Genomic DNA, 57,671 nt, shown 5'->3' on the forward strand with positions numbered 1-57,671 from the left:
CGTCAGCAAGGAGATCAGCAACCAGGCAGTATGCTTGGCCGTTTTGCGCCAGAGCTTGTCAAAACTCCAGGGCATCTGATCCAACTTCATCCTTTTGTTGCGTGCCCCTTCGAGCTTTTCTTCAAACCAGATAAAAATGAAGGTCCACACCGTCTGCGGGCAGGTGTAGCCGCACCAGACCCTTCCCAGGTAGGTAGTGACAAAAAACAGTGCAAAGGCGGCAATCATAAACAAGGCCGCCAGCAACGTCAGATCCTGAGGCCAGATAGTCAAGCCGAATACATGAAACTTCTGCTCCGCCAGGTTAAACCAGACTGCCTGCCTATCCCCCCAGGGAAGCCAGGGCAAGATGAGGAAAAACAGCATAGCTATCCATCCCATCCGCCGCCTTAACGTACTCCAGAGACCATCAACCGCACGAACGTAAATTCGGTTGCGAGGATTAAAGCGGTCTGCTTTACTCGCATCAGGCTGGTGAATCTTGATTCGATTGGCTTTCGAATAATCCTTATTGCTCGACTCTTCACTCATCTTTACAGCCTTTTACTGCTTATTGTATAAAAACTGGCGTATTATACCTTGTAACACAAGGGTTATTAACCTTAGTTGGACTAAATGATGAAAGGCTGGATTATTTTGGCAATATTGGCCGGAGTGCTTTATTACCTGGTCACTCAGACGGATAAGCTCGATGAGCCCATTGCCCAAACCGAAGCATTAGTAAAGAAAATTGAACGCAAGCTGGATGCCATGACGGGCACGCAGATCATTCGTCTCGATCAGAGAAAGGCCCGCCTCAAGGCAGATATTGCCGAGCGCTTGTCGGCTTATGAGCTACAGGAGCTGGACGGCATACTGACCACGCCAGATACCCTGATGGACTTCAAAGACGAGTATTGTCGCGGCAATGTCATATCTCATCCGGTTTTCAGCAAAGATAATCTGTTATTCATCTGCGATAACCTCTGAATAAAGCCGCGGGTTTTGTCGACAGTCGCAAAACCCGCACCTGAAATCATTGACCTCCCATGCCAATCCACCTAGCCTTTGAGCCATTATCAATATAGGGGCTGTTTGTTATGACATCTTTTGTTTCCGATACTTTTGAACCTGAATTGTGGGAAGAGGTTGCTGGGTTCACTTTTGAAGACATCACTTACCACAGAGCCAAATCTCAAGGTACGGTGCGAATTGCCATTAACCGTCCCGACTGCCTGAACGCTTTTCGTCCCAAAACGGTTGATGAACTTTACATAGCCCTGGATCACGCCCGGCAATGGTCTGATGTAGGTTGTGTGCTGTTAACGGGTAATGGTCCATCGGCCAAGGGGCAATATTCCTTCTCCTCCGGTGGCGATCAGCGTATTCGCGGCAAGGACGGCTACAAATATGAAGGTGAGGAAGCCGGTAAGGCCGATTTGGCTCGCATGGGCCGCCTGCATATTCTCGAAGTGCAGCGCTTGATCCGCTTTATGCCCAAGGTCGTCATAGCCGTTGTTCCCGGTTGGGCGGTCGGTGGCGGTCACAGCTTGCATGTGGTGTGCGATCTGACACTGGCATCGAAAGAACATGCCGTTTTCAAACAGACAGACCCGGATGTAGCCAGCTTTGATTCCGGCTATGGCAGTGCTTATCTGGCGAAGATGATAGGCCAGAAGCGGGCAAGAGAAATATTTTTCTGTGGCTTTAACTACAGTGCCGATGAAGCTTTTGCCATGGGCATGGTTAACCGTTCGGTTCCTCATGCAGAACTTGAAACCGAAGCTCTGCGCTGGGCCAAGGAGATCAACTCCAAGTCCCCAACCGCAATGCGCATGCTCAAATATGGCTTTAACCTGCCTGATGATGGTTTGGTTGGCCAGCAACTATTTGCCGGTGAAGCGACCCGTTTGGCCTATGGCACAGCCGAGGCCCAGGAAGGCCGAGACGCGTTTCTTGAAAAACGCGATCAGGACTTTTCCAGCTTCCCTTGGCACTACTGATAGTCTTAGACGACTAAAGGCCGCATAAGCGGCCTTTTTAATAGATAAAAACGGTCAAATTAATCTGTTAAACTCTCTTTCAATTATTAATGAGAATTATTATCATTAAATTATCAAGAGAGGAGAACCGCCATGATTAAGACAATGACCTTTGCCATACTGCACTTCAGCGTAGCCTTTACCATCACTTATCTGCTTACCGGAAGTGCGCTTATAGGTGGTGCCGTGGCCCTGATAGAACCCAGTATCAACACAGTTGTTTTCTACTTCCACGAAAAGGTCTGGAAGAGGTACGAAGCAAAAAAGCAGCAGCGGCTGACACAATTAACCGCCTGAGCATACACTCAGGCGATTAGTGGCAACACTTTCAGGCTTGAGCCCAATTACTCAACAGTAACCGACTTGGCCAAGTTTCTTGGCTGATCCACATCAGTCCCTTTGATCAGGGCAACATGGTATGACAGCAACTGCAGCGGAATGGTGTAAATAAGCGGTGCCATAAACTCATCACAATGTGGCACAGGAATTACCTTCATGGTGTCATCGGATGCAAATTCAGCATCAACATCGGCAAACACATACATCAAGCCACCACGGGCACGCACTTCTTCCACATTGGACTTAAGCTTTTCAAGCAGTTCATTATTAGGTGCCACCACTATCACAGGCATGTCGGCATCGATCAGCGCCAATGGTCCATGTTTCAGCTCTCCGGATGCATAAGCTTCGGCATGAATATAGGAAATCTCCTTCAGCTTCAGCGCACCTTCCATCGCTATGGGGTACTGATCGCCACGTCCCAGGAACAGGGCATGACTCTTATCGGCAAAGTCTTCTGCCAGCTCGGCAATGGCATCATCCAACCCCAGAGCCTGCTCCACTTTAGCCGGCATAGACTGCAGACTCTGGGCGATTGCCGCCTGCATTTCCACACTCATGCTGTTATAACGTCCCAGTGCCGCCGTCAGCATCAACAAACCGGCCAACTGTACGGTAAAGGCCTTGGTGGAAGCCACACCTATCTCGGCACCGGCTTTCATCATATATGCCATGTCGGACTCGCGAACCAGCGAGGATCCGGGGGCGTTACATATGGTCAGGGTTGCCTTGTACCCCATCTCTTTGGCCAAACGCATAGCCGCCAGGGTATCGGCCGTTTCACCGGATTGAGAAATAGTGACCAACAGGCTGTTGGGGAACAGATGCGACTTGCGGTAGCGGAATTCAGAGGCGATTTCCACATTACAGGAAACGCCGGCCCAATCTTCCAGCCAATAACGTGCTGCCATACCGGCATGGTAACTGGTACCACAGGCAATGATCTGTACGTGTTTGATATCTTTGAGAAGCTCGGCTGCATTATCACCAAAGGCACTATCCAGCACCTGCTGCTGGGCAATTCGGCCTTCGAGAGTACGGGCCAGCGCCATTGGCTGCTCATAGATCTCTTTAAGCATATAGTGACGATACTCGCCCTTGTCACCGGCATCATGGGTGATTTCAGACTCTTTCTTTTCACGTACAACCGGGTTACCGTCCAGATCATAGATATGGACCTCACGGCGAGTCACTTCGGCAACATCACCCTCTTCCAGGAAGGCAAAAGTACGGGTCACCGGCAGCAGTGCCAGTTGATCCGAAGCAACGAAGTTTTCTCCCAGGCCAAAGCCTATTACCAATGGGCTGCCACTGCGGGCGACCACCAGCCGCTCAGGGTCACGGCGGTCGATGACCACAGTGCCATAGGCACCTTCCAGTTGTTTGACTGTGGCTTGTACCGCCGCCAGCAAGCCGGGGGCAGACTTGAGCTCATGGTCAACCAGATGACAAATGACTTCTGTATCTGTATCTGAGTTGAACTGATAACCCAAGCCCTTGAGCATCTCCCGCAATTTAGCGTGATTTTCAATAATCCCGTTGTGCACCACGGCTATGTCACTGCCGGATTGATGTGGATGCGCGTTGCGCTCACTGGGCTCACCATGGGTCGCCCAGCGGGTATGGGCTATGCCGGTACCACCGGCCAAAGGAGCAGTTTGCAAAGCATCGGCCAACTCCTGCACCTTGCCAACTCTGCGGGTACGGGTCAGTTCACCTTGGTGAATGACAGCCACACCGGCCGAATCATAGCCACGATATTCCAGGCGTTTCAGTCCCTCGATCAAGATTTCAGCAACATCCCTTTGCGCTACTGCGCCAACAATTCCACACATATCAATATCCGCTTAATTTAAAGTTTACGCTGTAAAAGGGGCCAAAATCAGCTTTACCCCTTGATTTGAAATACTTTCAGCGGCTGCATCTGGCAGCCTATTATCTGTCACCAGGGTAGTGACTAACTCCCAGGGCAACTCAAGATTAGGAATTCTGCGACCCACCTTTTCCGATTCGAGCAACACCACTACATCCCGAGAAACATCCGCCATCACCCGGCTGAGTCCAATCAATTCATTGAAAGTGGTGGTGCCTCGCTGCAAGTCAATGCCATCGGCGCCGATAAAAAGCTGGTCAAAGTTGTAGGATCGCAATACTTGCTCAGCCACCTGTCCTTGAAAAGATTCGGAGTGGGGGTCCCAGGTGCCCCCCGTCATCAAGAGTGTGGGCTCGTTTTCCAATTCATGTATCGCATTGGCCAACTGCAGGGAATTGGTCATGACCACCAGCCCGCGCTTATCATTGAGCTCAGGAATAAGCCCCAAAGTGGTGCTGCCACAATCTATGATGATGCGGTTATGATCTTTGATAAGTCCGGCAGCGGCCTGAGCTATGGCCAACTTGTTGCGGGAAGGTGGTTCAGACAAGGTCTGGGTTATCTCTTGAGGAACGACGACGGCGCCACCATAACGACGCAGCAGCAAACCGGTTTTCTCCAGGGCTGCCAAGTCTTTACGTATGGTCACTTCCGAAGTTTCAAACTTCAGCGCCAAGGCATCGACACTGACTTCACCCTGCTGCTGCAGCAGGGTAACTATGGCGTGACGCCTTTGTTGAGTGTTGCGTTTGGTCATTCCAGACTGAATAAGTTTCGATTCGAAAGGCGAATTATATAACTTCGAAACCTAAACGCAATTACTGAGTGAAAAAAGCCGTTAGTAATTCAGCCGATATACAGGCATGCCTTAAAGCCAGCCCGAGCCTGGGCGCATCGCAAGAAGCATTAGATTTCATCCATAAAAAAATGCCGGTCACGGAGTGGCCGGCATTGCTGTTAGCATGACATCTATTGGCGATTAAAACTTGGCTTCCAGCGCCAGGCTCACATGACGACCTTCACCCACAGTCACGTCAGTATTGGAACCGCCGGCAAGATATTCTTTATCAAACAGATTCTTCATGTTAACCCTTACGCTGACATCTGTTCCCATCACATCCATGGTATAGGCGGCGCCCAGGTCAAAACGTACATAACCATCTTTGGTGATCATATTCTCTTTATCAGCAAATCGTTCACCGACATAGACGGCACCAAAATTCAGAGCCAATGCTTCTGTCATCTCATAACGGGTCCAAATATTGGCCGACCATTCAGGCGCATCTATCGGCGTTTTACCATTGAGGCTATCTTCTGCAGGGCGATCATACTCTGCATCCAGGTACATCATGGAACCTGTCATAAACCACTTATCACTGAGTCGTCCCTGAGCACCCATCTCAAACCCTTTATGATGCTGTTCACCACTCTGAGTGGTTATTGACTCACCAGCTCCCAAGTCTTGAGTCACGGTAACATTGGATACGGTTATATCAAACACGGCACCTGTCAGTAATAATCCACCATCGAACAGTTCCCACTTGGTGCCAATTTCGTACTGTTCCCCATATTCAGGATCCAGATTCATCTTGTCATTGACATCATTAGGATCATTAACGCTCCCTTGGGGACTGAAGCTCTTTGAGTAATTCACATAGATACTGCCGTTATCCATAGGCGAATAGATCACCCCAAATTTAGGTGAAACGGCATAGCTGTTGTTCCCGGCACCATCCTTCTTTTGTTCGTCATAACGAACACCGGCCAACAGTTTCCACTGTTCATTGATAGTAACCAGGTCCTGAATATAAAAACCATAATGCTTATAGTCGCTTTCACTGAGTGAAGTATCGTTATGATAGTCCAAGCCTGGATTTGCGATGGGCTGGCCAGGCATGACAGAAACACTCGTGCCTTTTTCGCGCAACTGTCCATAGTAATAGTCCAACATATTGGCACCGATCAGGAACTGATGTTCCAGAAAGCCGGTACTGAAGTTACCGGTAATATCAATGAACCCTGTTTTATGTTGCCAATCATCATAACGATCGAATGGACTCACAGTGTAGCCATCTGTAAACGGGTCCTCAGAACCTTTGATCAAGCTTGGAAGAGAGTCCAACCGTTGGCGGTTGAACTGCTGATCATTGTAGCCAGCCTTCACTTTCCAGTTATCGCTGATAAAGTAAGTGAGTTCGGCCCCTAAATTTTCGATGGTATTGTCAGTAAACGCCCATGGCATATCCCAGATAATATCCCGGCCACCAATGAGCTCTCCCTTGCTGTTCAACCAACCACCACGATCTATTCCGGTTTTATCTTGGGTGCGGTCATATTTCAGTGACAGCAAAAGATCATCGGTAATATCAAACTCCAGATTCAGGTAGCCCAGCCAACGATCTCTTTCCTGATTTTCACCATTCTGATATTCGCGCCAATACTGGGTATCCTGCTTAACCAACACAGTGCGATAACGGATAGTTTGGGCTTCATTGAGACTACCACCGGCGTCCAGCTGAAAACGGGTAGAGCCGTTGTCATCGGTATCAAACCCCAGGTTAAACAGTGTGTCGTAGGTCGGCTTCTTGGTTACCATATTGATCAAGCCTCCAGGGCCTGACTGGCCGTAGAGCATACTGGAGGGGCCCTTAAGCACTTCTACCTGCTGCAGGGTTTCAATAGGTTGCACATAGTGCGACCACTGCTGCTGACCATTGATCAGGTACCCAGAACCTGAGTCCAACTCAAAACCACGAATATTAAATACCTGGCGATTCCATTTTTCACTGCCACTGGTCACGCTTGAGTCATTCACCAATACTTCAGCCAGGTTGGTTGCCAGCTGTTCATCGGTAACAAAGTCGGGGATAACGGTAACGGATTGAGGTGTATCCATCAGATTGATATCACCACGCATCGCGCCTGAGGCGACGCCGGTCTTATAATCATTGAAGCTACGGCCGGTAACACTGATACGTTCAATATCTTCTGGTACTTGCTCTGCCGCCAGTGGCATTGAAGAGATAGCAGCCACCACAGCCATACCTACACAGGAAAACTTAAACCTCATAATCACCTCATTCTCTATGCCGGACCGGCAATCAGTTTTATTTTGCCAGCAAATATAAATGAGAAGGATTAGTATTTAAGTTTCTTTACAGATATTTACAATTAAATATGATTGACTTCAAACCCTTAAACGGGTTTGTGAGATAGAAAGCACCCGAGTGGGTGCTTTCATTTAGAGGAATTATTTCTTGTGCTTTTGTGGACGCTTCCAGCCCTTGATATGTTTCTGCTTGACCCTGGTGATAACCAGTTCATCGACGCCGACATCACGGGTTACAGTGGAACCAGCTCCCAGAGTGGCTCCCTTACCTATGGTGACAGGAGCAACCAACTGGGTGTCACTACCGACAAACACCTCATCTTCAATAACGGTCAGATGTTTGTTGGCGCCATCATAGTTACAGGTAATGGTACCGGCACCTATGTTTACCCCTTGACCAATTTGTGCATCCCCGAGGTAAGCCAGGTGTCCGGCCTTGGAGCCAACGCCAAGTACGGCTTTCTTCATCTCAACAAAATTGCCTATGTGGGCATCCTGCTTAAGTTCAGCACCCGGACGTAGACGAGCAAACGGGCCGGCACTGGCGCCATCACCCAACTTGGCGCCCTCGACTATGCTGTAAGGCTTAATCTCGGCGTTGTCGGCAATCTCACAATCGATAAGGATAGCCCCGGCGCCTACAGTCACGTTATTACCCAGCACCACTTTACCTTCGAAGATCACATTGATATCGATCATCACATCCATGCCGACAGTCACTTCACCGCGAACATCGATACGTGCCGGATCTCTGAGATTGGCACCATCCAACATCAAGGCTTCAGCACAGCGTTGCTGATAAGCACGTTCCAACGCCGCTAGCTGCACCCTGTTGTTGGCGCCTTCGGTCTCTATGGAATTAACTGGATGAGCCGTATCTATGGCCACCCCATCGGTATGAGCCATGGCGATCACATCGGTAAGATAGTACTCGCCCTGAGCATTATTGTTTTCCAAGCGCCCGAGCCAGTTTTTCAATTGTTTGCCCGGCAATGCCATGATGCCGCTGTTGATCTCATTAATCTTGAGTTGCTCGGGAGTAGCATCTTTCTGCTCGACTATGCCAACCACCTTGCCATGCTCGCGCACCATACGGCCATAGCCACTTGGATCATCCAGATGTACCGTCAGTACGGCTACGCCATCGTTTTGCCTGGCAGCAAGCAGGGCTTCCAGTGTTTCCTTACGGGTGAGGGGAACGTCGCCATAGAGCACCAATACAGTGTCATTGTCATCTATATGGGGAATCGCCTGGGCTACCGCGTGGCCTGTGCCCAGTTGTTCAGCCTGCAGTACAAAGTTAAGCGGTTGCTCGCCCAGCTCCGTCATCAGCTTGTCGCCGCCATAACCGTAAACCAGATTGATCTTGTCGGCATTAAGTGAATGAGCCGTATCAATCACATGCTGCACCATGGGCTTGTGGGCAACCTTATGCAGAACTTTAGGCAGATCTGAACGCATCCGGGTCCCTTTCCCGGCAGCGAGAATTACAACATTCAATGACATGAGAGATTCCTTTTCTTTGGGCTGGCGCAAGTGTACCGGAATCACGGTAAAAATGCAGCGCTCACGCAGCTTGGAAGCTTGCAAATCTGCTTGGGCAATAGGAATAACAGACACAAAAAAGGCGCCCTGAGGCGCCTTTTTTCAGCAGTGCTGTTATCTGGCAATGTTCTTCTTGATGGTCTCAACGACCCGCAACTGAGCCACGGCCTTAGCCAGTTCAATTGCTGCCGCAGCATAATCGAAGTCAGCACCGGCATCGGCCATATGGGCTTCTGCACGACGCTTGGCTTCTACTGCGGCCTGCTCGTCAATCTCATCGGCACGCATTACAACATCAGCCAATACGGACACGGAGTTGGGTTGAACTTCCAGTAAACCACCTGAAAGGTAAAACACCTCTTCCTGACCATTTTGTTTGACGATGCGCGCCATGCCAGGTTTGATATTGGTCAGCAGCGGAGTGTGGCCGGGCATAATACCCAGTTCACCCTCAGAACCTGTTACCTGTAAATGGGCAACAAGGCCTGAAAAGATTTTGCTCTCTGCACTGACGATATCAAGCTGTACTGTCATGGCTGCCATCCCGTTCTCCTTACCAAACTATGCAATATTGCCTAGTTATTTCTTGTTGGCTTTCTCAACGGCTTCGTCGATAGAACCAACCATGTAGAACGCTTGCTCTGGCAGGTGATCGAACTCACCGTCCAGAATTCCCTTGAAGCCACGGATGGTGTCTTTCAGGGGCACGTACTTACCTGGAGAACCGGTAAAGACTTCAGCTACGTGGAATGGCTGAGACAGGAAACGCTCGATCTTACGGGCGCGAGATACTGTCATCTTGTCGTCATCTGACAACTCGTCCATACCCAGAATAGCGATGATGTCTTTCAGCTCTTTGTAACGCTGCAGAACTGTCTGTACACCGTTTGCCACGTCATAGTGCTCTTGGCCAACAACCTGTGGATCCAGCTGACGAGAGGTGGAATCCAGTGGGTCAACCGCTGGGTAGATACCCAGAGAAGCGATTTGACGAGACAGTACCACAGTCGCATCCAAGTGGGCGAAGGTGGTTGCCGGGCTTGGGTCAGTCAAGTCATCCGCAGGTACGTATACCGCTTGTACCGAAGTGATAGAACCCACTTTGGTAGAAGTAATACGTTCTTGCAGAACACCCATCTCTTCAGCCAGTGTTGGCTGATAACCCACAGCAGAAGGCATACGACCCAGCAGTGCCGATACTTCGGTACCAGCCAGGGTGTAACGGTAGATGTTGTCAACGAACAACAGTACGTCACGACCTTCGTCACGGAACTTCTCGGCCATAGTCAGACCGGTCAGAGCAACACGCAGACGGTTACCTGGTGGCTCGTTCATCTGACCGTACACCATGGCTACCTTGTCCAGTACGCCTGAGTCTTTCATCTCGTAGTAGAAGTCGTTACCTTCACGGGTACGCTCACCTACACCGGCGAATACGGACAGACCTGAGTGGGCTTTAGCGATGTTGTTGATCAGTTCCATCATGTTAACTGTCTTACCAACACCCGCACCACCGAACAGACCTACTTTACCACCCTTGGCGAACGGACATACCAGGTCAATAACCTTGATGCCGGTCTCCAGCAATTCAGTGGTGTTAGATTGCTCTTCATAAGAAGGAGCATCACGGTGGATGATATAACGCTCATCTTCACCGATAGCGCCCGCTTCATCCACAGGCTCACCCAGAACGTTCATGATACGGCCAAGGGTCGCAGCCCCAACCGGAACGGAAATTGGTGAACCAGAGTTTTCTACCTCGATACCACGACGCAGACCATCGGAAGAACCCATGGCGATGGTACGAACTACACCACCACCCAGCTGTTGCTGAACTTCCAGCACCAAGCCTTTACAGGCGCCTTCGCCTGTGATCTTCAGAGCGTCATATACCTGAGGTACGGTATCTTGTGGAAACTCAACGTCCACAACCGCGCCAATCACTTGGACAACAGTACCTGTGCTCATGATTAATCCTCTAAAACTTGTATTCGTTACCCAGCCTAAACCGCGGCTGCACCTGACACAATTTCCGACAGTTCTTGCGTAATCGCCGCCTGACGGGCCTTGTTGTATACCAGTTGCAGATCATCGATCAGCGTGCCGGCGTTGTCTGTTGCTGCCTTCATAGCCACCATACGGGCAGCCTGCTCGGAAGCAATGTTTTCAACAACACCCTGATACACCTGAGACTCCACATAACGAACCAAAAGCTTGTCCAACAAGACCTTTGGATCTGGCTCATAGATGTAGTCCCAGCGATGCGCTACGTCATCTTCGTCTGATTTAGGCAAAGGTAGCAGCTGCTCGATCACAGGAGTCTGCGTCATGGTATTAACAAACTTGTTGAATACCACATACAGACGATCCAGCTTGCCTTCGTTGTAAGCCTGGAGCATTACTCGCACAGTACCAATCAGGTCAGCGAGCTTGGGAGCATCACCTAAACCTGAAGCATGGGCCTGCACCTTGCCACCAAAGCTTTTGAAAAACTGAACACTGCGAGCACCGATAGGGCAGAATTCAACTTCCGCACCTTGCTCTTTCCAGCTTTTCACGTCTGCGACAACCTTCTTGAACAGGTTGACGTTCAGACCACCACAAAGGCCACGGTCGGTTGCCACTACTATGTAACCAACCCGCTTGGGTTCTCTCACCTCCAGGTAGGGGTGTTTGTACTCCAGAGAACCCTGAGCGACGTGACCGATCACCTTACGCATGCTCTCCGCATATGGACGGCTTGCAGCCATGCGGTCCTGCGCCTTGCGCATTTTGCTGGCTGCCACCATTTCCATGGCGGACGTGATCTTCTGAGTGTTTTTCACACTCGCGATCTTGGTTTTAATCTCTTTAGCGCCGGCCATCTCTACTCTCCAATCTGGACCTGAGGTGCCTTATGACACCTCGCATGTATTTACCAGGTTTGGGTTGCCACGAACTTGTCGAGACCAGCCTTCAGCTCAGCTTCGATTTCGGCATTGTAATCACCGCTATCGTTGATCAGCTTCATCAGCTCAGCATGCTCGCCGTTCATGAAAGAGAGCAGAGCGGCTTCGAAGTCACCGATCTTCTTCAGCTCAATACCTTTCAGGTAGCCTTTTTCAGCTGCAAAAATAGATACAGCTTGGTCAGCTACGCTCATAGGAGCGTATTGCTTTTGCTTCATCAGTTCGGTTACACGCTCACCGTGCTCCAGCTGGGCACGAGTTGCATCGTCAAGGTCAGACGCAAACTGTGAGAACGCAGCAAGCTCTCGATACTGTGCCAGAGCAGTACGGATACCGCCGGACAGTTTCTTGATGATCTTGGTCTGAGCCGCACCACCTACACGAGAAACAGAGATACCTGGGTTAACCGCTGGACGCAGGCCAGAGTTGAACAGGTCAGTTTCAAGGAAGATCTGACCATCGGTAATAGAAATTACGTTGGTCGGTACGAACGCAGATACGTCACCTGCCTGGGTTTCAATAATTGGCAGAGCGGTCAAAGAACCGGTCTTGCCTTTTACTTCGCCATTGGTGAACTTCTCAACGTACTCTTCGTTCACGCGGGAAGCACGTTCCAGCAGACGAGAGTGTAGATAGAATACGTCACCTGGGTAAGCTTCACGGCCTGGTGGACGCTTCAGCAGCAGTGAGATCTGACGGTAAGCAACGGCCTGCTTGGACAGGTCATCATAAACTATCAGTGCATCTTCACCGCGGTCACGGAAATATTCACCCATGGTACAACCAGAGTATGGTGCCAGGTATTGCAGGGCAGCCGCTTCAGAAGCAGTAGCAACCACAACAATAGTGTTGGCCAGAGCACCGTGCTCTTCCAGCTTGCGTACTACGTTGGCAATAGTAGAAGCCTTCTGGCCTACTGCAACGTACACACACTTGATGCCGGAATCTTTCTGGTTGATGATGGCGTCGATAGCCATCGCAGTTTTACCAGTTTGACGGTCACCGATGATCAGCTCACGCTGACCGCGACCGATAGGGATCATGGCATCAACCGCCTTATAACCGGTTTGTACCGGTTGAGATACGGATTGACGCTCAATAACACCAGGAGCAATCATTTCAACAGGCGCAAAACCATCGTTGTCGATTGGTCCTTTACCGTCGATTGGCTCACCCAGAGTGTTAACAACACGTCCCAGCAGACCACGACCCACTGGAACTTCCAGAATACGGCCAGTGGTTTTAACTTTTACGCCCTCAGCCAAACCGGCATAAGGACCCATAACTACGGCACCTACAGAATCACGTTCAAGGTTCAACGCGATTGCATAACGGTTGCCAGGCAGTTCGATCATCTCACCCTGCATTACATCGGCCAGGCCGTGAATGCGGATGATGCCGTCACTGACCGAAACGATAGTACCTTCGTTGCGGGCTTCACTGACGACTTCGAACTGCTCGATCCGCTGCTTAATCAGATCGCTGATTTCAGTGGAATTCAGTTGCATGCTCAAACTCCCAATTACGACTGCAGCTTATCAGACAGGCGGTTTAATTTACCGCGGACGGATCCATCTATCACCAGATCCCCTGCCTTGATAATAATACCGGCGATAAGCTCGGCATCGACGCTGCAATTCAGCTTAACTTTGCGTGCGAGACGTTTCTCTAAAGAAACACTGATCTGCTGTTGCTGCTCAGAGCTAAGCTCAGTAGCAGAGACCACGTTGGCTTCGATTTCCTTAGCCCATTCGTGGCGAAACTCAGCATAGAGCTGAGATACAGCAGACAGTACCTCCAAGCGACCGTTTTCAGCCATTACCTTGATCAGATTTTGACCGTGCTCATCAATTTGCTCGCCACAGATATTGATAAAGAGTGCAGCTAGCTTATTGCTGGACATAGATCCAGCCAGCAGTGGCTTCATGGATTCGTTTTCACTCACCATTGCCGCGAAATCGAGCATTTCTGCCCAGTTTTCTACTGCTTGATGTTCAACAGCAAAGTCAAAAGCTGCCTTAGCGTAAGGGCGAGCAATGGTGGTTAACTCAGCCATAACTCAACTCCCTTATCAAATTTCAGCAACTAGTTTATTAACTATGTCGCTTTGGGCGGCTTCATCAATCGAACGCTCGAGGATCTTCTCTGCACCAGTGATGGCAAGAGTCGCAACCTGCTTACGCAGTTCCTCTTTCACGCGATTACGTTCAGCTTCAATTTCTGCTTTACCCTGAGCAATGATTTTCGCACGCTCAGCGTCTGCTTCAGCTTTGGCTTCATCAATAATCTGAGCCTTGCGCTTGTTGGCAGACTCAATGATTTCGTTGGCTGTAGCCTTGGCGTCTTTCAGTTGGTCAGTCGCTTTCGCTTGAGCCAACTCCAGGTCTTTTGCTGCACGGTCAGCGTCAGCAAGACCATCAGCAATCCTTTTCTGGCGCGCTTCGATGGCATTCATCAAAGGGGGCCATACAAACTTCATGCAGAACCACACGAAGATAATAAAGGCGACCGTCTGACCGATTAGGGTAGCGTTGATATTCACAACAGCCTCCTATTTAGAGTTAAGACAGAAGCGTTTATTACAGCATTGCACCCAGTGGGTTAGTAAACAGCATGTAAAGTGCAATACCTACACCGATCATGGTCACGGCATCGAGCAGACCCGCTACAATGAACATCTTAACTTGCAGCATAGGGGCCATTTCTGGCTGACGCGCAGCGCCTTCCAGGAACTTACCACCCAAAAGGCCGAAACCGATAGCGGTACCCAGTGCACCCAAACCAATGAGCAGAGCAACAGCAATTGCAGTAAAGCCCAGAATCGTTTCCATCTGTATCTCCAGTATCTAAATCTGTGTTGGTTGATGATTTAGTTTAAAAAATTTCTTCAGCAGTCCTTAATGATCTTCATGAGCCATGCTTAGGTAAACGATAGTCAGCATCATGAAAATAAACGCTTGCAGCGTGATAACCAGAATATGGAAGATCAGCCAGCCCAGTTGCAGAGTCACACCCAGAGCAGCAATCGCCAAGTTGGTACCATACATCAGCGCAATAAGGATGAAGATCAACTCACCTGCATACAAGTTACCAAAAAGACGTAGCCCCAATGAAATAGGTTTAGCTATCAAGGTAACAGTTTCGAGCAGGAAGTTGACGGGTATCATTGCCCAATGGTTGAAGGGCTGTAGCGTCAGTTCTTTCGCAAATCCTGACACACCTTTGACCTTGATGCTGTAGTAAATAATCAGCACAAACACGCCCAACGCGAGGCTGAAAGTGATGTTAAGGTCAGTAGTCGGTACTATCTTCAGATAAGGCACACCAGCCAAAGCGGCAGTATGTGGTATCCAGTCAACTGGCACCATATCCATGAGGTTCATCATGAATACCCACATAAAAATAGTCAGAGCAAGAGGTGCAATCAAAGCATTGCGACCGTGGAATGTATCTTTAACGCTGTTGTCGACAAACTCGACGATCATTTCGATAAAGCATTGAAGCTTACCGGGAACGCCAGAGGTTGCTTTTTTACCAACGCTGCGGAACAACCACAGAAACAGCACGCCAAGACCAACCGAAAAGAGCAATGAATCAATGTGCCATGTCCAGAAACCTTCACCAACGGTAAGGTTGGTAAGGTGATGCTGGATATAGCCCTGCGGTGTTAATGTTTCACCAGGTGCAGCCATGATTCATCCCACTTAACTTTGCTTGAAGTACAAAGGAGCTGCCCAATGCACAATCAACGCCAGTACATAGCAAATAAAAAGGGGCATGAATGCGACCTTTAAATTGATAAATACCAGCGAAAACAACGCTATTGTCAACAGCAACTTTACCGCTTCCCCCCAGTAAAAGCCTTTGAGAACCTTACCGGCAGAGCTTGCTCCCATATGGGAAAAAGCCAGGGTAGCGAATACAAAATTAGGGAGCACAGCTATGGCAGTTCCTGCCAGAGCAGAATAGCCAAACTGGGCTCCCCACACGGCAAAGAAGATAATTGAAGCACCCCCAGCTATCGCCGCCTGCATCATCACCAATTTATAGGCTGACCAACGGCCACGACGCGCTAAAACCTTACTCAATTATTCTTCTCCGCATTCCTACTTTTTGTTTCGATGACCGGACTACAAATATCCGTATAGAGTCGAGGTACAAAAAGCTTGCGAAAGTATACCTTTTCAAGTCTTGTTTGCAACTTTGAGATAAGTAAAAACCTCACCTTTTAACGTGATACAGCCCCAAATTCGCATAAATGCAATATTAACAAACGTCACAAATTTACACTAAATAGCGTTAACGACGTTTTTTTAATGGATTTTGGCAAGAATGCCGTCTAATTCAGCCAGATTTTGATAGTTAATTACAATTTTTCCCTTTCCCTTACTACCGTGGGAAATGGAAACTTTTGCACCTAACCTTTCAATTAACTGACTCTCCAGACGAGCAACATCGGTATCTTTTACAGGCTTTTCGGCCTCTTTGGCAGGATTTAAGACTTTATTAACCAATCGTTCTGTTTCACGAACGGTCAATTCCTTCGCTACCACCAATCGAGCAACAGAAGTTTGCTCCTCACCTTGCAAGGCAAGCAAGGCTCGGGCATGACCCATCTCAATATCACCGTACTCCAGTAACCGCTTTACCGGTTCATTCAATCCATTGAGTCGCAGCAAGTTCGAAACGGTAGCCCGTGATTTTCCCACAGCATCAGCTATTTGTTGGTGAGTAAGATCAAATTCTTCGATCAAACGGTTAAGCGCAATAGCCTCTTCCATGGCATTGAGATCTTCCCGCTGAATGTTTTCTATCAGGGCGATAGCCACAGCAGCCTCATCGGCAACCTGCTTAACTATACAGGGCACCTTGTCCAACTTGGCCAGCTGCGCCGCACGCCAGCGACGTTCACCGGCGATTATTTCATATTTGTCATCACTGATCTTACGCACCACTATGGGCTGAATAACGCCCTGAGCCTTGATAGATTCAGCCAGCTCTTCCAGCGCCTCCGGCGACATATCTTTACGGGGTTGATACTTACCGGGCTGCAGCAGATCCACATCCAAAGTCAGCAGGGTTTCGCCGGCATCAACCTTGGATTGCTCGGCATCATCACGCTTCTTACTCGCCGCATGGCTGGTACTCAAAAGTGCGTCCAGGCCCTTGCCCAGACCCCGTTTCTTCAGTGTCATGCTCATTCCTTTATGCCTGTTTCGCTTGCTGATTCTGCTCTGAGCGACGAATTATTTCGCCGGCTAAAGCCAGATAGGCCTTGGCCCCAGCGCTACTCTTGTCATAGTACATAGCCGGAGCGCCAAAACTCGGCGCTTCGGCCAAGCGAATATTTCTTGGGATCACAGTGCGGTAAACCTTGTCACCGAAATGCTGTTTCAACTGATCGGAAACATCGTTGGCCAGACGGTTGCGGGGATCGTACATAGTTCTGAGTATTCCCTCGATCCCGAGCTTGGGGTTAACCATGGCCGCCAATTTGGAAATGGTATCCATCAGGGCGGTCAAGCCTTCCAGGGCATAATACTCACACTGCATGGGAACCAATACTGAGTCGGCCGCCGACATGGCGTTCACTGTTAACATATTCAGCGAAGGAGGGCAGTCGATAAAGATAAAGTCGTACTCATCCTGCACCTTTGCCAAGGCGTTGCGCAGGCGAATCTCCCTGGCAAAGAACTCCATCAATTTGATTTCGGCGGCTGTCACATCACCATTGGCGGCAATGAGATCGTATTTTCCGGCAGTGTTACGCACGACGACTTCGTCAAAACTCTTTTCTTCCACCAGCAACTCATAGGCGGTGTTTTCAACTTCGTATTTGTCGACGCCACTCCCCATGGTGGCATTGCCCTGGGGATCCAGATCGATCAATAGCACCCGCCGCTTAGTTGCCGCCAAAGAGGCAGCCAAATTAACACAAGTTGTTGTTTTTCCAACGCCACCTTTCTGGTTGGCTACGGCAATAATTCTCGCCACACTGTCACCTTGTCTGTCAATTTTGTTATTGATGCCCGGTTCCGTTTGCATCAAGTTGCTTGATACGCCAGCCAATTGCAAGGCATTCAAACCTGGGGAGCTATGATCAGCAGATGTCTCTGTTCATCCAATTTTGGAACCTTGAGTTCAATGGATTCCCTGATGCTGTACCCCTCAGGGATCCCGGTTAACTCATCAGGGTTCAGTTGCCCTTTAAGGGCATAGAATACTCCATTTTGCGCCGGCAAATGCTGACACCAGCTTAACATGTCTGCCACTGAGGCAAAGGCACGGCTTAGCACACCGTCAAACCCTTGCGGATCCTGAAAGGCTTCCACCCGGCTCTCAACCGACTGTATATTTTTCAATTTGAGTTCAATCTGAACCTGTTTTTGAAAACGGATCCGCTTACCCAAGCTATCGAGCAATACAAATTCTTTATCCGGATTCAAAATCGCCAGCGGGATGCCGGGCAACCCAGGTCCTGTGCCCACGTCGATAAAACGCTGTCCCTTGATATGAGGAGAGACGACCAGGCTATCCATTATATGACGGATGAGCATCTGCTCAGGTTCGCGCACCGAGGTCAGGTTATAGGCCTTGTTCCATTTGTTGAGCATGGCGACAAATCCCAGCAACTGTAGCTGCTGTTCATCCGATGCATTGAGGCCTGTCTCAGCCAGATATGTTTTTAACTGTGCTGCAAGCACGGGTATTCTCCCCAGAAAAATACTGCGGGGCTATTATGCGGCCCCAAAACGGCCAAGGGAAGCATCTACAGCTTCCCCGGCTCTGGAATGGTTTACTGTATCAGGCCGTGCGGCGCAGTAATCCCCGTTTTTTCAGATGTACCAGCAAAATGGAGATGGCCGCAGGTGTCACACCGGAAATCCTGGAAGCCTGGCCTATGGTCTCTGGTTTATGGGCATTGAGCTTGGCGATCACTTCGTTGGATAAGCCTGGCACTTCGTTGTAATCGAGCTCCAGCGGCAGGCCGGTATTTTCGTTGCGCTGTGCTTTGGCGATCTCTTCCTGTTGGCGCTGAATATAACCGGCATATTTAACCTGGATCTGCACCTGTTCAGCCGCTTGACGATCCTCTAGCCCCGGCCCAAAACCTTCAATCCCCATAAGCTTGTCATAGTCCAACTCAGGACGACGCAGCAGCTCTTCAAACGAAGCTTCGCGAGATATTGGCGTATTGAGATGCGGATTCAGCGCTTCAACCAAAGGTGAATTCACATGGATCCATTGACTGCGCAGGCGTTGCAGTTCAGATTCAATAGCTTCAACTTTGGCCGAGAACTTGGCCCAGCGCTGATCGTCAACCAAACCCAGCTCACGGCCTTTCTCGGTCAGACGCAGATCGGCATTGTCTTCACGCAGCAGCAAGCGGTATTCGGCACGACTGGTGAACATGCGATAGGGCTCCTTGGTGCCCAAAGTCGATAGATCATCCACCAGTACGCCAAGATAAGCCTGATCCCGTCTAGGTGCCCAGGCGTCTTTACCTTGCACCTGTAAGGCCGCGTTCATACCGGCCAACAGGCCTTGAGCTCCTGCTTCTTCATAACCTGTGGTGCCGTTGATTTGACCGGCAAAGAACAACCCATTTATGGTTTTGGTTTCCAGCGAATTTTTCAGATCTCTGGGATCAAAGTAATCATATTCAATGGCATAGCCAGGGCGCATGATCTCAGCATTTTCCATCCCCTTGATCGAGCGGACCAAAGCAATTTGCACATCGAATGGCAAACTGGTTGAGATACCGTTGGGGTATAACTCATTGGTATTGAGTCCCTCAGGTTCAATAAAGATCTGATGCGAACTCTTATCGGCAAAGCGATGGATCTTGTCTTCAATAGATGGACAGTACCTAGGGCCTATCCCTTCTATAACCCCTGAATACATGGGGCTTCTGTCCAAACCGCCACGAATTATCTCGTGAGTTTTTTCATTGGTATGGGTGATATAGCAAGAGATCTGCTGTGGATGCTGACTCACATCACCGATAAAAGACATCACAGGAAGAGGATTATCTCCCTGCTGTTCAGTCATCTGCTCGAAGTCGACGCTGCGAGCATCGATACGAGGCGGCGTCCCCGTCTTGAGGCGGCCAACCCGAATTGGTAATTCTCTGAGTCTGTGGGCCAGCGCGATCGCAGGAGGATCACCGGCACGACCACCACTGTAGTTTTCCAATCCGATATGGATCTTACCTCCCAGGAAAGTTCCTGCCGTCAACACCACAGCAGGAGCTTCAAAGGCTAGTCCCATTTGGGTGACAACCCCAATAACTCTGTTGTTTTCAACAACCAGATCGTCAACAGCTTGTTGAAAGATCCTTAGGTTGGGCTGGTTTTGCAATATTTTTTGGATCTTTTGTCGATACAAGGAACGATCTGCTTGGGCTCTGGTAGCTCTTACCGCTGGACCCTTACTTGAATTCAGGGTTCTGAACTGGATCCCGGCATAATCAGTTGCTGTTGCCATGGCGCCACCCAAAGCATCTATCTCTTTAACCAAGTGCCCTTTACCTATTCCCCCTATAGCCGGGTTACAGGACATCTGACCCAAAGTGTCAATATTGTGGGTCAAGAGCAGAGTATTTACTCCCATTCTGGCAGCTGCCAATGCGGCTTCAGTTCCGGCATGACCACCACCTACAACAATTACATCAAACCGTTCATGAAAACGCATAGATTTACCTTTGGCTGAGCAAGGGAAGAAAAAGGAATTTCAGCCGATCATTTTAGCACCTGTAAGGATTCAGGTGAATGCTCTATTTCATGCAGATGGATCGCAAGGGATCTGCCTTATAGATCTTAAGATCTTTATATAGATCTTCTTACTATGTTTACTATTAGGATCGGGGTTTTCTGTGGGTAACAATATTAAATGTTTTAAAACATATAGTTAGGCTTAACTCAACCTGTGATCTCTTGGCGATCTATCTCCATTAAAGCTGGGGATAGATCGCGATCTTATCCACAAGGGGGATCTTGCCTGCATTCAGGATCCGATTCATGCAAAGATTGATCAGATCAAAATAAAGTATTATCCACAGAGTTATCTTTTTTTTAGCTAATCTGTGGGTAAGTTAGGTCTAAATTGTGAGTACTTGATGCTTTATTCAGTTGCAAATCTGTTTTAGAGCTTGCCTAACCAGCTATCGAGCCATGCCAGTGCTGGATCTTCCGGTACGGGATCGTACTGAACATCGATCTGGATCTTATCCACATAGGATTGGGCGCCAAGGGCGCTCAGTTGTTGCAACAGCTTTTCCGGGCCTTGACAGAAAGTATCGTAACTCGAGTCGCCGATCGCGCATAAAGCGAACCGACACTCTTGCAGGGGAAGGTTTGATTGAAGTAATTCCTGATAAAAAGGCTGCAAATTATCCGGAAGATCGCCGGCTCCATGGGTAGAGGAAACGATCAACCAAAGGGCTTTGGGATCCAGTTGCTCCAATTTTGGGGTTAGGTACAGGCTTGTCTGATGGCCGTTTTGTTCAAGCTTATTGATGAGTTCTTCGGCGACATATTCGGCTCCTCCTAAGGTGGTTCCGACCAATACTTCGACTTTCGCCATGATAATCCTCTCTGTATGTAGCGCCTGGCGCCTTGATTTTATAAGCCCATATTAATCCAATTTGCGGTGACAGACAGCCTTGGGTAACCTGAGTTTGAGTACTATTACATTGATCCTGTTGTAGGCTCTTTCTGCGCTTGAGGCTGATATGAAACTGAAGTGGTTGCTGATCCTACCGTTGCTTTCTTTGCTGGTGATACTCGGGGGATGGCATTGGTTGTTTACTGTACCGGCAAATGTTCAACTGCAATCTGATAGGGGTGATACCAATACCGGCGCGGCTTGTATCCAAACGCCAAGGGCAAAGGCGCTGGATAATAATGGCGAGTTTGGTGTGTTGACCTGGAATATTCAGAAACAGCAAAATGGCTTATGGCGTTCTCGTCTTAATGATTTTGCAACAGGCAGGCAATTGGTGCTATTGCAGGAAGCCAGTCTTGATCCCGGCATGTATCTCTATTTGAGTGCCGCGCAGTGGTTTTGGCGTTTCGCCAATGCTTTCAGTGTATTGGATACTCCGGCCGGAGTGATGAATCTGTCGAGCAGTGCTCCCTTGAGCAGTTGCGGCTACCGTACTCTTGAGCCCTGGCTGCGGTTGCCCAAGACGGCCTTGGTCGCTAAATATCCTTTGTCTGATGGCTCATTATTGACTGTGGTCAATGTCCATGGAATTAACTTCAGTGTCGGTATTGAGGAATATCGGCAGCAACTCAAGTCTTTGACCGAAGCCCTTGCCGAGGAAAGAGTCATGGGGCCTATTATTTTGGCGGGCGATTTCAATACCTGGAGTGAGGAACGCAGTATGCTGCTGGCAGACTTCGCTTCTTCTTTGGGTTTGAATGAGGCTCATTTTGGCGAGGATAACAGGGTGAGAGTTCTGGGGTATCCTTTGGATCATCTCTTTTATCGAGGATTGAAACCCAAAGAGCTGTATGTGCCGGAAACAGATGTGTCGGATCACAATCCTATGGTCGCCAGCTTTGTGATTGCCGAGCGCTAGGCCTTAGGTCACTCATGTTTCCCGGCTCCCGGGCCCATTTCTGACCTTCCCCCCTGAGCAAACCATGCAGCATCAGATACCCATAGCGAGGATATTGCGTCGCCAGCGCCTTCAGTCGCTGTCTGAGCCCATTGTCTGACTTTGTCCTGGATTGATAGTGATATGCAGTCCGGCTAAGCCCTGCCAGCTGACAGGCTACTCGCTCACTGAGGCTGAATCCCTCAATCAGGTGTTGAACAACAGGCTTTTTGGCCGCTGGCGTTACCACTTTTTTGACAGCACATCCTTCATTGCTTCGACTTCCAGCATCTTGTCGGCCAACATCTTTTTGAGCTTGTTGTTCTCCGCTTCCAACTCCCTCAGCCGCTTCGCTTCGTTCACTTCCAGCCCGGCATACTTGCTGCGCCAGTTATAGAAAGTGCCCGTGGATATGCCCATTTCACGGCAAATGTCATCGACTTTTGCCCCTGCCTCATGCTGTTTGATGGCCTTGATGATTTGTTCTTCGGTGTAACGTTTCTTCATGTTGAGATCTCCATTGGCTCTAGTGTATTGGAAATCTCATCAATGTCATGGTCTTAAATTCGGGGGAAAGGTCAAGATAAACCTGTGACTCTATGAAAATATGAAGAAATGACATCATGCGTTACATGTCACATTTTGCATCTGTGAAATGTAACGAGGTGCATTGGATAGCGGCAGCCTTTTTGTGATGTGAAAACCTCCGATAATAAATTGTTCAGCAATTCCCTGAAGCATAAGCAATCATGGTATCAATAGGGTTTTCTCCGTGATAAAAGACGCGTAAAGCGAATCCTTCACCTAAACAAGCCTGTTTTGTATTTTTTCCGAAAACAATTGCCCGGCCGTTATATCTCCAAAGATACTTATTTTGTTGTTTTAGTTTTGCTGTCTCTTTGGTATCTGCAAGTCTCATTGGGATACCAATGCTATTGCAGATTTCCATTAGCCTTGGTATATGAATTGCCAACGAAATATATTTTCTTCCAAATAACAAATCAAATTTTAAATCATCAGGGATTGGTAAATTATATATTGTTAAGCCTAAAGGGTCCATCATGCAATTAATTAAAGATGTTCTAGGGCAATCTGTGGTTGCCCCCATTCCTGAAAACCATGCTTCAAATGCTATTTGGCCAGGGATTTTAAAATGTCTAGATTTATAACACCCAATATATAAACAATCTTGAATGACATCTATTGCATAACCCTTTGACTCGCTTTTTTCACTCCCGAATTCAGATAATAAGTGCACCACTCATGGTTAAACGGTGAGGAGAGATCAACTGCCTGTTGGTGATACTCTGTAGTCGCCAAACAAACATGAGTAGTTACCATGAATTACAAGCAGTTGATCGAGGGACAACGATACCAGATTGAGGCCTATTTACGCGAGGGTTTCAGTTATCGGGAGATAGGAAAACGTCTGAAAGTCAGCCACAGCACAATCAGCCGGGAAGTAAATCGCAATCGAATTCGGGATAACCATTACTTGCCGGAAGTCGCTCAGGCGAAGGCACTAAAACGCCGTTGTCAGTCCGCGAAGTCTAGAATATCTGGACTGACCATCACCTTTGTTGAGTTCGGTCTCAATGAGAAATGGAGTCCGGAACAAATAGCCGGTGTCGGTAAAATCATCGGATATAACGTCAGTCACGAGTGGATTTATGGCTATGTCCAGCGTGATAAATTATGCGGCGGCAAGTTGTACAAACAGCTCCGCCAGAGTCACCGAAGATACCGTAAAGGTAACCGTGCGAAGCGTGTGATTATCCCGAATCGCGTAGGCATAGAGCATCGTCCCGCTATCGTGAACAAGAAAAAGCGGTTCGGAGACTGGGAAGCTGACACGGTTCTGGGCAAGCAAGGTACGGGCGCGATTGTCAGCCTGGTTGAGCGAAAAAGTAAGCTGTACCTGATACGCAAAGTGCCAGCGAAAAGCGCAGCCGATGTGGCCCGGGCCATGGTTGGTATGCTGTGGAAATATCGAGGTTATGTTCGAACTATCACTGCGGACAACGGCAGCGAGTTCTGTGACCACGAACAGGTCGCAGAAAAGCTTAAAACGGATGTTTACTTCGCTAACCCTTATTCGTCTTGGGAACGCGGACTGAATGAAAACTTCAACGGTTTGCTGCGGCAATACATACGGAAAGGCACCGATTTGCGGACGGTAACTGATAAGCAAATTAGTGAGATTGAACGGGCATTAAATGCCAGACCGAGAAAGTGCCTCGGCTTCAGGCAACCTATTGCGGTATTCAATGAATTACGCAAGGCAGCCTAATTTAGCGAGTGGTGCACTTCGGAGTTGAATTCGCGCTCAACTCAATAATTGAACTATACCAATTTTCAACTAAAGTTGGCAATTCATGGATTTTAACTTGTTCTCCTGTATATGCATCGTTCCCTTCATTGTTTAATAAAGTTTCTTTTACTGATAACATACGTTGCTTTTGGCGAATAACTCTCTGAACTTGCTTTTGAAAATCATCGGATTTGTTTGGAAGGAGTCTAGGTACATCCTGAGCATCAACCAACGTTGGCATATCTTTTAGGATATCTAGTATATGTCGGTTTGTTTCGCCATCTTTTACTTCATAGATATTAGTTCGACCATGCGTTGTGACATGATAAATATCACCAATTTGGATGAAACTAGTTAGGTCTGATATTAGTGCAATAGAATCAGGATCATTTTCATGGCATTGCTCTACAATAGAAATAACTGATTCAATATTGGCTTCTTGAAGTATAGGAGGTTTTTGCGCCATGAAAAAACGTTTTGCATAAGCAAGCTCATGCTTAAATAATTGCCAACCTATCGCATCAGAAATTCCAATATATGAGAAGCGTCGAGCATCGCTAACTTCATACCTGTCACCATCAGAAAGAAGACTGCAGATTATTTTTCCTTGAGCAATCCGCATTCCCTGATGAGTTAAACTAATGAATTCATCAATGGTATCTTGTGTTGGCCTGTCTCCTTCTACGAGTTTAAACTTTGGCCACACAGGCTCAGAGTGCTTACAAGAAAATTGATACAAATCGTATAACTCAGCCTCCAATATAGCCGGCAACACTTGTGGAATAAGCTTATTAAGTGAAGGGGTTTTACTTCTTTTTTTTGGCATGCCGGTTAATTTTCCTATAACTGATACTAAATACTAACCCTAAGTCAACCTAATGAATAATGCCGTAATGGAATAAGCACAGATAAACGTACACTGGTGTCAATACTTGTTGATGTAATTGACACCTCAACTTTTAGCTACTATGCCTTAAGGTGTCATTCGACATCAACTACTGATCATTGACTAAGGAAGGACGCTATATGTCTGTAAAGCATACCCCAACAGGAGTGGTACACAGCGGTACGAAAGGCGGCAATACTGGCTGCGGCACTGATACCAAGAAAAATTCTGACCATTGGGTTAATTCCCATGAGAAAATCACTTGCGATAAGAATGGCTGTAAAAACTAACTTTCATATGTAATTGATGAAGGGCACCGTTGATGTGCCCTTTTATTTTGATTTCGAACAGACCTGCATGATTGGAAGAGGAAATTGTTTTAGCCTGATTGTTCTTCAAAAATATCCGGAAAGGTTCGCATGGCCGTAGTGCGGCGGGTTTCCAGGATATCTGCGTAGATTTCTGTCGTTCGCAGTTCGCTATGGCCAAGCAGTCTGGATAGTGAATAGATGTCCAGGCCACGGGCAAGCTGGTTTACTGCAAAGGTGTGACGGCCTGCATGAAAAGTAACGTGTTTGGTGATTCCTGCACGTATGGCCCACTGCACCAAAGCTACGTTGCTGTAGCTATTGTTTAAACACTCGTTCTGTAGGTTTACCTCTCATATCCAAGTTGAGAAGACGCACGGCGGAATCCGGCAGGTCCAGGTATTGCAGGCCATTTCCAGAGTTTTTGAGTTTTTTCTGGGAAAAGATGATCCTGTAATGGCCTTGGGCAAACACCTCTATTTCTCCCCATACCAGCTTATGAATGTCTGACCAACGCAATCCTGTGGTGCATGAGAACAGGAACGCTCTCCGTAACAAATCGTAGCGGCATTCTGCCTTGGTAAGAGCCTTTACCTCATCCAGGGTGAGATAGGTGCGCTGTGTCCTTTCTGCTTTGATGGATTTGACTTGTTCGGCCGGGTTATCCCTGATGATGCGATCTCGTTGCGCTTGATTAAGTGTTGCTCGGATTTTGTTGAAGTAACTGCAGGCCGTATTTCTGGAGATATTTTCGTCGGATTTTGTCATAGCCTCGTGCTGTAGGTAGTGACGAAAACCTTCCAGAAAGTACTTATCAACCTGCTCAAAGTTGAGCTCAGCGTGGCCGTAGTATCTATGCAGATGGATGCCCGCCGAGACCCAGATAGAGTAATTAGATTTGCTTCCAGAGGCTTTACTGGCCGTGAGTTGATCGAAGTAGTCAAAGAAGCTGGCATTGAGTTTGGTTCGGTCATTCAAGCCATGTTTGGCCGATTCCATTTCCAGCAGACGTTTGGCACGAATGGCCTCTGCTTTTTGCAGTGTGATCTTGTTGTGCTCGCGCTCAGCTACGTTCTTTGGCTTGTTGTAGAGTGGTTCATAAGAGCGCTTTTGGGCCCTTGAACCGTCTTCCGAGGTCTTAGAGCCGTAATAGTAAACCAGCCTGATAGGACGCAGGCCATTCTTATCCGGTTCTCGCTTTTGTAAATTGATTTTCATAGGTTTTTCTCATCTTGTGCTCCGCATGTGCTCCAGAATTTATCTTTGGAGCACATACGGAGCAAGAATCGACAAAACCCTTCAAATCGCTTCTCACTGAGTAAAACAAAATTATTTTAAAATCATAATGTTGTTTTGATTTCGTTTGATGCGTTTTACTATTTTACTTCCCGATACAGAATGTGAAGTTTTCTTTGTTATCAAGTAGATAATGACTTTCCGGGGTTCGCTCGGGGGAATGTGGAGAAAATCGTAAATTTTTGCGCTTTTTCACATTTCCCTAGCCGATGGTTCCACATGCGCATATCCACGGGCACCAGTTGGCTCCTATACCGTCTAAGCTTACACTACGTCCTAGTAAATTTTGTTCCGAGCAGCAGTCATGGCCACCACCTACGCCAGAATCAATCCAGATATCCTTACCTGGGCCCGGGAGCGGGCACAGCTTAGTGTGTCTGCTCTGGCATCCAAACTGGGGGTGCCGGACGATAAGCTTGACGCTTGGGAGCGAGCGGAGAAACCGCCGACCTTCAAGCAGGCTCAAGACTTTGCCGCTAAGACTCACATTCCGTTTGGCTATCTCTATCTGAAGCAGCCGCCGGAAGAGACGTTACCCTTACCAGATCTCCGAACGGTCGGCGGGCGTCACCCTGACCAGCCTTCTTCCGAGCTTATCGAAATGGCTCAGATCGTTCTGCGACGGCAGGAATGGTACGCGGAGTATCTCCGAGACCAAGGCGTGGAGCGCAACCCATACGTTGGTCGGTTCACTGCTCGTTCCAATATCCTAGATGTGGTCCAGGACATGCGACAGGTACTCGGTATACCAGCTCATCCCGAGCGAGGTAACTGGGAAGATTACTGGCGCCTACTCATCCGCAAGATCGAAGAGGCGGGCATCCTGGTCATGCGGCAGGGATTCATCCGTCATCACTCTCGCCCGCTATCTGTTCAAGAATTTCGCGGCTTTGCCATTTCCGATCCTCTGGCACCGGTGATCTTCGTCAACCAAGCCGATGCTCCAGCCGCACGCTTGTTCACCTTAATCCATGAATTGGCGCATATCTGGATCGGCAAAAGCGGGGTTTCTGACGCAAATCCCGATACTCACCAAAGAGAAGAGATTTTCTGTAACGCTGTAGCGGCGGAATTTTTGGTTCCCGAGGCGGAGTTTGATACCCACTGGCAACACGTCGAAGATTGGAAAGAGAACCTGCCAGTATTGGAGGCCCATTTCCGCGTCAGTACATGGGTAATCGCAAGGCGAGCGCTAACTCTCAGGAAAATCTCCCGGGACGAATACCGGAATTACGTCGACGACCTTCAGGAACGTTACCGGAACCGTGAACGAACTCAAGGTGGCCCTACGTTCTACAGAACTCAAAGAGGACAGATCAGCGAAACGTTCTCTAAGGCGCTGGTCAGTGAAGCTCTCAGTGGACGCGTCCTTCTTCGAGATGCGGGTAGCTTATTGAATATGAAGCCCCACAAAATAACCAATTATGCCAAAGAATTAGGGATCTGATGTATTTGCTGGACGCTAACACCTACATCCAGGCGAAGAATCTCCATTACCAGATGTCATTCTGTCCTGCATATTGGGCGTGGCTCGACCAACAGTACGCGAGTTCAGCACTGGCGAGCATCCGCACCGTCTATGATGAGTTGTCTGATGGTGATGACGAACTTTCGGATTGGGTGAAGGACAGGAAGGACCAGTTCATCCCGGTTTCAGACGACGATGTCCAGCAAAAATTCGCAGAAGTCGCTCAGCATGTAGCCGAGCTGGAAGGTAAAAAGCAAGAATTCGTAGCGGAGTTTCTCAGCAAGGCAGATCCTTGGCTCGTCGCGACTGCGGCCGTTATTGGCGGTACCGTCGTTACCCACGAGATACCTGTTCCCGAAAACAGTACCAAGGTCAAAATTCCAAATATCTGCGACGCCTTCGGTGTACCCTATATCACCACATTTCAACTTTTGAACCAGTTAGAAGCTCAATTTGTTCTAGGGTAGCAAGGTGTCAATCACCCCGAACCCTGCCACAGGCTCTTCAGCTTGGTTCATTAGATCTCGGCTTCAGCACCTCATTCCTGACCAGAAAATCCTCCAGGTTCTCCCCCGGTACCGCTTCTCCTGCTTTGGGATCAATGGCGGCCAACCCTTCAGCAACGAAGCGTTTGATTAGCTGTTCTGAGGTAATTCCCAAACCTGCCGCAATCTGATCGATTCGATCAGGTGCCGTCTCGCGATCGCCAAAACGAATAACGAAGTGTCTCATCAGTATGACCTGCCTCCAACTTTTCGCTACGTCCGAATTTGAACTTTGTTCTTTCAGTACAAACCATTGATTTATAAGTATTATTTTTTATTTTCCTCTTGCATATTCTCAACCTCATGAGAATATTTAATAAAAGCAGGAGGACATAATGAAAAAATTAGCACCCTTAACTACGGCAATATTGGCCGCTGCCCTGGCTGGCTGCGCGGCTACCCCAAGAGCTTACGATTCCGAGCAATCTCGGGCTTTGAACCTCGTGAGAGCCGGAGGCATCTACGATATGGATTTGCGGGATTCTGGGGATGGTACCCGCTCCTACAGTAAAGGCATATTGATGCCATTACTGGATCTCGCCAGCCTGGCGACTTCATTCGATGCACCGCTTCGACATCTCTCGGGTAGCCAGACGTTTTTGTTCAACGCTACCGACATCATGATGACACCGGACAATCCGTCGGCGAGACCAAGCCTAATGGGATGGATGCCTGCGTCGATGGCCACTTCGGAGGCTCAGGCCTATGAGCAGTATGTGGATCTGGTGGACCAGGCCATCCGGCTAGCTGCCAATGATATGGCGTTGAGTGCCACCAAACTCAGTAACGTGGAGACGCCCGAGATTGACGGTCATCCACTGATGCTTTGGTCGATTGAAAGCACTGAGCATGGATGTGGTGTGGGTCAATGTGTGGTTGCCTACAACATCAAAACGCCGAATCGCTGGAAGTCACCGCCCTACGTGGAAGGTGTTGAGCCTGAAAGCTACAACATCGCGGCCAATCATCCAGAGAATTACTCTCGCCTCATTTTCCGGCAGTCAGGTGAGCAACTCAGCTTCCCTGTGGACGAATTCTACCGCACGGTCAGTGGTGCCTTACCATCCTGGATGGTGGTGTATTTTCCTCCCGGCACCGTCATCCAGGATGGCGAACCGGTGCCGTACCCTGTGCTGTACGAGCAGGGGCAGCGACTGATGTTCAAGGAGCCAGATCATGAGTGACTGGCATGATGAACTTGAATTCGCGCTGTTGCCGCTTGAAGACGCCAAAGTCGATAGCGACTGCATGACCTTTTTGATCAGCAATGCCCTGAGCGAGCAAGGCATCTTCCATCAATGTCGTATCGGATACGCAGAGGACCGGCTGAGCCGAATGACCACTACTCCCCATTGCTGGATCGAACTCGAACAGGGCTGGTGTATCGATTTCCGGCTCAGACAGTGGCTGGGCGATGAGGACGACCTACCTCATGGCGTATTCCAGCCATCCAACTACCCGCGAGTTCGATACCAAGGCACTGCGTGGCTGGTTCCACACCTGGACGTGGAAGACTTGAGGGCGATGACAGATGATGCCTACAGTAAGGTCAAACTCCCATGGATGGCCGAGCGAGCCGCAGCGGCCTAATCCCGGGCAAAACTTGCATCTTCTCAGGTTCTGATAGCTTCGAAGTAAAGAACTATCGGGGACTGAAACCATGGTGAAGGTGACAAAAATAGTAGCAGTGGGGCTCGCAGGGATCGGCGGTGTGGAGCTCGCCTTAAGGGGTACCGATGCAGTGCTTTACTCATGGTATCTATTGTTCGTGCTCTGGGTGGTCCTACTGCTCATTCGCTTCGCAATGGCGGCAGTCGATTCTTACAAGACGGTTTTTGCCATGGGACCCGATGGGGAAATGACGTTTCCTGAATTCGAGAAAAAGATGGCGTCGTTTAGTCGAGGCAGTGATAGGGGAGAAAACGGTCCAAGCAGCACGACAACCTCCGGCACCGGGAGTAAAGACGGCACTGGCGATCCGTTCGATGACTTCAGAGTCGACCCGATCCTCCGGGAGGACGATCCGTTCGGGGAATTTTTCGACTCTTGAAGTGGTTCCTTTTGGGTACAGCTCAGGAGAACCAGGTGTTCTAGCCCAGTAGCGACCAACAGAACCACCTAAACCAGACCGGCCAGAGAGAACCACTTATAACGGACTGAGGAGCGGAAGAGGATGTTTATTCGAGCCTACCTGCGAGCATCGACTCAGGAACAGAATGCGGAGCGAGCCCGGGAGTCACTGATACAGTTCGCAGCCAACCATGGTCAGCGCATTGCGGCTTTCTATGTGGAGAACGTGTCCGGCGCTACTTTGCACCGCCCCGAGCTTATGAAGTTGATTGCGGATTCCGGTGATGGCGACATTGTGGTGGTCGAACAGATCGACCGGCTAGCCCGCCTCAAACAGAGTGATTGGGACTCGCTCAAGCAAAAGCTAGCCGCCAAGCGATTGGCCATTGTTTCCCCGGAGTTACCGACCAGCTGGCTCGCCCTGGAAAAGAAAGATGACACCGGATTCACCGACTCCATTCTCCGGGCAGTAAACGCCATGATGCTCGACATGCTGGCTGCCGTAGCTCGAAAAGACTACGAAGACCGCCGGCGCCGCCAGTTCCAGGGCATCCATAAAGCCAAAACGGAGGGCAAGTACCAAGGGCGGCAGCCAGACCTGAAGCGCAGGCAGCACATCGCCAGCCTTCTGCGCAGTGGCCACAGCTACAGCGAGATCCAGGAAATGCTGAGTTGCTCGCGACATTTGATTGCATCTGTCGCCAAAGAACAAAGACAGACCGATGCTCTGGCCTGAAACCAACGAAATGCCCTGTTAGGGCAATCAACCATTGGAGACTTGAATATGCTAAATCTATCTACCACCCTGATTGCATTCTTGAGCTTTGTCGCAGTTGTGCTTGTTATCTGCGTGATGGCTTACCGAAACGCTGACCGTTTGGAAGAATTCGCAAAGCGCAAATTCCGGAAGAGAGTGCCCCGCCACAATGGCGGTCCGAAATAGATTTTGGCCAAACCGGTGTTCTTGACCAAAACGGGCAGTTTGGCAGCCGTGCCTTCCGCGTCGTCCATGGCAGCATAATCGTGAAGTCGATATGAGGTTATGCACATGACGGACAAAACAGCCATGCTTCCCGACAGCTTTCTCCTTTTATTGGAACAGGAAGAAAAGCGGAGGCAACAGCGGGAGGAGTCGGGGCTTCCTGCTCTAAAACGGCTGATCAACGCCACTCATAGTGGTGGTGGCCAGGCCCGCCATATCAGGCGCTTCCTGCTGGGTCTTTATAATGCCAGTCACTGGCCGTTCGAGTTGGATAGGCTGAGGACGCTGGATGCCGATCTTCAGCAGGCGGCTCTAGAAGTTTTGGCGTTGGATTGGAATGGCCGGGAGGTTCACACCTACGTGTCTGGGGGAGACGAGCTCTTTCATTCCTGGTGGGTCTTGGAATCCAGAGCCTGACCACCGGCGCTCTCCAGCAGACATTCTGATTCCATCTCGTCGAGGATGTCTGCGGCTTTTCGTTTTGCAGCATCAACAAGCTCAGGTTTCTCGGACGCCAGAATAACCTCGAGAGTTCTCAATGCTCGTTCCTCTTCTGCTGTTCGGACTGGCCCTCAGTAACGGTGGCATTCCATATAATGGGGCATTTTACCCGTGATCACGCCTTAAATGTCCAAGCTCGCGCCCCGCTTTCGCAACCACTCCTTTCGCTCGCGCCAATCCGGTAGGACCTTGTCTACCTCATTCCAGAAGGCATCGGTGTGGTTGCGGTGGTGAAAGTGACAAAGCTCATGCACAACAAAGTAATCGATGATCTTCGGCGGTGCCATCATGCACTTCCAGTGGAAATTCAAAGCTCCGCTGCGCCCGCAGCTGGCCCAACGGTAGCCCATGTCCTTAACCCGTATTGAGCTGATTTCAACACCCACTTTCGGGGCGAAATAAGCTACCCGGTCTGCAAACCGTTGTTGTCCCTTGTCAGCATAGAACTGCTCAAAAGCGGTTCTTGCCGCTTGTGTGCCATCTTGCTCAATCAAGTCACGGCTGAGGCAGAAACGCCCATCTTTCAGCTTCAGGGATTCGTTCTGACCAGACACCAGACTTAGCCGATAGGCACCACCCAGGTAGAGAAAGGTTTCGCCGTTGACCCACTCCCGGGCGACCGCCGTGGCGTTCAAATCTTTCCACTCCGCCAAATTTCGGTAGATCCACAGGCGCTTGCTCTCCACCAACGAATCTACCTGCTCCGGTGTGTAGCCCACCGGCGGGCGCACGACTATTTGCCCATTACGCTCAATCACGATATCTGTCGTTTTGCGCTGGCTTCCTGGCAATAACTGATACTCAATGTCTCGGACGCGTCTTGGTGTCATCGGTTCTCTTATCTACTCTCTGAGCTTTTCAGTAAGGCATCATGACGGTTCTTGGCCAGTTTCATGATTTCGACAGCGATGCGTTCCCGGCCGGACTTTAGCTCGGTGATTCCCGTGAGGGTAAGCGCAGTTTTGATCTCGCTACGTGTCCTCTTCTGCTTGTCGGCATTGTTCCAGAAGTCGATGCTGCCGATACTGTGCTGAAGCGTATCGACAATCGCTTCCATCAGGGCTTTCATCTTCGCGTTCGCTTCCGCAGGAACTATGCCATCCTCGAAGGCTTCATTAGCGATGTGCTCATAAAAGGTCGTCGCTTCCCGGCTCATGCCTGCTTCGCCCTGTTGACGGCCCTCTACCGCTACTTTACGAAGATTCTGTAGCTCTTCAGCCAGCTTTTCCCATTCTCCCTGGTAACGGTCGATCAGCTGCTCGACCTTTTCCGATAGGCTATTATAGAAGGCTGGATCTTCGTCATGGTGCACGGTGCAGTGCTTGCGGATTGCGTGCTCCATCTCGCTGGCCTTGGCTTCGGCATTTCCCCCGGCGTGCGCATTGAGCTGATCGAGAAAATCCTCTGACAACAACTCCACCGGCGGCACTTTCGGGTTGATCCCCAGACTGATCAGATGTTCATTGATCAGATCCCGCACCTTCTGTCCGGCATCGCCCAAGCTCAGGGTATCGTCTTTATAGCGCTCCTTCGCCACCCGCTGGATGTAACCCATTCGCTTTGCAGGAACCCGATAAGACTGGCCCGCTGTATGGGGCAGAATGATATCCAGACTACTCAGAAACTTTTTGAGGTAAACGTCAAAGTCCGCCCGAAGCTTTTCGTCCTTTAGCAGCTTCACTGCCTCATGGACCACGCCCGCATCATCTTCGACCGTAGGCAGTTCCCCCTCAACGAACGCCTGAATCTGCCGGACCTTGTTATCGGTGAACAGGTTCAGAAGTCGCTGGTACCGCTCCTGCAACACTGGAACCTCGGAGGTGATGTTCTTCAGCCCACTGACCAACTCCTGCTGTTCATCGGTAGCAGCGTACAGCGTCAAAGCCTCCGTGAGCTTGTGAGTCAGGCCAACGTAGTCGACCACATAACCCCGCTGCTTGCCCTTTTTCACTCGGTTGGTGCGCGCAATAGCTTGCAGCAGGGTGTGTTCACGGATTTTTTTGTCCAGATACATTACCTGCTCAATGGGCGCATCAAAACCCGTAAGCAGCATGTCACAGACCACCAGGAACGCGATGCCCGTGTAGGGTTTGTCCGGGTCATCAAAGGCAAAGGGTTTGCAGAAATTATCGACCGCATTCCAGGCCCGAGCCTGCTTACGGGCCTCGGTGATATAGGCTGCCTCGTTGGTGCCATCGCCGGAAATCACCACCGCTGCCTTTAGAAACTCGATTTGGCGAATTCTATCCTCATCCAGTGCCGACTCTGTTCTCATCTTCGCGACTGTATCGGCCAGGGCCTGTTGAATGGCTTTCTGGTAGCGCACCGCTGCCAGCTTGGAGTGGCATACCACCTGCGCCTTAAAGCCATTAGGAAAGATATGAGCCAGGTAGTGAGCTACCAGGTCTCTGGCAACAGCCTCGATACGTTGTTCGGCCTCCAGAATGTCACCGGTGGCACCGTACTTTTTCTTGATCGCCAGCACTTCCTCTTCAGAGCGATCTCTGAAAAGGTTTTCAAACTTTGTATCGAAGGCATGTTTCTCGTTCAACGCGGCATCCGACGTTCGACCTTCATAGAGAATCTGCAACGTGGTGCCATCTTCAACCGCATCCATCAGTTTGTACTTATCGATGTACTCACCGAAGCGCTTCACTGTGCGCTTTTCGCCATGGCGTTCTGTGATCAACGGTGTGCCGGTAAACGCAATGCGAGCGGCATTGGGGAAGGCCTCGAAGATATTCTCCCCCAACTCGGAGCTCTGGGTACGGTGGGCCTCATCGATCATCAGCACGATGCGGGACGAGCGATTGACCACACCAAAAGTCTCCTTACCCGGAATCGCCTGGTAGGTGCCCAATGCTTCCGCTACAGAAATCGGCAGACTCTGGTCGGCAATCTGAAACTTATGTGCCATCACCATGTTGATGTCAGACTGATCCGAGGCCAGGTCCCAGCGAAGGGCCTGCCGACTTTCAATCACATTAACGCGCCCGCCGATAAGCGTGGCTGTTTTGGTCAGCTGTTCTTCCAGATCGCTACGGTCATTGATCAGCACCAGTTTGTAGTCATGCAGATCTTTCGACGCCCGCAACATGCGAGCTACAAACACCATGGTCAGACTCTTACCCGAACCCTGCGTATGCCATACCACCCCGCTCTTGTCTTCTGCTGTCTCGCCGTGGCGCAGGCGCTCAACAATTCTATTGGCAGCACGGAATTGCTGGTAGCGGCACACCACCTTGATTCGCGGCCCGCTATCTGTATCCATAAACACCGAGGACGTACGCAGAATGCGCAGCAGGTTCGTTTTGTTGAGCATCCCCTCAATCAGCCGATGTTGGGCATTCATGCCCTCAGCGTCGGCGTCATCACGGGGCCACAGGGTTTTCCACGGGTAGAAGTGCTCTTCGCCAGAGGTAATGGTGCCATAATCAGCCTCCACACCACTGGACCGGATCAACAGCAGATTACTGTGAAACAGACGTGGCTCGCCTTCCTTCAGGCCCTGGCGTGCAGTGTCTTCGCGCCGGTTCATATAGCGCTGCAACTGAGCAAAGGCTTCGGCCATAGGATTGGCGCAGGTGGGCCCGCCCTTCTTACACTCCACAACGGCCAGCGGAACCCCATTCACAAACAGCACGATGTCAGGGATGATGAATTGCTTAACGCAACCGGGAGTGTCGATACGGAATTGATTGATAGCCAGAAAGTGATTGTTCGCCGGTGTGTCGAAATCAATCAACTTAACGACCGGATCCTGCTCACCGGTTTCTTCGTTGGTATCCACCTGGGCCTTGAATAGCAGCTTCTGTACCGCTTCGTTGGCTTCCAGCAAGGTACGGTTCGGCTGTCGTAGGATCTGCTCCTGCAAGTCCATAAGCTGTTTGTCGGTCAGCCAGGCATAACCGCCAGTACCGGGATTCAGCGATGCTACAGCCTTGGTGAACACATCGGGTAGCAGCCATTGGCGAAAGCTTGCACGATGACTACGGGCCGGGTCAGATGGAATCTCCTGACCTTGGTCGATGATCTCCCAGCCCAGAGCTTCCAGTTGTTGCAGAAACGGCTGCTCAACCTCTGTATACTCACTCATTATTATGTTCCAGTACTTTCTTCAGACTGCGGCCTGTAAAGGAATTTTCTGAAGGCGATCCAAAGCCAGTTCCAGTTTGGGAAGGTCAAACAGTTTAAGCTTGCGACGAGCCCAGGTTTCTCCGGCCGGCCAATGACCAACCCCATCAAGTAGCGCCGTGGGCTCGGGTGCAACCTGTTCTTCTGTCAATAGCCAATCCACTGTAGATAGCAGCTCCAGCCCGAACGGAGACTCAAAGCCATCAATCAGCTGGGTAGCCTTTTCCAACGCCGGCAAATAAGCCTGTGCTTCCGTTTTCAGATACAGAGCTACCTTGTCCCGCTTAGCATCGTTAAACCAAATAGTATCCAAGGGCCCACAATCACTGATGCGTTTTTCGCATTTGAGATAGCTGCCATCCAGTGCATCTAACAGGTGACGTAACCGATCCGCATAAGGCCCGTAATTATTGGCAACAAATCGCAAGTCCAGAGGATCTAATCCTTCGGCCTCAATAGCCCGCTCCAGAAACCAGGCCAGTTTCTGAATCTCCAGCAGGCTGCACTCCATACCCAGGACCCAATAGCGGCGCACCAGCTCTGCAATCAGGGCACGGGCCGGTGTCAGTTTTTCCACACCTCTTTTTTTGGCGACATTCTGATAGCGAGCGGTCGGCTCATAAACGACAATCTCCACCCCTTCGAGATCACCCAGCGCCTGCTCAATGTGAGGTTTTACATCTAGCCATTTCAGGCCGCCATTACCGGCGCCCAAGGGAGGAATGGCAATGGAGCCTACTTGATTGTCTTCTATGAAACGACGCAGGTCGGCGAGGCCGTCGATGATCCATTCCATGCGGGACTTAGCGCGCCAATGCTGTTTGGTCGGGAAGTTAACAATCCAGCGTGGACCCATCAGTTCGCCGGTTTCAGTGACAAACATCCGCCCAGTCTGAACTTCTCCGTCCTTACACGCCTTGGCGTAGGCCGTCATGTTGGCCGGGAAACGCTCCTTGAACATCAGTGCGATCCCCTTACCCATCACACCAACCGTATTGACGGTATTTACCAACGCCTCTACATCAGCGTCAAGCAGGTTGCCGGTGGTGTAACTGATCATTGCACTCTCTCCAAAATGAGCTTTCGACTCAAAAATACCACTGAGGCATACAGTGGATATCCAATTGGACACCTAACCTGACCGCCTCTTCTTGCAGCTCCTGCTGTACCTGAGGGGTATAGCACACTGCACCCAGCAGCGCCTGAACAGGCACTTGTCCATAAACCAGTGCCTCCGCCTGGTAGCGCTCGACCTTCTCGGGGTCGTTCGGATCGCGCTGAAAGTTGCGATGCTGCAGCAACGGCCAGTCGATGGCACTCAGGCTTATAGGGTCATTGTAGTAATTTGCGGTCACGGTGTATGCATGGCGGTCGGTAAACACGTAAGGCAGCCCCAGCTCAGCAACCCGATGCAAGCTGGAAACCAGGATCACGATATCCACATTTGCTACGCGGGCGACACCGCCCCGACCGGTATAGATGTTGTACAACATGGGCGAAAAGGGTGTGAAGTAAAAGGGCACGTAATCGTTCAGCATGCCACTCGGTGGCAGCGGCACTACACGATGTGCTCGGCGGTCGATCAGTTCCTGGTTACCAATGGTCACCCAATTTGGCGAACAGACATTGCTGGTGCCCGAATGCAGACCATTAACCAGAATCCACGGCAGGTTCTGGCGGTGAGTTATCCGCCAGATCAGAGCCTTATCAGGATTCAAGTTAGGGTAATGATTAGCCATTAGTCCTCTCTATTCCAAGCTGCTCAAGTGCCCCTATCGCCAAGCCCTAATGCTAGCTATTTCCGCTGACTCGACTGCGACTAGGCGCTCGGTATACTTCTGGATCAGCATCTTCGACAAGATCAATTTCATAGCGACGTCTATCCAGTATTTCGAGAAAACCCAATACTTGCGAATCTTCAACCTGCATCTTTCCACCAACCTCCGTTACTGCCACATTTGTCCTTTGGCAGTAACGTGAAAGTTTTTCCTGGTTGATATTATGTGCTTCAGACTGTGATTTTATGGAAGCAATATAGCGAGCCGCTCTCGGGTGTTTCTGTGCATAGGTGGAGATTGAATCAAACTCAACAAAATCTATTTCCTCTGCGATGGCTGCAATATTACCTGGTACCGCCGCCATAACAGCGCTTTGTAGTTGAGCGGTAAATTCCAGGCCGCTTGGCCTCAGAATGTATATCACACCGTTGTGTATTAAGGAAGCTGCGATTAAGTGGTCCGCAGCTCCCGATATGACGCCCCAAACCGTCCTTTATCGACGTCCTGTGGCTCAATTTTCCAATTTTCAGCCCAAAATCGTCTCTTCGTGGCTGATTTTGGCCCTGTTTCAGGCCAATTTCCTCATTTCAGGTAGATCTCGCCTGTGCCCGTATCAATTGGTCAACTCGAACCAGGTTCGCTAGGGTGAATAACATCGCCAGTTGACTGTCGTTTTTAGCCAGCCCCTTGTACCTGGCTTTGACGAAACCAAACTGACATTTTACTATCCGAAATGGATGCTCAACCTTCGCTCGGATACTCGCTTTCAGGTATTCGTAACGGATGGCCAGCTTGTTCTTGCGCGGGTGTTGCTTCAATGCATTCACTTTGCCGGGACGCTTGGCGATAAGCCAGTCTGCGCTGACATCGCTGAGCTCATCGCGCTTTTCGGCCCCCTGATAACCAGCATCGGCTGAGATAAATTCTTCATCGCCATGCAGTAACTTGCCAACCTGATTGAGGTCGTGCTCGTTAGCCGCCGTGGTCACCAGACTGTGGGTCAGGCCACTTTTGGCGTCCACGCCAATGTGCGCTTTCATGCCGAAGTACCACTGGTTACCTTTCTTGGTCTGGTGCATGTCTTCATCACGGCTGTTGTGTTTGTTTTTGGTAGAGCTGGGGGCTTGAATGATGGTGGCATCCACCAAGGTGCCCTGGGTCATTAGAACGCCACACTCTGCTAGCCAGTGATTAACGGTACTGAAGATTTTGCGGGCCAGTTCATGCTGCTCCAGCAAATGCCGGAAATTCATGATGGTAGTGCGGTCTGGAATGGCTTTATCCAGTGACAGGCGAGCAAATTGTCGCATGGAGGCGATTTCATAGAGGGCATCTTCCATGGCCTCATCGCTCAGGTTGTACCATTGCTGCATGCAGTGAATACGCAGCATGGTTTCCAGCGGATAGGGCCTGCGACCATTACCGGCCTTGGGATACACAGGCTCGATAACGCCAAGTAATTTGTCCCAGGGAAGCAAGTCATCCATTCTGCCAAGGAAAACTTCTTTGCGGGTCTGGCGGCGTTTACTGGAAAACTCACTGTCGGCAAAAGTCAGTTGCTGGCTCATCCGGTTACTCATTCTGGGTTCAGGTTACAACACGATGATCTCACATCTCGGACTTATTCGCACCTTCCAAAAGGCAACAACATGGCAAAAAGGTAAACTAACAAATGATCTCGATGATCTTCCGCCCGGCCTGCTGTCAACTCCCGTTTATCCTCGCGTTTTTTGACCCGTTTAATTCGCCACCACAAAAATAGATTTGGAATTACGACGAAGCAGCCGCAGAACATTAAAAAATAGGGTTCAGGAACGCCTGCAATATTGCCGCCTTTTATCGCCCATAAGATAAAAAGCGGCAATATTGCTCAGCACCATCAAAAGTCTTGCCAGTGACAAGCCTTCGCTATGATCGCTCATGCGGAAATCTCTGCTTCTAATTGCGCTTCTGGCTCAACCTTGACCGGGACTTTGCCGGTGAGAAGGTCTTCCATCAGCCCAGTTTTTTGCTTTTTTAGGTTATCAAATAATAACTCTTCAGATTTCATCTTGGCGGTTAAAGAGTTATACCTGCCAAAGATTCTAAGTTGTTCTTCATATGGAGGTAACGGCAACGTCAAAGTCTTCAAAGTCCGCGATTGGATGGCATCCATGATGCCGCCTTGAGTTTCTCGGCGGAACCATGACTTCACCCATGGTGCGTAGTTTAATTGCCAACAAATCAGCTCAGAAATAACCTTTTCTTGATCAAAAGTCATTGTCCATAGATGCTTTGATGATAGGGCACTGTCCACGTGTTCCGGGACAACAGAAGCTCTTCCAACAGTGCCCATAATGGTTATGATCACATCTCTTGGCCGAACTGCGTATTTGTTAAGTTCAAGAAATTTTTCTTCTGATACAAAGCGACGAAAGTGATCAACGAACTTCTCTGTATGGATATTATCTATCCCCAAAAATGGAATCCCATCTTCAACCAGTTCCGCTTTCAGTAAAGCGCTTCCAAAGGGACCACTTCTAAGATTGTTTGGTACTTGAGCTAACAAACTTTCCAGCTGCATGTGCTCCCATTCCTTCGGAATCCAGCCGATCGGAGTTTGTTGATACAGTTCCGGGGCTTGTTCGCGGGGTGGGCGAAGTTGGCCGTTGGGAGCGATGCCTCGGGTAAAGAGGTCGTGCATTAGCCCGGCTTTGATCTGTTGGTATTTTTCGATCAGGACTTGGGTTTTTTCGATGGTCTGGTCGATGGTTTGCAAGATATGGGCGATTTTTTGTTGCTCACTCTTACGTTCGGGGTACCGAATACAAAGTATTCTGCCAATATCTTTAGGTACGTGAGGGACACCGGTTCCAGTTCTACGGTGCTGAATCCACTCGAAATTCTGTAGCAGCAGATAATAAAGCAGGTTGCTGTCTATCTTCCCATTGGGGGACAGCTTTGAAACAGTTGAAGAGACAACACCCGAAAGACCAGTTCCGCACAGGCCGCTCCGCTCACCATCCCAAAGCATGAGCACATCATGTTCCGCTGCTCGAACTGCGAAAAATGTTGATGCGTAACCATCTGTCTTACCAGAAAGCGCACCTGCACCAAGGTATTTTTCATAGCCAATAAGTGGGAATGGACTGGTATCAACCTTCCTTCCCTTTTGGAAGGTTGCTAGATCAGCCAAACGATCTAATTTCCATTCACTCATACCCCAACTCCACCAAAAATGCCTGCAACTGCTGTGATGCCTGATCGCGTTCGGCTTCAATTTCTCTGGCGGTGACGGCGTACTTGCTCCATAGATTTTCCACCGCCTTGATGCAGGCGCGTTGCTCGGCGCGCAGGTAGCCTTGATAGGTCGCCAACAGGAGTTTTTCCAGGCGGTCGATGATGATGACGCGGGCCTCATCCACAGAGATTTTCCTGCGAGCACTGGCGACCAGTTCATCGCGCTTATTTTCGATGCCCTTGAGGGTGGCTTTTTGTTGCCTGACTTCATCTTCCAGTGCTTTGTGACGGGCGAGGCTGGTCTCCAGGCGGTGGGCGGTTTGGTAGGCGCGTTGGCCTTGCTCCACCGCTTCCTTGAGTGGCTCGATCCAGTCGCTATCCACCAAACCCTGCTGTTCGGCCAGCTCAACAATGCGCAGGCCGTTGCTGAATTCAGGCGCTTTCTGGGCCAGCCCTTCACCACAGTAATAACCTTTCTTGCTGCCCTTGGGCAGTTGCTCGGCGCCTTGGAGTTCGGTGAATAGGTTAGTGGCCAGACTCTTGATGATTTTGAGTTGGGCTTTCCATTCGGCGGTTTGGGCTTTCAGCTCGTCCTTACGGGTTTTGACGTCATCGCTTGGTAATACACCGGTGTCATCGCTGTCTTCAAAATCCTCTTCATCAGCGGCGGGGCAAACAGCGCCTGGAGCTCGGCCAAGCGGTTCTGGGCGGTTTCCTGATCTTCCAGCACCTGCGGGAACTGGCTGTTGAGAATCTCGTCGTCGGGGATCAGTTCTGGCCCCCAGCCCCTGGCCTGAATGGATTTGAAGTCCGATTTAAGAAAATCCACAAAAGAGGCAAAAGCGCCGCGTACCTGGAATGAGGTCAGCAAGATTTGCCTGGCCAGGGCTTGCTCAATGCTGTGCAACAGTTGGCTGCGCATTACATAGACGTTGCGCGGGCGCTCTTCTTGATTGGCGGCATCGGGTGCCAGCGCTTCGACTATGGGCAGGTTGGCTTGCCACCAGTTTTTCAGTACATCCATGATGGCCTTGTTGGCCGCTTCTACCCCTGCATGACTATTGATGAAGGCGGCGATTGTTCGCTTGTCGGTGAGTGCTGGGGCAAAGTCCATATAATCGGCATCCCGGGACACGAACAGATCTTCCCGCAAGCCTTGGTAGTTCTGCCAGTATCCGTCGAGGCTGGCGATTTCAGCCTTCGGAACGCCGCCGTGAAGGTGGGCGCGCACGTCGTGGGGTTCCGGTGGTGGGGCGTTGTCCACATAGCGGCGGATATTGCAGTTATATTCTTCCCCGAGCAGTTCGTTAACGGGAACGGGGCGCGCGTAGCCGGGAATTTCCTTGCCTTGACGGTAGGCGTTAATGATCTTGTCGATGTCTTCCGGACGCAGGTGGTTCTGGGCCTTGCCCTCGCGGTATTCGCGGTCGGCGTTGATAAACAGTACCGAGTTACGCTCACTGGCACCGGCCTTGTTCAGCACCAGAATGCAGGCGGGAATGCCTGTGCCGTAGAAGAGGTTTCCGGGAAGGCCGATCACGGCCTCCAGGTAGCCCTGCTCGATGAAATACTTACGCGCCTCCCGCTCCTCACCGCCCCGGAACAGCACACCGTGGGGCATCACAGTCGCCATACGGCCATCGTGCTTGAGCACAGCGAGCATGTGCTGAACGAACATCAAATCAGCTTTCTTGCCCTTCTCCGGCATCATGACCGGAAAGCGCCCGGTAAACTTGAGGTCTTTCTTGATGTAGTTCTGGCTAAAGGGAGGATTCGCGACTACCCGATCGAACCGCTTTAATTCGTTGTTCTCGTCCAGGTGCTGTGGCTCACGAATGGTATCTTCCTGGCGGATATCAGCGTGGGAAATGCCATGCAGCAGCATGTTCATCTTGCAGATCGACCAAGTGGTGCCGATCTTTTCCTGGCCATACAACGCCAACTCCCGGGCATCGCCACCTTTTTCCCGCAGAAAGTCGCGCATCTGGATCAGCATGCCGCCGGACCCAACGGTCGGGTCGTAGACGCTCATGCCTTCTTCCGGATCGCAGATTTCAGCGCACAGTCGAACCACTTCCCAGGGAGTGTAAAACTCACCGGCTTTTTTGCCTGCGGAATCGGCGAAGTATTTGATCAGCCATTCATAGGCGGCACCGAGAAGATCCGGGAACTCGAAATCCTCATCACGCAGGGGGATTTTCTCGAAGTTCTGAACGAAGTCAGCAAGAGTGTCATCATCCAGAGTGCGCTGGCCGATCTTGCGGTTGAAGTTGATGCCGCTGAGCACGTCCTGCAGAGCATCCGGGTTGGCGTCTTCAATTGCGCCAAGTGCTTTGTTGAGGACAGAACCTACGTTCTCTTTGACGTGTTTGAGCGCTGGGCGCTGGACAATCTTCTTATGGCCGTCCTCAACAATTTCCTCCTCCCAAGATTCATTCCAGCGAGCACGGGGCGGCACATAGAAGTACTTCCCAGAGTAATGATCTGGATCGTCCAATTCGATGGCAATGTCCTCATCAGACAAGCCTTTAGCCTTGAGCTGTTTCTTCAGTTCATCCCGACGTTCATCGAACAAGTCACTGGCACGCTTGAGGAACAACATGCCGAAGATATATTCCTTGTATTCGCTGGCATCCATGCTGCCACGCAAGTCGTCACAGGCGCGCAAGAGCAGGGATTCGAGATGGGAAAGCGTCAATTTCATCGTGAAACCTTAGTATTCATCGGACTGCCTCTTCGATCTGTGGCATAACCAGGGGCGAGGACAGCGTTCGAGCATTGTTTAAGTATTTCGTGGTTCCGCAGCCATAGGTGGCACTCGTCGGCGGGTAATCGGTGGTCCGAGCTACAGTCCACGTTCCAATGGCGCAGCAAGTAGCCGGCACGGGCAGCACGAATAGTGAGTCGCCGTATCGGCTGCTTTTTCTGAGTTGAAGTGTCCGCTAGGGACATATTGAAGTCGAGCGCTATGGCCTCGGGAAAATCGTGTCCCGGATGGGGTACTAACTCTAGAGTGAGCTGTTGGTTCCATTCAGTGTCTGCGGCTTGCAGTTCGGCAGGGGCTATCTCGGTATGGTCGATACGTATGTCAGTGATGCGGGTGCAGACAAAATCACGGAACTGACTGTGCTTACGGCAGTAACCGCGTACGTGCCAACGCTGGCCATTGTTGACGATACTGTGCGGTACGATCACCCGTTGGCTACCGCCAGAACTGAGAGATATGTAGATAAGTTTGACAGCTTGCCCCTGACTGATGGCCCTACTCAGGGTAGCCAGGGTGTCCCTCGGTGGCGCAATAAGGTCGGGGGTATCCTCACAGAATCCCGACACTGCCCTGGGCGATGTCATTCCATCGCCAAAGCCATGAGCCAACGTGTTGAGGGCGGTATGACTGTCATGGTGGAACAAGGGCTTAAAATGGTCTGTTCGGTAATAACGTTTGTTTTCGTGGCGTAAGGCCAGGTTGTCCGGAGCGAGCTCGCGGTAGAGGGTGAAATCTCGGGTGCCGGAAGCCACTGCCGTACCGAAATGTTCCATCAACTCGCCACGGGCGATAGAGCCCTGATACTGAAGCACGAAATCAATATAGGCCAGACGCTCGCGTTGAGCATAGGCGTAATGGTTTAGTTTCAATTCGGGCTCAGCGGACACCAGCAGACACCTTAATGCGATGAAGGACTAGCTACCTTAGAGTATCCGCCGCACCGTAGCAATTATTTTGATTCTTTCTTCGATAAATTAGACGACAGCTGGTATCAGACTTTCCATTTCCAATTCATCCATATCGCAAGCAAGCTTAAAGAGCGCTGCTTCATTAGCCTGGCAAAACTTTCGAATCTGTACCTGGTTAGCATTCGCACGCCGTAGCACTTCGAAACCCTTTTCAGTAATCTCAATTACCGGTAACTCCCAATCGTGGGCTCTGGAAAATGCCCGCTTGTGATAACGGTACTGCCCTTCCCGGGCTATGTAGTGACTGATCACTCGATGCTTTCCGGAGCCATCGTTCTTTCGCTTGAATTCGTTGTAAAACCAGAACATCTCAAGTTTGTTATCCCGCAGTCTGGCCCTGCAACCGTAATGCCCCGGATAACCGGGCGTACTTACACCACGATGTTTCCGGTTCTGTTCCCAGAAAAAATCACAAAGGCGTTGTGCTATATAGAAATAGCGATGCTGTTCGAGAATCGTATTTCTGTGTACGGCCTTGAGGAACAGTTCAGAGTCGCTATAAGCCCGAACTGTCAGTTCTTCATGATCAATGCCCTCATGCCGAGCAGCTCTCTTCCAAGCCGCTGAGATTTCGTCAATCTGTGCGCTGTGATCGGTTGGTTTCATTATTGGTTGCTCCGTTTTGTAATTACGAAGCAAATGTTATCTGGCCGACAGCTTGGAGCAGACATCCGTTCTTCCCCTTTTTGGGCGCATAGAACGCCTTCAGGTCTCTGACTCAGGTGACAGAGGACCGAGACCTAGCCAGTTTCTTGCCAAATAACTTATCTGATGGGGGATCTAAGGCAATCACTCCCATAGCTACAGAGTTGTGGCAGAAGGACGCTCGCCCACACCTCCCCCTTTTATGGGGGACCTATCGTTATAGCCAATTGATACGGCAGGTCTCCTGAACATCTTGAGTGTTCGGGGTAGTCGTAAATCCAAAGTATTCATCACAAAGGTCTGTTAAGAGGCCCTAGCCAGGTCGCGAGTTCTCAGCCGCCTCTGTCAGCCTCGAAACAGTCTCCAAAAAGCCTCTTTGCAAACCTCGTTCGGCACTTTCACATGTGAAAGTTCTTGTGGGCCCATGCCGGACCATTTATTGAACCGATAAAGGCAAACATCTCCCGAATCTGGTCAATAACCGTCCATCCCATTAAATAAACACCCCCGAATTAAAAATAACCAATTGAATTTTATGGGTTTATTTTTTATTTAACCAAACGGCTACTTTTTCCCTCTACGGGCAAATAGCCGTGGATGGTCTCAGTGTCGCTTCGAATAAACTCTTTCCTGCTGTTTAGTGACATCAGGAGACAATCAACATGCGTGAACAAACACCCACCATTTTCGATGATCCAGCAGGGTTCATTCTGCGAGAGCTCAATGAGCTGAAAAAGCTGGTCATTCAACAAGGCCATGCTCAGAAGGAAGTCATTACTGCCGACGAGTGTGCGGAACTTCTGGCCGTATCTGTCAGCTACATCTACCGACTGACCAGTGAGAAACGCCTGCCGCATTACAAACCTCAGGGCAAGAAAATCTATTTCAAACGCCAGGAACTGCTTGAGTGGCTATTGGCTCACCGGATATCTCCTGACAGCGAGCTAGCCGACCACATTGAATCCCGGGTACGGATTGCCCGCAACGGCAAACGGTGAATGCACTATGAGTATGTCGTTTGTTGAGTTTATCAATCGGCAGTCTCCCGGCACTGGGATGACGCGCTGGCCACTGAATATTGAGGCTGCATTCAAAGATAAGTTGCCACCTCTGGATTTTGTGCTGCCAGGACTCCTGGCGGGAACGGTAGGTGCACTGGTAGCACCTGGCGGTCTAGGTAAATCAATGGTCGCCCTGCAGCTATCCGCCATGATCACCAGCGGAGCCGATTTAATGGGTTTGGGGACATTCCCTACAGGCCCCGTGGCTTATCTATCTGCTGAGGACCCCGACTGCGTTCTCAATCTGCGCTTGCAAGCCTTGGGCCAGCACCTGACATCAGACCAAAGGAAAATGGTCGATCAGAATCTGTTTCTTATGCCGGTGACGGGGTTACATCCAAACCTTCTTAGCGAGACCTGGACTAATGCACTGGAGGCAGTCGCGAGCGAGCACCGTCTGGTTATTCTGGATACGCTGCGCCGCTTTCACACTGCAGACGAGAATTCCGGTGCAGAAATGGCTGCACTCATAGGCAGAATGGAATCGATCGTGGCCAACACCGGGAGCTCATTGTTGTTTATCCACCACACTAACAAGAGCTCTCTATCCAACGCTGTTGGCGACCAGCAACAGGCTAGTCGAGGGTCGTCAGTGCTGGTCGACAATATTCGCTGGCAGGGATACCTGATAGGCATGAGCTCGGAAGAAGCAAAGCGCTTCGGTATCCCCGAGATGACTCGACACCAATATGCGAGATTTGGAGTGAGCAAAACAAATTATGCGGCACGGCCTGTGGATAAATGGCTTATGCGATCGTCAGGAGGCGTACTCAAAGCGGTGGACTTAGCGCCGATCGCTATCGGTCAAAGGAAGGTACGTCGTGTCGAGATATGAGCTGGACCATGTGCGGCATGATGCTGTCCACTGTCTGGCTCCCGGGTTGTTCAAAGCCCTCAAGCGCGGCGAGAGACGCTCATCAAAACTGGACGTAGCGTATGAGTATGGTCAGCAGGGCCATCGTGTTGAATTCAGTGGCCCGGAACCGTTAGGCGCTGATGATCTCCGAGTTTTACAAGGTCTGGTCGCCCTGGCTGGCCTCGAGGGCAAGGTGCTGTCGCCGTCGCCTAAATCAACAGTTGGAGTGACACTACGACAGATGCTCGAGCCACGATGGGATGCTGCCGGTGATAATGCGGTTGTCGTCCAATGCAGTTACCGCAGATTGGCAAAAGAAATCGGTTATTCCCGGGTGGATTGCAGCAAACCTATCAAGGCTTGCATCGAGCGCCTGTGGAAAGTTTCGATTATTGTGCAACTTGGTGAGCAAAGACGAGGCTTTCGACTTCTTGCAGACTATCGCAGTAACGAGCAGCCTCAGGGGGTCCATGTAGCTCTCAACCCTTTGCTAGCCAATGCGGTCCTAGGGACTGATCGCCACGTTCGTATCAGCATGGAAGAAGTCAGGGCGATCAAGTCTGAAACAACGCGCCTGCTTCACCAGCGTCTGTGCGCATGGATAAATGCCGGAAGCACTCGAAAGGTCCAGTTGATGACGTTATGTGGATATCTTTTTTCCACAGAGGGAAATCCGGCGGCGGTGAGAAAACGACTAGCGCGCGTTCGCCAGGCATTGAATGAGCTGAACACCCTCGGCTGGCAGGTCAATGAATACGTGAAAGGCCGTGTAGAGATTCGAAGACCTCCTAATAACAGTCACAAAGTACCCTTCTGACTGTCACAAATCCCCCTATTAACAGTCACAGGGCTATCGGCACCAAGCCATGAATCACGCGGAATTGCAGCACTCAAAACCTCTTGATCTAAATTATCCACAATCTCTAGACGTACCGCCGGGGTCCTTGTGGGACACCGGCGCCGTCTCATACTTCTTCAAACTGTGCTTTGGGTACCGATAGCACATCGGGAAAGCTGAGCATCGCATCACGACGCCTCGACTCGATGATGTCCGCGTAGATTTCCGTTGTACGCAACTCGCTGTGCCCCAGTAACCTGGATAACGAGTAGATGTCCACACCCCGAGACAGCTGAATCACAGCGAATGTATGCCTCGCACTGTGGAAAGTGACTTTTTTGGTTATGCCAGCCTTCATCGCCCAGCGCAGCAATTCCATGTTATGCCAAGCGCTATACTTCAGCCCTTTGAAAACACGGTCCGTCGGTCCTCTGCGTTGACCCATAAGCTGTACCGCCATCGTGTTCAGATCCAGGTACTGCAAGCCTTTAGTTTTCTGCTGATGAAATATGACTCGGCAGCCGTCGTAGAACGACTCCACTTCAGCCCAGGTTAGCTTGTTAATATCCGACCAGCGGAGACCGGTGCAGGCCGAGAAGAGAAATGCGCGCTTCATGACCTCATAACGGCATTCAGCTTGCGCCATGGCTCGGAGTTCATCTTCAGTCAGATACACCCGTTTATTGTTTTCTGCCTTTATGCCGTTGACCTTGCGGGTCGGGTTGTCCCTGATAAGCCCTTCTCTCTCCGCCTGGTTCAGGCAGGCTCTGAGCTTATTGAAATAGGCACTTTGGGTGTTTCGGCTGAGCGGCGAATCACTCTTAGTCCGTGCTTTATGGGTGAGGTAATACCTGAAGTTCTCCAGAAACGCCTGGTCGACCTCCTCAAACGTCAGTTCCGGCAATTCATGATAAACCTTGAGATGCTTGAGCGTTGACACCCAGATTGAGTGATTGCTTTTACTTCCTCGGGCCTTTTCATCGGTCACCTCCTGGAAGTAATCGAAAAAACTGGCTTGGAGAGCATTCGTGCCATCGAGCTTATGCTTTCCGGTTTCGTGTTCGTAAAGTCGCTTCGCCCGGATGGCCTCAACTGCACGCTGAGTTTCCCGATTGTGCTGCCTTTGCCCTGGGGTTCTTGGTTTGTCGTAAAGGAATAGGTCTAGCGGCTCTCTGGATCGCTTGTGTCTGCGCCTGCCGGTCTCAGGATCCAGATAGGAGCCAGCGTAGTAGATGAGGCGAATGGCGCACTTGCCTTCACGGTCTGGTTCTCGAACGTCAATACTGATTTTCATGTGTGTCCCCCGAAAGTACCCCGAGGATCTTAGTTCGGGGGACTCTCGGGGTAAATCATCACAAAACAAGGACAACCATGAATAGCCAATAAAACAACTATTCCTTTTTAAACAATGAGTTAATTTGTCTTTGGTTGCTTTTGTCTACCCTTGTTTGACGACTTCACTTCCCGATACAGAATGTATAAATTTTATGTAAATCAATATTTTGCTTGTATTTTGGAGTAAATGTGGATCAATAATAACTAACCCCAATACACGTAAAATATTGATTATAAGATGGTATTACTCTACTCGATCTCGCCAGGATCTTCATCCGGAACGATGTTTAGATCCAAATGGAGCTGATTCGCGCTGTTCAACCCGGCAATTTGCTTCAACTTGTCAGGAGTCTCTTCACTGAAGGTTGCGAGGTAGTAGTAGGGGTGACCATCGTCACTACTTACCAGGTCATAATCAACGAAGTACTGCTCTACCTCTTCAAGCGTCCAGTGAACCTCTCCGGCGATAGCTATTAGGAGATCGGTGTTGTCGTCAGGGTGGTTGATACCTTGGGGTAGAACTGACAGCTCTGCTGAGACGATCCCTTTATCCTTCCAGTTCCTCAGAATGCCTGACCACAAGTTAGCTCGCAGATTTGAGCTGGGCTGAAACCTAGAAGCATTCCAGTGGATCACGTCTCGATCCCCATGTTTCAGATGAAGTACGACCTGTGCTTTTTTACGCGCTATCAACTCATTTTTGAAAGCTGGCTCATCAGGAACGAAAGTGAGAGCAGGTTTGTTTCCAGTGGATTTCGACCCGCTTTCCTCAACGGAGTCGAGTAAGCGCTCGATCACTCTCTCTGGCGTGTCGAATCCAACAGCCAACGCTTCCAATCTTCCGTACACATCATCTGAAATGCTAATAGTGACTGGCATCTTAATATCTCCATAGATTGAATCATATATAGAACTATAAATGGTTTTTCATATAGATCAAGTTTTCTTCATGGAGTGAGCCGATCCTTCATTTGTGTTCAACAAACCACTGTCATTTTCAGAAGACGACTGCACCAGTTGATTGGGCGTAATGGCTGTTGTGCAGCCAGCTCCTGACAGTTCAATATCAGAAGTGATCTGCACCAATCTCGACTATGCTCAATACTCGTGTGCACCAAAGCGAGGTGAGCATGGCGACGGACACCCCACGGATTCCAGAACAAGGCGTGGCCACTCTGCCTGATGAGGCTTGGGAGCGTGCGCGCCGTCGTGCGGAGATCATCAGTCCGTTGGCGCAGTCGGAGACGGTCGGGCACGAAGCGGCCGATATGGCGGCTCAGGCGCTGGGCTTGTCTCGGCGCCAGGTATACGTTCTGATCCGGCGTGCCCGGCAAGGCAGCGGCCTCGTGACGGATCTGGTGCCCGGCCAGTCCGGTGGAGGTAAAGGTAAGGGGCGCTTGCCGGAACCGGTCGAGCGCGTCATCCACGAGCTACTGCAAAAGCGGTTCCTGACCAAGCAGAAGCGCAGCCTAGCGGCCTTTCACCGCGAAGTCACTCAGGTGTGCAAGGCTCAAAAACTGCGAGTGCCGGCGCGCAATACCGTGGCCTTACGGATCGCTAGCCTTGACCCGCGCAAGGTCATCCGCCGGCGGGAAGGCCAGGATGCCGCTCGTGACCTACAAGGTGTGGGCGGCGAGCCTCCTGCCGTGACCGCGCCGCTGGAGCAGGTGCAGATAGACCATACGGTCATCGACCTGATCGTGGTCGATGACCGCGACCGGCAACCTATTGGCCGCCCGTACCTGACCCTCGCCATCGACGTGTTCACCCGCTGCGTGCTCGGCATGGTCGTCACGCTGGAAGCGCCGTCTGCCGTTTCGGTTGGCCTGTGCCTCGTGCATGTCGCCTGCGACAAGCGCCCTTGGCTGGAAGGACTGAACGTGGAAATGGATTGGCAGATGAGCGGCAAGCCCTTGCTGCTCTACCTAGACAACGCGGCCGAGTTCAAGAGCGAGGCCCTGCGCCGGGGTTGCGAGCAGCATGGCATCCGGCTGGACTATCGCCCGCTGGGACAGCCGCACTATGGCGGCATCGTGGAACGGATCATCGGCACGGCGATGCAGATGATTCACGACGAACTGCCGGGAACGACCTTCTCCAACCCTGACCAGCGCGGCGACTACGATTCCGAAAACAAGGCCGCCCTGACGCTGCGCGAGCTAGAGCGCTGGCTCACATTGGCGGTCGGCACCTACCACGGTTCGGTGCACAACGGCCTGCTCCAACCGCCGGCCGCGCGCTGGGCCGAGGCCGTGGCGCGTGTCGGCGTACCGGCCGTCGTCACACGCGCTACTTCGTTCCTGGTCGATTTTCTGCCGATCCTCCGGCGCACGCTGACCCGCACCGGCTTTGTCATCGACCACATCCACTACTACGCCGATGCGCTCAAGCCGTGGATTGCGCGGCGTGAACGCTGGCCGTCCTTTCTGATCCGGCGCGATCCGCGCGACATCAGCCGTATCTGGGTCCTGGAACCGGAGGGACAGCATTACCTGGAAATTCCCTACCGTACCTTGTCGCATCCGGCTGTCACCCTCTGGGAACAACGGCAGGCGCTGGCGAAACTGCGGCAGCAAGGGCGCGAACAGGTGGATGAGTCGGCGCTGTTCCGCATGATCGGCCAGATGCGTGAGATTGTGACCAGCGCGCAGAAGGCCACACGCAAGGCGCGGCGTGACGCGGATCGCCGCCAGCACCTCAAGACATCAGCTCGGCCGGACAAGCCCGTTCCGCCGGATACGGATATTGCCGACCCGCAGGCAGACAACTTGCCACCCGCCAAACCGTTCGACCAGATTGAGGAGTGGTAGCCGTGGACGAATATCCCATCATCGACCTGTCCCACCTGCTGCCGGCGGCCCAGGGCTTGGCCCGTCTTCCGGCGGACGAGCGCATCCAGCGCCTTCGCGCCGACCGCTGGATCGGCTATCCGCGCGCAGTCGAGGCGCTGAACCGGCTGGAAGCCCTTTATGCGTGGCCAAACAAGCAACGCATGCCCAACCTGCTGCTGGTTGGCCCGACCAACAATGGCAAGTCGATGATCGTCGAGAAGTTCCGCCGCACCCACCCGGCCAGCTCCGACGCCGACCAGGAGCACATCCCGGTGTTGGTCGTGCAGATGCCGTCCGAGCCGTCCGTGATCCGCTTCTACGTCGCGCTGCTCGCCGCGATGGGCGCGCCGCTGCGCCCACGCCCACGGTTGCCGGAAATGGAGCAACTGGCTCTGGCTGTTGAGTTGCATCTAAAATTGACCCACTTAGGGTAAAGATTTGCGTCGAAATTTGACCCACGTATGACACTGTTTCCCGTCTGGATATGGCGGGAGAAATCAAGGAGTGATAAACGTGGCGATATTGAGCGCAATTCGACGCTGGCATTTTCGCGATGGTGCGTCGATTCGGGAAATAGCCCGACGAAGCGGCCTGTCCAGGAACACCGTTCGCAAGTATTTGCAAAGCAAGGTGGTTGAACCGCAGTACCCAGCGCGAGACAGCGTTGGCAAGTTAAGTCCTTTTGAGCCCAAGTTAAGGCAGTGGCTCTCCACCGAGCACAAAAAGACAAAGAAGCTGCGCAGAAACCTGCGCAGCATGTACCGGGATTTGGTCGCTTTGGGCTTTACCGGGTCTTATGACCGAGTGTGTGCCTTTGCCCGACAGTGGAAAGATTCCGAACAGTTCAAGGCGCAAACCTCGGGCAAGGGTTGTTTCATCCCCTTGCGCTTTGCTTGTGGCGAAGCCTTCCAATTCGATTGGAGTGAGGACTTTGCCCGCATAGCGGGCAAACAGGTCAAACTTCAGATTGCCCAGTTTAAGTTGGCCCACAGCCGGGCCTTTGTGCTTCGGGCTTACTACCAGCAAAAACATGAAATGCTGTTTGATGCCCACTGGCATGCCTTTCAAATCTTCGGTGGCATTCCCAAGCGCGGCATCTACGACAACATGAAGACCGCTGTGGATTCGGTGGGGCGTGGCAAAGAGCGCAGGGTCAATCAGCGGTTCACTGCCATGGTCAGCCACTACCTGTTTGATGCGCAGTTCTGTAATCCAGCATCGGGTTGGGAGAAAGGCCAGATTGAGAAGAACGTGCAGGATTCCCGCCAACGCCTGTGGCAAGGGGCACCAGACTTTCAAAGCCTTGCTGATTTGAATGTGTGGCTTGAGCATCGCTGCAAAGCGCTGTGGTCTGAGCTGCGCCACCCCGAATTGGACCAAACCGTGCAAGAGGCCTTTGCCGATGAACAAGGGGAGCCCGCAGAATTCGGAAAAAATCGTACGCTAAGGTTTTCCGGGCATCCGTAAGGGCCGAAACTTCCCGTCTTCCAGTCTGCGGCTCTGCCGCCAGACGTAATCGCCGGTTAGGTTGATGTGCTCCCAGCCCAGCGGCGACAGGAATTGCAGCAGCTCGCCGTCCACCGGCTTGCCGGCCTCGACCAACCCCTGGGTGGCGCGTTCCAGGTACACCGTGTTCCACAGCACGATAGCCGCCGTCACCAGGTTGAGGCCGCTGGCCCGGTAGCGCTGCTGCTCGAAGCTCCGATCCCTGATTTCCCCAAGGCGGTTGAAGAACACCGCCCTGGCCAGCGAGTTGCGCGCCTCACCTTTGTTCAGGCCGGCATGCACGCGGCGGCGCAGTTCAACACTTTGCAGCCAGTCCAGGATGAACAGCGTGCGCTCGATCCGGCCCAGCTCGCGCAGGGCCACGGCCAGTCCGTTCTGGCGCGGGTAGCTGCCGAGCTTGCGCAGCATCAGCGAGGCGGTGACGGTGCCCTGCTTGATCGAGCTGGCCAGGCGCAGGATGTCGTCCCAGTGGGCACGCACGTGCTTGATGTTCAGGGTGCCGCCGATCAGCGGGCGCAACGTCGGGTAGGCTTGCACGCCCTGCGGCACGTACAGCTTGGTTTCGCCGAGGTCGCGGATGCGCGGCGCGAAGCGGAAGCCTAGCAGGTGCATCAGGGCAAAGACGTGATCGGTGAAGCCGGCCGTGTCGGTGTAGTGCTCCTCGATCCGCAGGTCGGACTCGTGGTACAGCAGGCCGTCGAGCACATAGGTGGAATCGCGGACGCCGACATTCACCACGCGGGTGCTGAACGGCGCGTACTGGTCGGAGATATGGGTATAGAACAGCCGTCCCGGCTCGCTACCGTACTTCGGGTTGACGTGCCCGGTGCTCTCGCCCCGGCCACCCGCGCGGAAGCGCTGGCCATCGGAGGATGAGGTCGTGCCGTCGCCCCAGTGGGCGGCAAAGGCGTGGCGATACTGGTGGTTGACCAGCTCGGCCAAGGCCGCCGAATAGGTTTCGTCGCGGATGTGCCAGGCTTGCAGCCAGGACAGCTTGGCGTAGGTCAGGCCGGGGCTCGACTCGGCCATCTTGGTCAGCCCGAGGTTGATCGCATCACCGAGGATTGCGGACAGCAGCAACGTCCTGTCTTTGGCCTCGGCCCCGTCCTTCAAGTGGGTGAAGTGGCGGCTGAAGCCCGTCCAGTCGTCCACGTCCATCAGCAGTTCGGTGATCTTGATGCGCGGCAGTAACTGGCTGGTTTGGTCGATCAGCGCCTGCGCCCGATCCGGCACCGCCGCATCCAGCGGGGTGATTTTCAGCCCTGACTCGGTGAGGATGGCATCGGGCAGCTCGTTGTCCTTGGCCAGGCGGGTGACGGTGGCCAACTGCTCGTCCAGCAGCTGCAAACGCTCTTCCAGGTACTGGTCGCTGTTCGGGTTGATCGCCAGGGGCAGGGCCTGCTCGCGCTTGAGTGCGGCGAACTTCTCGGCCGGCAGCAGGTAGTCGTCGAAGTCGCGGAACTGCCGCGAGCCCTTGACCCAGATGTCGCCGGAGCGCAGGGCGTTCTTCAGCTCGGACAGGGCGCAGATTTCGTAGAATTTCCGGTCGAGGCCTTCCGGGGTGATCACCAGCGGCTTCCAGCGCGGCTTGATGAAGGCCGTGGGTGCATCGGCCGGCACCTTGCGCAGGTTGTCGGCGTTCATCTCACGCAGGGTCTGCACGGCTGCCAGCACGCCTTGCGCGGCCGGCCCGTGCTGTTCCCCAACTTTTCGCTCGGCGAAGAGTATGAACATGCGCCGCCGGCGACGAATCGCCAAATCTCACCGTATCTCCCGAGCGGACGATTTCGCACCGGTCTGCCCGTCGAAGGGCTTGCGATCGAACGGGGCGACCTTTTCTATGCATGTCCGCGAGCCAGCGTCTTTTATGGCACGGCGCTCGACGCCGACCTTCGGACGCGCGGCGTAAGCACGCTTGTCATGGCCGGGATAAGCACCACCGGCGTTGTTCTTTCAAGCGTCGCCTGGGCTAGTGATGCGGACTACGACGTGCGTTTGGTCCAGGACTGCTGCTACGACCCGGATCGGGATGCCCACGAAGCTCTGTTGCGTTCCGGGTTCGGCGGACGTGTACAGGTCGTGTAATTTTCGGGCCTCGCATGATCGCGGCCATAGCCGCAGGTGGATTGGTGCGAGGCAGGGCCAGTCCAAGTCAGGGTGCGGTCATCGCGGCGCCTGCAACTCTCAAAAACCCATCGCCGTAGCGGAGGTCTTGTAATCGCATGTCATTACGCACGCCCGATTTATTGTTCACAGCGATAGCACCTGCCATTTGGGGCAGCACCTACATTGTCACCACCCAATACCTGCCGAACTTCTCACCGATGACGGTCGCGATGCTGCGGGCGTTGCCGGCGGGTTTATTGCTCGTGATGATCGTCCGACAGATTCCAACGGGAATCTGGTGGATGCGCATCTTCATCCTCGGCGCACTTAATATTTCGCTATTCTGGAGCTTGTTGTTTATTTCGGTCTACCGCCTGCCGGGCGGGGTCGCGGCGACGGTAGGCGCTGTGCAGCCGCTGATGGTCGTGTTCATCTCTGCCGCTCTGCTAGGTAGCCCGATACGATTGATGGCGGTCCTGGGGGCTATTTGCGGAACTGCGGGCGTGGCGCTGTTGGTGTTGACACCAAACGCAGCGCTAGATCCTGTCGGCGTCGCAGCGGGCCTGGCGGGGGCGGTTTCCATGGCGTTCGGAACCGTGCTGACCCGCAAGTGGCAACCTCCCGTGCCTCTGCTCACCTTTACCGCCTGGCAACTGGCGGCCGGAGGACTTCTGCTCGTTCCAGTAGCTTTAGTGTTTGATCCGCCAATCCCGATGCCTACAGGAACCAATGTTCTCGGCCTGGCGTGGCTCGGCCTGATCGGAGCGGGTTTAACCTACTTCCTTTGGTTCCGGGGGATCTCGCGACTCGAACCTACAGTTG

54 protein-coding genes and 5 pseudogenes (2 of these 59 cut by a window edge) are annotated in these 57,671 nt (G+C 51.3%); 20 read left to right on the plus strand and 39 right to left on the minus strand.

What is annotated here, in order from left to right:
- Positions 1-531: the beginning of a cytochrome c oxidase accessory protein CcoG gene (gene ccoG, locus WKR14_RS20750; RefSeq protein ID WP_101057250.1), read on the minus strand. The gene continues 897 nt to the left of window position 1, outside the view; the window shows 531 of its 1,428 coding nt (coding positions 1-531); its start codon is at positions 529-531; its stop codon lies off the left edge, out of view.
- Positions 532-618: 87 nt separating this feature from the next.
- On the opposite strand from ccoG, the gene WKR14_RS20755 reads away from it, so the two are divergent.
- From WKR14_RS20755 to WKR14_RS20765, 3 genes are all read left to right on the plus strand, one after another.
- The gene (locus WKR14_RS20755) at positions 619-969 is read left to right on the plus strand and encodes a hypothetical protein (protein WP_101057248.1); all 351 of its coding nucleotides are present in this window, start codon (positions 619-621) and stop codon (positions 967-969) included.
- Positions 970-1,079: 110 nt separating this feature from the next.
- Positions 1,080-1,982, plus strand: a complete 903-nt coding sequence (locus WKR14_RS20760; protein WP_101057246.1) for a 1,4-dihydroxy-2-naphthoyl-CoA synthase — start codon at positions 1,080-1,082, stop codon at positions 1,980-1,982.
- 132 nt (positions 1,983-2,114) lie between these two features.
- Positions 2,115-2,318, plus strand: coding sequence for a DUF2061 domain-containing protein (locus WKR14_RS20765; protein WP_101057244.1), 204 nt, complete (start codon positions 2,115-2,117; stop codon positions 2,316-2,318).
- Between the two features lie 47 nt (positions 2,319-2,365).
- Here WKR14_RS20765 and glmS read toward each other — a convergent pair whose 3' ends face one another.
- From glmS to mioC, 18 genes are all read right to left on the minus strand, one after another.
- A complete protein-coding gene (gene glmS, locus WKR14_RS20770; protein ID WP_044735592.1) occupies positions 2,366-4,195 on the minus strand; it encodes a glutamine--fructose-6-phosphate transaminase (isomerizing) in 1,830 nt (609 codons plus the stop codon).
- Positions 4,196-4,219: 24 nt separating this feature from the next.
- Positions 4,220-4,990 (minus strand): DeoR/GlpR family DNA-binding transcription regulator, encoded by a 771-nt coding sequence (locus WKR14_RS20775; protein WP_101057240.1) that lies wholly within the window; start codon positions 4,988-4,990, stop codon positions 4,220-4,222.
- A gap of 222 nt (positions 4,991-5,212) precedes the next feature.
- A complete protein-coding gene (locus WKR14_RS20780; protein WP_101057238.1) occupies positions 5,213-7,303 on the minus strand; it encodes a TonB-dependent siderophore receptor in 2,091 nt (696 codons plus the stop codon).
- Positions 7,304-7,483: 180 nt separating this feature from the next.
- Entirely contained in the window at positions 7,484-8,848 is a 1,365-nt protein-coding gene (gene glmU, locus WKR14_RS20785; RefSeq protein ID WP_101057252.1) for a bifunctional UDP-N-acetylglucosamine diphosphorylase/glucosamine-1-phosphate N-acetyltransferase GlmU, read from the minus strand.
- A 153-nt stretch (positions 8,849-9,001) separates the two neighbouring features.
- A complete protein-coding gene (locus WKR14_RS20790; protein ID WP_025011732.1) occupies positions 9,002-9,430 on the minus strand; it encodes a F0F1 ATP synthase subunit epsilon in 429 nt (142 codons plus the stop codon).
- A gap of 36 nt (positions 9,431-9,466) precedes the next feature.
- On the minus strand, positions 9,467-10,855 hold the full coding sequence (gene atpD / locus WKR14_RS20795; protein ID WP_039035954.1) for a F0F1 ATP synthase subunit beta: 1,389 nt from the start codon (positions 10,853-10,855) through the stop codon (positions 9,467-9,469).
- A 35-nt stretch (positions 10,856-10,890) separates the two neighbouring features.
- Positions 10,891-11,751, minus strand: coding sequence for a F0F1 ATP synthase subunit gamma (atpG, locus tag WKR14_RS20800; RefSeq protein WP_039035953.1), 861 nt, complete (start codon positions 11,749-11,751; stop codon positions 10,891-10,893).
- A 50-nt stretch (positions 11,752-11,801) separates the two neighbouring features.
- Positions 11,802-13,343, minus strand: coding sequence for a F0F1 ATP synthase subunit alpha (atpA, locus tag WKR14_RS20805; protein ID WP_039035952.1), 1,542 nt, complete (start codon positions 13,341-13,343; stop codon positions 11,802-11,804).
- Between the two features lie 14 nt (positions 13,344-13,357).
- Positions 13,358-13,891, minus strand: coding sequence for a F0F1 ATP synthase subunit delta (gene atpH, locus WKR14_RS20810; RefSeq protein WP_039035951.1), 534 nt, complete (start codon positions 13,889-13,891; stop codon positions 13,358-13,360).
- A 15-nt stretch (positions 13,892-13,906) separates the two neighbouring features.
- Positions 13,907-14,377 carry a F0F1 ATP synthase subunit B gene (gene atpF / locus WKR14_RS20815; protein ID WP_028780952.1) on the minus strand — a complete coding sequence of 157 codons (471 nt, stop codon included), beginning with the start codon at positions 14,375-14,377 and terminating at the stop codon, positions 13,907-13,909.
- A gap of 37 nt (positions 14,378-14,414) precedes the next feature.
- On the minus strand, positions 14,415-14,666 hold the full coding sequence (gene atpE, locus WKR14_RS20820) for a F0F1 ATP synthase subunit C (RefSeq protein ID WP_025011729.1): 252 nt from the start codon (positions 14,664-14,666) through the stop codon (positions 14,415-14,417).
- Between the two features lie 66 nt (positions 14,667-14,732).
- Positions 14,733-15,527 (minus strand): F0F1 ATP synthase subunit A, encoded by a 795-nt coding sequence (atpB, locus tag WKR14_RS20825; RefSeq protein WP_039035950.1) that lies wholly within the window; start codon positions 15,525-15,527, stop codon positions 14,733-14,735.
- Between the two features lie 12 nt (positions 15,528-15,539).
- A complete protein-coding gene (locus tag WKR14_RS20830; RefSeq protein WP_101057236.1) occupies positions 15,540-15,923 on the minus strand; it encodes an ATP synthase subunit I in 384 nt (127 codons plus the stop codon).
- 225 nt (positions 15,924-16,148) lie between these two features.
- Entirely contained in the window at positions 16,149-17,030 is an 882-nt protein-coding gene (locus tag WKR14_RS20835) for a ParB/RepB/Spo0J family partition protein (protein WP_039035948.1), read from the minus strand.
- A 10-nt stretch (positions 17,031-17,040) separates the two neighbouring features.
- Positions 17,041-17,829 (minus strand): ParA family protein, encoded by a 789-nt coding sequence (locus WKR14_RS20840; protein ID WP_039035962.1) that lies wholly within the window; start codon positions 17,827-17,829, stop codon positions 17,041-17,043.
- A gap of 86 nt (positions 17,830-17,915) precedes the next feature.
- Positions 17,916-18,539: a 16S rRNA (guanine(527)-N(7))-methyltransferase RsmG gene (gene rsmG / locus WKR14_RS20845; protein WP_101057234.1), complete on the minus strand. Its 624-nt coding sequence runs from the start codon at positions 18,537-18,539 to the stop codon at positions 17,916-17,918.
- Between the two features lie 100 nt (positions 18,540-18,639).
- Positions 18,640-20,529, minus strand: coding sequence for a tRNA uridine-5-carboxymethylaminomethyl(34) synthesis enzyme MnmG (gene mnmG / locus WKR14_RS20850; RefSeq protein WP_335921788.1), 1,890 nt, complete (start codon positions 20,527-20,529; stop codon positions 18,640-18,642).
- Positions 20,530-20,979: 450 nt separating this feature from the next.
- Positions 20,980-21,420 carry an FMN-binding protein MioC gene (mioC, locus tag WKR14_RS20855; protein ID WP_101057230.1) on the minus strand — a complete coding sequence of 147 codons (441 nt, stop codon included), beginning with the start codon at positions 21,418-21,420 and terminating at the stop codon, positions 20,980-20,982.
- A gap of 148 nt (positions 21,421-21,568) precedes the next feature.
- On the opposite strand from mioC, the gene WKR14_RS20860 reads away from it, so the two are divergent.
- Positions 21,569-22,420 carry an endonuclease/exonuclease/phosphatase family protein gene (locus tag WKR14_RS20860; RefSeq protein ID WP_234556450.1) on the plus strand — a complete coding sequence of 284 codons (852 nt, stop codon included), beginning with the start codon at positions 21,569-21,571 and terminating at the stop codon, positions 22,418-22,420.
- Between the two features lie 43 nt (positions 22,421-22,463).
- Here the strand turns inward: WKR14_RS20860 and WKR14_RS20865 are convergent.
- Together WKR14_RS20865 and WKR14_RS20870 are read right to left on the minus strand one after the other, a co-directional pair.
- Positions 22,464-22,945 (minus strand): annotated as a pseudogene (locus WKR14_RS20865) (transposase); the annotation flags it as partial.
- Between the two features lie 214 nt (positions 22,946-23,159).
- Positions 23,160-23,696, minus strand: coding sequence for a hypothetical protein (locus WKR14_RS20870; protein ID WP_339087139.1), 537 nt, complete (start codon positions 23,694-23,696; stop codon positions 23,160-23,162).
- An 81-nt stretch (positions 23,697-23,777) separates the two neighbouring features.
- On the opposite strand from WKR14_RS20870, the gene WKR14_RS20875 reads away from it, so the two are divergent.
- Positions 23,778-24,728, plus strand: a complete 951-nt coding sequence (locus WKR14_RS20875; RefSeq protein ID WP_115389073.1) for an IS30 family transposase — start codon at positions 23,778-23,780, stop codon at positions 24,726-24,728.
- 1 nt (position 24,729) lies between these two features.
- On the opposite strand, the gene WKR14_RS20880 is transcribed toward WKR14_RS20875, so the two are convergent.
- Together WKR14_RS20880 and WKR14_RS20885 are read right to left on the minus strand one after the other, a co-directional pair.
- Positions 24,730-25,575 (minus strand): hypothetical protein, encoded by an 846-nt coding sequence (locus WKR14_RS20880; protein ID WP_339087141.1) that lies wholly within the window; start codon positions 25,573-25,575, stop codon positions 24,730-24,732.
- Between the two features lie 439 nt (positions 25,576-26,014).
- Positions 26,015-27,161 (minus strand): annotated as a pseudogene (locus WKR14_RS20885) (site-specific integrase).
- 382 nt (positions 27,162-27,543) lie between these two features.
- Here WKR14_RS20885 and WKR14_RS20890 point away from each other — a divergent pair.
- Positions 27,544-28,686, plus strand: a complete 1,143-nt coding sequence (locus tag WKR14_RS20890; RefSeq protein WP_339087142.1) for an XRE family transcriptional regulator — start codon at positions 27,544-27,546, stop codon at positions 28,684-28,686.
- A complete protein-coding gene (locus tag WKR14_RS20895; RefSeq protein ID WP_339087143.1) occupies positions 28,686-29,174 on the plus strand; it encodes a DUF4411 family protein in 489 nt (162 codons plus the stop codon). Before WKR14_RS20890 ends, WKR14_RS20895 begins: the two co-directional genes overlap by 1 nt.
- 37 nt (positions 29,175-29,211) lie before the next feature.
- Here the strand turns inward: WKR14_RS20895 and WKR14_RS20900 are convergent, their stop codons facing one another.
- Positions 29,212-29,439, minus strand: a complete 228-nt coding sequence (locus WKR14_RS20900) for a hypothetical protein (protein WP_339087144.1) — start codon at positions 29,437-29,439, stop codon at positions 29,212-29,214.
- A gap of 148 nt (positions 29,440-29,587) precedes the next feature.
- Between WKR14_RS20900 and WKR14_RS20905 the strand changes: the two genes are divergently transcribed.
- The 5 genes from WKR14_RS20905 (at position 29,588) to WKR14_RS20925 (ending at position 32,721) form a co-directional block, all read left to right on the plus strand.
- Positions 29,588-30,436 (plus strand): hypothetical protein, encoded by an 849-nt coding sequence (locus WKR14_RS20905; RefSeq protein WP_339087145.1) that lies wholly within the window; start codon positions 29,588-29,590, stop codon positions 30,434-30,436.
- Complete coding sequence (locus WKR14_RS20910) at positions 30,429-30,842, plus strand: hypothetical protein (RefSeq protein ID WP_339087146.1); 414 nt, start codon at positions 30,429-30,431, stop codon at positions 30,840-30,842. The genes WKR14_RS20905 and WKR14_RS20910 overlap by 8 nt, the downstream gene beginning before the upstream one ends.
- Positions 30,843-30,912: 70 nt before the next feature.
- Positions 30,913-31,302: a hypothetical protein gene (locus WKR14_RS20915; protein WP_339087147.1), complete on the plus strand. Its 390-nt coding sequence runs from the start codon at positions 30,913-30,915 to the stop codon at positions 31,300-31,302.
- A gap of 123 nt (positions 31,303-31,425) precedes the next feature.
- Complete coding sequence (locus WKR14_RS20920) at positions 31,426-32,058, plus strand: recombinase family protein (RefSeq protein ID WP_339087148.1); 633 nt, start codon at positions 31,426-31,428, stop codon at positions 32,056-32,058.
- A gap of 312 nt (positions 32,059-32,370) precedes the next feature.
- Positions 32,371-32,721 carry a DUF7673 family protein gene (locus WKR14_RS20925; RefSeq protein ID WP_339087149.1) on the plus strand — a complete coding sequence of 117 codons (351 nt, stop codon included), beginning with the start codon at positions 32,371-32,373 and terminating at the stop codon, positions 32,719-32,721.
- Here WKR14_RS20925 and WKR14_RS20930 read toward each other — a convergent pair.
- The 12 genes from WKR14_RS20930 to mobI form a co-directional block, all read right to left on the minus strand.
- Positions 32,688-32,843, minus strand: coding sequence for a hypothetical protein (locus WKR14_RS20930; RefSeq protein ID WP_339087150.1), 156 nt, complete (start codon positions 32,841-32,843; stop codon positions 32,688-32,690). The two genes, WKR14_RS20925 and WKR14_RS20930, sit on opposite strands and share 34 nt — an antisense overlap.
- Positions 32,844-32,927: 84 nt before the next feature.
- Positions 32,928-33,635 (minus strand): SprT family zinc-dependent metalloprotease, encoded by a 708-nt coding sequence (locus tag WKR14_RS20935; protein ID WP_339087151.1) that lies wholly within the window; start codon positions 33,633-33,635, stop codon positions 32,928-32,930.
- An 8-nt stretch (positions 33,636-33,643) separates the two neighbouring features.
- Positions 33,644-36,901, minus strand: a complete 3,258-nt coding sequence (locus tag WKR14_RS20940; RefSeq protein ID WP_339087152.1) for an HsdR family type I site-specific deoxyribonuclease — start codon at positions 36,899-36,901, stop codon at positions 33,644-33,646.
- A 21-nt stretch (positions 36,902-36,922) separates the two neighbouring features.
- Positions 36,923-37,999, minus strand: a complete 1,077-nt coding sequence (darG, locus tag WKR14_RS20945) for a type II toxin-antitoxin system antitoxin DNA ADP-ribosyl glycohydrolase DarG (RefSeq protein WP_339087153.1) — start codon at positions 37,997-37,999, stop codon at positions 36,923-36,925.
- Between the two features lie 28 nt (positions 38,000-38,027).
- A complete protein-coding gene (locus tag WKR14_RS20950; protein WP_339087154.1) occupies positions 38,028-38,678 on the minus strand; it encodes a type II toxin-antitoxin system toxin DNA ADP-ribosyl transferase DarT in 651 nt (216 codons plus the stop codon).
- A gap of 52 nt (positions 38,679-38,730) precedes the next feature.
- Positions 38,731-39,081 carry a hypothetical protein gene (locus WKR14_RS20955; protein ID WP_339087155.1) on the minus strand — a complete coding sequence of 117 codons (351 nt, stop codon included), beginning with the start codon at positions 39,079-39,081 and terminating at the stop codon, positions 38,731-38,733.
- A gap of 223 nt (positions 39,082-39,304) precedes the next feature.
- Positions 39,305-40,285, minus strand: coding sequence for an IS5-like element ISEc68 family transposase (locus WKR14_RS20960; RefSeq protein ID WP_000082736.1), 981 nt, complete (start codon positions 40,283-40,285; stop codon positions 39,305-39,307).
- A 350-nt stretch (positions 40,286-40,635) separates the two neighbouring features.
- Positions 40,636-41,916, minus strand: a complete 1,281-nt coding sequence (locus WKR14_RS20965; RefSeq protein ID WP_339087156.1) for a restriction endonuclease subunit S — start codon at positions 41,914-41,916, stop codon at positions 40,636-40,638.
- Positions 41,909-42,319 (minus strand): hypothetical protein, encoded by a 411-nt coding sequence (locus WKR14_RS20970; protein WP_339087157.1) that lies wholly within the window; start codon positions 42,317-42,319, stop codon positions 41,909-41,911. Before WKR14_RS20970 ends, WKR14_RS20965 begins: the two co-directional genes overlap by 8 nt.
- A 200-nt stretch (positions 42,320-42,519) precedes the next feature.
- Positions 42,520-44,640, minus strand: a complete 2,121-nt coding sequence (locus tag WKR14_RS20975) for a class I SAM-dependent DNA methyltransferase (RefSeq protein ID WP_339087158.1) — start codon at positions 44,638-44,640, stop codon at positions 42,520-42,522.
- Positions 44,637-45,590 (minus strand): transcriptional regulator, encoded by a 954-nt coding sequence (locus tag WKR14_RS20980; RefSeq protein ID WP_339087159.1) that lies wholly within the window; start codon positions 45,588-45,590, stop codon positions 44,637-44,639. The genes WKR14_RS20975 and WKR14_RS20980 overlap by 4 nt, the downstream gene beginning before the upstream one ends.
- Before the next feature lie 87 nt (positions 45,591-45,677).
- Entirely contained in the window at positions 45,678-46,277 is a 600-nt protein-coding gene (mobI, locus tag WKR14_RS20985; RefSeq protein WP_339087160.1) for a conjugative transfer protein MobI(A/C), read from the minus strand.
- A gap of 701 nt (positions 46,278-46,978) precedes the next feature.
- On the opposite strand from mobI, the gene WKR14_RS20990 reads away from it, so the two are divergent.
- Genes WKR14_RS20990 through repC form a run of 3 tightly spaced genes read left to right on the plus strand, consistent with a single transcriptional unit; the run spans position 46,979 to position 49,050 of the window.
- Positions 46,979-47,314 carry a helix-turn-helix domain-containing protein gene (locus WKR14_RS20990; protein WP_339087161.1) on the plus strand — a complete coding sequence of 112 codons (336 nt, stop codon included), beginning with the start codon at positions 46,979-46,981 and terminating at the stop codon, positions 47,312-47,314.
- A 7-nt stretch (positions 47,315-47,321) separates the two neighbouring features.
- Entirely contained in the window at positions 47,322-48,212 is an 891-nt protein-coding gene (locus WKR14_RS20995; protein WP_339087162.1) for a helicase RepA family protein, read from the plus strand.
- The gene (gene repC / locus WKR14_RS21000) at positions 48,199-49,050 is read left to right on the plus strand and encodes a replication protein C, IncQ-type (RefSeq protein ID WP_339087164.1); all 852 of its coding nucleotides are present in this window, start codon (positions 48,199-48,201) and stop codon (positions 49,048-49,050) included. Before WKR14_RS20995 ends, repC begins: the two co-directional genes overlap by 14 nt.
- 148 nt (positions 49,051-49,198) lie before the next feature.
- On the opposite strand, the gene WKR14_RS21005 is transcribed toward repC, so the two are convergent.
- Together WKR14_RS21005 and WKR14_RS21010 are read right to left on the minus strand one after the other, a co-directional pair.
- Positions 49,199-50,365: a site-specific integrase gene (locus WKR14_RS21005; protein WP_339087165.1), complete on the minus strand. Its 1,167-nt coding sequence runs from the start codon at positions 50,363-50,365 to the stop codon at positions 49,199-49,201.
- A gap of 290 nt (positions 50,366-50,655) precedes the next feature.
- Entirely contained in the window at positions 50,656-51,285 is a 630-nt protein-coding gene (locus WKR14_RS21010; protein ID WP_138679405.1) for a hypothetical protein, read from the minus strand.
- 251 nt (positions 51,286-51,536) lie between these two features.
- Between WKR14_RS21010 and WKR14_RS21020 the strand changes: the two genes are divergently transcribed.
- The 3 genes and pseudogenes from WKR14_RS21020 to istA form a co-directional block, all read left to right on the plus strand.
- Positions 51,537-53,216 carry a Mu transposase C-terminal domain-containing protein gene (locus WKR14_RS21020; protein WP_000179844.1) on the plus strand — a complete coding sequence of 560 codons (1,680 nt, stop codon included), beginning with the start codon at positions 51,537-51,539 and terminating at the stop codon, positions 53,214-53,216.
- A 2-nt stretch (positions 53,217-53,218) separates the two neighbouring features.
- Positions 53,219-53,638, plus strand: a pseudogene (locus tag WKR14_RS21025) (TniB family NTP-binding protein); the annotation flags it as partial.
- A gap of 103 nt (positions 53,639-53,741) precedes the next feature.
- Positions 53,742-54,647 (plus strand): annotated as a pseudogene (gene istA, locus WKR14_RS21030) (IS21-like element IS1326 family transposase); the annotation flags it as partial.
- A gap of 33 nt (positions 54,648-54,680) precedes the next feature.
- Here the strand turns inward: istA and WKR14_RS21035 are convergent.
- Positions 54,681-56,432, minus strand: a pseudogene (locus WKR14_RS21035) (Tn3-like element TnAs1 family transposase); the annotation flags it as partial.
- 3 nt (positions 56,433-56,435) lie between these two features.
- Between WKR14_RS21035 and WKR14_RS21040 the strand changes: the two are divergent.
- Both WKR14_RS21040 and WKR14_RS21045 read left to right on the plus strand, forming a co-directional pair.
- Positions 56,436-56,828 carry a cysteine hydrolase family protein gene (locus WKR14_RS21040; protein WP_001351729.1) on the plus strand — a complete coding sequence of 131 codons (393 nt, stop codon included), beginning with the start codon at positions 56,436-56,438 and terminating at the stop codon, positions 56,826-56,828.
- A 137-nt stretch (positions 56,829-56,965) separates the two neighbouring features.
- Positions 56,966-57,671: the 5' portion of a DMT family transporter gene (locus WKR14_RS21045; protein ID WP_000058717.1), read on the plus strand. The gene runs 179 nt beyond the window's last position; 706 of the gene's 885 nt are visible here — the first part of the coding sequence; its start codon is at positions 56,966-56,968; the stop codon falls past the right edge of the window.

The sequence above is a fragment of the Shewanella chilikensis genome, assembly GCF_037953065.1.
GTDB classification, from domain to species: Bacteria; Pseudomonadota; Gammaproteobacteria; order Enterobacterales; family Shewanellaceae; genus Shewanella; species Shewanella chilikensis.

Excerpts from the sequence above, each read along its gene's own strand:
- WKR14_RS20775 (WP_101057240.1), bottom strand. The coding sequence starts at position 4,990 with ATGACCAAACGCAACACTCAACAAAGGCGTCACGCCATAGTTACCCTG.
- darG (WP_339087153.1), bottom strand. The coding sequence starts at position 37,999 with ATGATCAGTTACACCACCGGCAACCTGCTTGACGCTGATGTAGAGGCG.
- WKR14_RS20910 (WP_339087146.1), top strand. The coding sequence starts at position 30,429 with ATGAGTGACTGGCATGATGAACTTGAATTCGCGCTGTTGCCGCTTGAA.
- WKR14_RS20880 (WP_339087141.1), bottom strand. The coding sequence starts at position 25,575 with ATGCCAAAAAAAAGAAGTAAAACCCCTTCACTTAATAAGCTTATTCCA.
- WKR14_RS20955 (WP_339087155.1), bottom strand. The coding sequence starts at position 39,081 with ATGGCGGCGGTACCAGGTAATATTGCAGCCATCGCAGAGGAAATAGAT.
- WKR14_RS20920 (WP_339087148.1), top strand. The coding sequence starts at position 31,426 with ATGTTTATTCGAGCCTACCTGCGAGCATCGACTCAGGAACAGAATGCG.
- WKR14_RS21020 (WP_000179844.1), top strand. The coding sequence starts at position 51,537 with ATGGCGACGGACACCCCACGGATTCCAGAACAAGGCGTGGCCACTCTG.
- WKR14_RS20960 (WP_000082736.1), bottom strand. The coding sequence starts at position 40,285 with ATGAGCCAGCAACTGACTTTTGCCGACAGTGAGTTTTCCAGTAAACGC.
- WKR14_RS20990 (WP_339087161.1), top strand. The coding sequence starts at position 46,979 with ATGCGTGAACAAACACCCACCATTTTCGATGATCCAGCAGGGTTCATT.
- WKR14_RS20895 (WP_339087143.1), top strand. The coding sequence starts at position 28,686 with ATGTATTTGCTGGACGCTAACACCTACATCCAGGCGAAGAATCTCCAT.
- mobI (WP_339087160.1), bottom strand. The coding sequence starts at position 46,277 with ATGAAACCAACCGATCACAGCGCACAGATTGACGAAATCTCAGCGGCT.
- atpD (WP_039035954.1), bottom strand. The coding sequence starts at position 10,855 with ATGAGCACAGGTACTGTTGTCCAAGTGATTGGCGCGGTTGTGGACGTT.
- atpE (WP_025011729.1), bottom strand. The coding sequence starts at position 14,666 with ATGGAAACGATTCTGGGCTTTACTGCAATTGCTGTTGCTCTGCTCATT.
- WKR14_RS20935 (WP_339087151.1), bottom strand. The coding sequence starts at position 33,635 with ATGACACCAAGACGCGTCCGAGACATTGAGTATCAGTTATTGCCAGGA.
- WKR14_RS20950 (WP_339087154.1), bottom strand. The coding sequence starts at position 38,678 with ATGGCTAATCATTACCCTAACTTGAATCCTGATAAGGCTCTGATCTGG.
- mioC (WP_101057230.1), bottom strand. The coding sequence starts at position 21,420 with ATGGCGAAAGTCGAAGTATTGGTCGGAACCACCTTAGGAGGAGCCGAA.
- WKR14_RS20765 (WP_101057244.1), top strand. The coding sequence starts at position 2,115 with ATGATTAAGACAATGACCTTTGCCATACTGCACTTCAGCGTAGCCTTT.
- atpG (WP_039035953.1), bottom strand. The coding sequence starts at position 11,751 with ATGGCCGGCGCTAAAGAGATTAAAACCAAGATCGCGAGTGTGAAAAAC.
- WKR14_RS20760 (WP_101057246.1), top strand. The coding sequence starts at position 1,080 with ATGACATCTTTTGTTTCCGATACTTTTGAACCTGAATTGTGGGAAGAG.
- WKR14_RS20965 (WP_339087156.1), bottom strand. The coding sequence starts at position 41,916 with ATGAGTGAATGGAAATTAGATCGTTTGGCTGATCTAGCAACCTTCCAA.
- WKR14_RS20940 (WP_339087152.1), bottom strand. The coding sequence starts at position 36,901 with ATGAGTGAGTATACAGAGGTTGAGCAGCCGTTTCTGCAACAACTGGAA.
- atpH (WP_039035951.1), bottom strand. The coding sequence starts at position 13,891 with ATGGCTGAGTTAACCACCATTGCTCGCCCTTACGCTAAGGCAGCTTTT.
- WKR14_RS20790 (WP_025011732.1), bottom strand. The coding sequence starts at position 9,430 with ATGGCAGCCATGACAGTACAGCTTGATATCGTCAGTGCAGAGAGCAAA.
- WKR14_RS20925 (WP_339087149.1), top strand. The coding sequence starts at position 32,371 with ATGACGGACAAAACAGCCATGCTTCCCGACAGCTTTCTCCTTTTATTG.
- glmS (WP_044735592.1), bottom strand. The coding sequence starts at position 4,195 with ATGTGTGGAATTGTTGGCGCAGTAGCGCAAAGGGATGTTGCTGAAATC.
- WKR14_RS20890 (WP_339087142.1), top strand. The coding sequence starts at position 27,544 with ATGGCCACCACCTACGCCAGAATCAATCCAGATATCCTTACCTGGGCC.
- WKR14_RS20755 (WP_101057248.1), top strand. The coding sequence starts at position 619 with ATGAAAGGCTGGATTATTTTGGCAATATTGGCCGGAGTGCTTTATTAC.
- WKR14_RS20905 (WP_339087145.1), top strand. The coding sequence starts at position 29,588 with ATGAAAAAATTAGCACCCTTAACTACGGCAATATTGGCCGCTGCCCTG.
- glmU (WP_101057252.1), bottom strand. The coding sequence starts at position 8,848 with ATGTCATTGAATGTTGTAATTCTCGCTGCCGGGAAAGGGACCCGGATG.
- WKR14_RS20995 (WP_339087162.1), top strand. The coding sequence starts at position 47,322 with ATGAGTATGTCGTTTGTTGAGTTTATCAATCGGCAGTCTCCCGGCACT.
- WKR14_RS21005 (WP_339087165.1), bottom strand. The coding sequence starts at position 50,365 with ATGAAAATCAGTATTGACGTTCGAGAACCAGACCGTGAAGGCAAGTGC.
- atpB (WP_039035950.1), bottom strand. The coding sequence starts at position 15,527 with ATGGCTGCACCTGGTGAAACATTAACACCGCAGGGCTATATCCAGCAT.
- WKR14_RS20975 (WP_339087158.1), bottom strand. The coding sequence starts at position 44,640 with ATGAAATTGACGCTTTCCCATCTCGAATCCCTGCTCTTGCGCGCCTGT.
- WKR14_RS20835 (WP_039035948.1), bottom strand. The coding sequence starts at position 17,030 with ATGACACTGAAGAAACGGGGTCTGGGCAAGGGCCTGGACGCACTTTTG.
- WKR14_RS20900 (WP_339087144.1), bottom strand. The coding sequence starts at position 29,439 with ATGAGACACTTCGTTATTCGTTTTGGCGATCGCGAGACGGCACCTGAT.
- WKR14_RS20860 (WP_234556450.1), top strand. The coding sequence starts at position 21,569 with ATGAAACTGAAGTGGTTGCTGATCCTACCGTTGCTTTCTTTGCTGGTG.
- mnmG (WP_335921788.1), bottom strand. The coding sequence starts at position 20,529 with ATGCGTTTTCATGAACGGTTTGATGTAATTGTTGTAGGTGGTGGTCAT.
- WKR14_RS21010 (WP_138679405.1), bottom strand. The coding sequence starts at position 51,285 with ATGCCAGTCACTATTAGCATTTCAGATGATGTGTACGGAAGATTGGAA.
- WKR14_RS20875 (WP_115389073.1), top strand. The coding sequence starts at position 23,778 with ATGAATTACAAGCAGTTGATCGAGGGACAACGATACCAGATTGAGGCC.
- WKR14_RS20780 (WP_101057238.1), bottom strand. The coding sequence starts at position 7,303 with ATGAGGTTTAAGTTTTCCTGTGTAGGTATGGCTGTGGTGGCTGCTATC.
- WKR14_RS20915 (WP_339087147.1), top strand. The coding sequence starts at position 30,913 with ATGGTGAAGGTGACAAAAATAGTAGCAGTGGGGCTCGCAGGGATCGGC.
- atpA (WP_039035952.1), bottom strand. The coding sequence starts at position 13,343 with ATGCAACTGAATTCCACTGAAATCAGCGATCTGATTAAGCAGCGGATC.